The organism is Amycolatopsis sp. MEPSY49 (assembly GCF_051337345.1).
Lineage (GTDB): Bacteria > Actinomycetota > Actinomycetes > Mycobacteriales > Pseudonocardiaceae > Amycolatopsis.
This window is the reverse complement of the sequence record NZ_JBDLYJ010000022.1, coordinates 57672-115342: the sequence shown is the minus strand read 5'-3', so window position 1 is coordinate 115342 and position 57671 is coordinate 57672. Positions and strand designations below refer to the sequence as shown.

Sequence of the window (57671 nt, the reverse complement as noted above, 5' to 3'; positions counted from 1 at the left end):
CTCGCTGCGCTGCCTGGACGCCGAGGGCGCCGGGACCACGCCCGGCACCGCCGCGATCATCTGGGCGTGCCACGGCGGGGCCAACCAGAAGTGGCGGATCGGCTCCGACGGCTCGATCACCGCGACGCAGTCGGGGCTCTGCCTGGAACTCGCGGGCGCGACCGGGAACGGCACCGCCGTCCGGCTCGGGACCTGCACCCACGCCACCACCCAGCAATGGACCCGGAACTGACCACTGGAAGGAGCTCCCATGATGAGGTTCAGACGTCTGTTCGCGTCCGCCGGGATCGGGGTGCTGCTGGCGACGGCCGGGATCGGCACCGCGCAAGCCGCCGTGCCGGCGCCGTCGGTGGCCGCTGCCGGAACGGCGGGCTGTGGCCAGGCCCCCGGGCTGGCCAGCGGCAGCCACACGATCTCCAGCGGCGGCCAGAACCGCAGTTACATCCTGCGGGTGCCGGCGAACTACGACAACACCCACCCGTACCGGCTGTTCGTCGGGCTGCACTGGCGCGGCGGCACGGCCAACGACGTCGACTCCGGCGGCACCGACGGCTACAACTGGTCCTACTACGGGCTCCGGCGGCTCGCGGACAGCGCGGGCAACAACACGATCTTCGTGGCGCCCCAGGGCAACGGCAACGGCTGGGCCAACCCCGGCGGCCAGGACGTCACCTTCATCGACGACCTGCTGAGGCAGCTCGAGGCGGCGTTGTGCGTCGACACGTCGCAGGTCTTCGCGGGCGGGTTCAGCTACGGCGGCGCGATGAGCTACGCGCTCGCGTGCGCCCGGCCGACGGTCTTCCGCGCGGTCGCCGTCTACTCGGGGGCCAACCTCAGCGGGTGCAGCGGCGGCACCCAGCCCGTCGCCTACATCGGGATGCACGGCATCGGGGACAACGTCCTGCCCATCGCGTCCGGGCGTTCGCTGCGCGACCAGTTCGTCCGGAACAACGGGTGCACCCCGCAGAACCCGCCGGAGCCCTCGAGCGGCAGCCGGACCCACATCGTCACCGCCTACTCGGGCTGCCGGGCCGGCTACCCCGTGGTCTGGGCCGCGTTCGACGGCGGCCACGACCCCGGCCCGCGCGACGGGTGCGCCTGCAGCGGCTGGCAGACCTGGACCTCGGGCGAGGTGTGGAAGTTCCTCACGCAGTTCGACTCGTCGACCCCGCCGTCCGGGGCGCCGGTGCAGGTCGGGGTGAACTACACCCTGGCGGCCGAGCACAGCGGCAAGCTCCTGGACATCAGCGGTGTCTCCACCGCCGCCGGCGCCGCGCTGCAGCAGTGGACGGCCACCGGCGGGCAGAACCAGCAGTTCGACTTCCTCGACTCCGGTGACGGCTACTACCGCGCCCGGGCCCGGCACAGCGGCCTGGTGCTCCAGGTGGCCGGGTCCGCCACCGGCGCGGTCATCAGCCAGCAACCCGACTCCGGTGCCGCGGCGCAGCAGTGGCGGGTCGCCGACCTGGGTGGCGGCGTGGTCAGCCTGACCAACCGGCTGAGCGGCCTGGCGATGGACGTCTGGGAAGCCTCGGCCGCCGACGGCGCACGGGTGTCCCAATGGACGTACACCGGTGCCGCCAATCAGCGGTTCCGGATCCAGCGCGCCTGAGGGGGGCCATATCCTCGAGTGAGCCCATGGAGACAACGACGTCTTGGGAGAGCGAACGTGTCCATCGCCGAGTCACCCGAACTCCGTCCGACCCTGGCCGATGTCGCGCGGGCGGCCGGGGTGTCGACCGCGACCGCGTCCCGCGTGCTCAACGGGTTTCCGCGGGTGCGGCCGAAAACGCGCAAGCAGGTCGAGTCGGCGATGTCGGCTCTGGGCTACGCGCGTCAGCGGGCCGCGCGGGCGGCGGCCGGGCCGACCGGTTCGGTCGCGCTGGTGGTGTGCGAGGAGGTGCCGCGGTTGTTCGGCGATCCGTACTTCGCCCGCGTCGCGGCCGGGGCGGGGAAGGCGTTGAGCGGGGTCGGGTTGCAGCTGGTGCTGCTGACGGTGCCGGCGACGGAGAACTACCAGGCTCCGGTGGTGCGGTACCTCGACGGCGGGCACGTGGACGGCGCGCTGGTGATCGGGATGCACGGCCGTCGTCCGCTCGATCTGGGCTGGCTCGGTATTCCGGTGGTGTTCGGCGGCCGGCCGGTCTGCGCGGGGGAGCCGGGCCGGTTTTCCTACGTGGACGTGGACAACCGGGGCGGTGCCCGGCGGGCCACCCAGCGGCTGCTCGACGCGGGGCGGCGGACGGTGGCGACGATCGCCGGGCCGCAGGACATGACCGCCGGGGTGGATCGGCTGCTCGGTTACCGGCAGGCGGTGGCGGGCGCCGGTCACGGTGACCGGGGGCTGGTGGTGTTCGGGGATTTCGGGCAGGCCTCCGGTGAGCACGCCACCGCGCGTCTGCTGGACCGCCGGCCGAACGTCGATGCCATCTTCGCCGCGTCGGACATGATGGCGGTGGGCGCGCTGCGGGCGTTGCGCCGGGCGGGGCGGCGGGTGCCCGGTGACGTGGCGGTGATCGGGTTCGACGACCTGCCGGTCGGGCGGCGCACGGATCCGCCGTTGACGACGGTGCGGCAGCCGATCGAGGAGATGGGTACCCGGATGACGGCCGAGCTGCTGGCGCTGCTCGGCGGCTCGGCCGTGCCCCGCTGCGCGGTGCTCGACACCGAGCTGGTCGTGCGTGCTTCCGCGTGACTGTGTTAGCGCTAACAATCGCGCTGCGGGGAGTTCCGCGGTGCCCGAAGGAGGATTCGTGACCACTCGAGTCAACCCGGCGCGGGCCGTTCTGGTCCTGGCCGTGCTGGTGGCGGCCGCGCTGGCGGGCGCGATACCGGCGGCCGCGGCGACGACCTCGCTCACGAGCGCGGCGTCGGGGCGGTGCCTGAACGTCGCGGGCGGCGCCGACGCACCGGGCACGGCGCTGGAGATCCGGGACTGCACCGGCCAGGCGAGCCAGGCGTTCGAGTTCACCGGCGCCGGTGAGCTGCGGGCGCTGGCCGGGACGCGGTGCGTGGACGCGTACGGCAACCGGACGGCGCCCGGGACGGCGGTGATCATCTGGTCCTGCACCGGCGGGGCGAACCAGCAGTGGCGGCAGAACTCCGACGGGACGATCACCGGCGTCCAGTCCGGGCTGTGCCTCGACGTCAACGGCGCCGGGACGGCCAACGGCACCGCGGTCATCCTGTGGACGTGCCACGGCCAGAGCAACCAGCGGTGGACCACCGGAACCACCCCGCCCGCCGGCGCGGGCCCGTGCGACATCTACGCGTCGGGGGGCACACCGTGCATCGCCGCGCACAGCACGGTGCGTGCGCTGTACGGGTCCTACGGCGGGAAGCTGTACCAGGTCCGGCGCGCGTCCGACAACGGGACCCGCGACGTCGGGGCCCTGGCGGCGGGCGGTGCCGCCGACGCCGCGGCCCAGGATTCCTTCTGCAGTGGCACCTCCTGCGTCATCACGGTGGTCTACGACCAGTCCGGGCGGGGGAACGACCTGTGGTACCAGGGGTCGAGCGTGGTGCCGGGCTCCAGCCAGAGCAGCCCCGCGAAGGCGACCACGGAGTCGCTCACGGTCGGCGGCAGCAAGGCCTATTCGCTGTACATCAACCCGGGCAACAGCTACTGGCGTGACGGTCACCTGACCGGCGTGCCCACCGGCAGCGCGCCCGAGGGCATGTACATGGTCACCAGCGGGACCCACGTCAACAGCGGCTGCTGCTTCGACTACGGCAACAGCGAAACGACCCGCAAGGCCGATGCGGCCGGGGCGATGGACGCGCTCAACTTCGGCAAGCAGTGCTGGTTCGGCGGCTGCTCCGGAACCGGCCCGTGGGTGCAGGCCGACCTCGAGTGGGGGTTGTACCCCGGCGGCAGCCAGACGTGGAACCCGAACCAGCGGGCGTTCGGCAGCAAGTTCGTCACGGCGGTGCTGAAGAACAACGGAACGTCCCGGTTCGCGATCAAGGGCAGCGACGCGCAGTCCGGCGGCCTCACGACGTTGTGGGACGGCGGGCTCCCGAGCGGGTACAGCCCGATGAAGAAGCAGGGGGCGATCGTGCTGGGCAGTGGCGGTGACTGCTGCAAGCCGGGCGGCGGCGCCAACTTGAGTGCGGGGACGTTCTACGAAGGGGCGATGGTCGCCGGTTATCCGTCCGATGCGACGGAGAACGCGGTGCAGGCGAACATCGTCGCCGCCGGTTATCGCTGAGGCCACCTTCCGGGGAGAACCGGACGCCCGAGCCGTGGTGGACGGCTCGGGCGTCCGGCTCACCGGATCAGCGGAGGTGACTGCCGGCCGGGCGGGGTGCGAACAGCGCTCCGGGAAAGTCCGGTCGGCACGGCCGGGACCTGCACCGCCTCGCCACACAACCGATGGCGCTGCGGCGGTGAACGAGCCGCCGCACTACTCAAGACCCGCTGGTCAGCGCTGCGACGAGTCACCCTCTGCCCGAAACGCATCGGCGCCATCGTCCAAGCGGCCCTGGTACTCACTCACCACGAACACCAGGGCCGCTACTGAGAAAACCTCAATGTGGCGTTGGGTGCGTTGAGCGCACCGAACGCCACATCGGGTGCGTCCGGCACCTGCCCGAACTTGAGCGGGGGACGTTCTGCGAAGGGTCAGGGAACGGAACAGGCAGTGCCGTTGAGTGCGAAGGCCGTCGGCGCCGCCGGGTCGCCGGTGTGGGTGGCCTGGAAGCCGAACGTGGTCGAGGTGTTCGGTGCGAGGACCGGGTTGTAGGCGGCGTTGCGTGCCGTCACCTGGCCCGAGGCGGGGGAGTAGGTGGCGCCCCAGCCCGACGTGATCCGCTGACCGGCCGGCAGGGTGAAGGCGATGGACCAGCCGTCGATCGGCGCGCTGCCGGTGTTCGTGATGGTGATGTTCTCCGTCAAGCCGGTGTTCCAGGCGGACACCGTGGCCCTGACCGCGCACGAGCCGGCCGGGTCCGTGACTGTCCCGGTCAGCCCGAAGAACGCGATGGCCTGGGCGGCCATGCCGGTGGCGGGCAGGCTGTGTCCGGCGCCCTCGATGCTGTACGCCTCCACGGTGTCGCCGTACCGGCGGCGCTGCCAGCCGGGCTGCGGGGTGTCGGTGGCGGTCGGTGCCTGGCTCAGCCCGAACACGTCCGTCCACTGCTCGATCTCCTCCTGGAGCAGCGAGTAGGGCACCAGGGTGTCGGCGGTGCCGTGCCACAGCTGGACGCGCGGACGGGGGCCGCTGTAGCCCGGGTAGGCCTGGCGGACGGCGTCGCCCCACTGCTGCGGAGTCCGGTTCATGCTGCCGCCGGTGCACTTGCTGGTTCCCGGTGGGTAGTCCGCGGCGCCGGCGAAGCAGTCGAAGGGCACGCCCATGAAGGCCGCGCCGGCGCGGAACACGTCGGGGTAGAGGGCGAGCAGCTCGTTGGTCATCATGCCCCCGGAGGAGGATCCGGTGGCGAAGACCCGGTCCGGGTCGGCGCCGTAGTGCTGTTCGGCGTAGGTCACCATCGAAACGATCGAGACCGGGTCACTGCCGCCGCCGCGGTGCTTGGCCGCGTCGGACCACGTGTCGAAGCACTTCCCGAAACCGGCCTCCTGCTGGGCGCTGGGGTAGATGACGAGGAACCCGTACCGATCGGCCAGCGACGCGAATTCGCTGCTCGAGTGGAAGCCGGGGCCCGAGCCGCCGCAACCGTGCATGGCGACCACGACGGCCGGCCGGGCGGGGTGCGAGTCCGGTACGTAGACGTGCATGCGCATCCCGCCGGGGTTGGCGCCGAAGCCGGTCACCTCCACCAGGGACGCGGCCGCCGCCGGCGGAGCGGCGAGCCCCGTGACGGCGAGCAGCAGAACGGCGGCGAGCGTCGTTTTCAGTCCGGCCATCGTGGTCGTCCTTTCGGGTGGGTTCAGACGCGGCTCCAGCGCTGGTTCGCCTGGCCGTTGCAGCTCCACAGGATCGCGTGCGTCCCGTTGGCGGTGGCCGCCCCCTCGGCGTCCAGGCACAGTCCGGAATGGACGTTGCGGATCGAGCCGTCCGTGCCGAACGTCCACTTCTGGTTGTCCTGCCCGGAGCACGGCCAGCTGATCACCCGGGTGCCGTTGGTCGTGCCCTGGTGGTCGGCGTCGAGGCACTTGTCGCCGAACACGCGGACTTCGCCGTTCGCCCAGGTGGTCCACAGCTGGTTCGCCGCCGTCTGGCAGTCCCAGACCAGCGTGCCCGCGCCGGCGGCCGTCGAGGCGTTGTCGACGTCGAGGCAACGCCCTGAACCCGCTCCGCGCAGCCGTGACGTCGTGGCCGCCAGCGGGGAACCGCCGGACACCCGGTACGCCGCGACGCCGTGGGCGGGCACGCTCGCGCTGATCGGGCCGCCGGTCGTCGACGTCGCGCCCGTCCACAGGTCGGTCAGCGTGAACGCCGTGCCGGAAAGCCCTGCCTGCGCCGCGGTCGTGCTCACGGTGGCCGTGGCACCGCCGCGGTTGAGCAGCCCGACCGCCACCGAGCCGTCGGCCAGCGGCTTGGCGAAGACCTCGACGTTGCCGTCGTCGCGGACTCGGCGGCCACCCGCGCCGAGCCGGTCCTGGTCGACCGCCAGCAAGCGCGGGTTCCGCAGCACCGCGCTGATGTCGGCGGACATCGTGCGGATGTCGTTGCCCGCCATCAGCGGCGCGGCCATGAGCGCCCACAGGGCGAAGTGGGCCCGTGACTCGGTCAGCGACAACCCGGGCCGCCCGACCACGAGCATGTCCGGGTCGTTCCAGTGCCCCGGCCCCGCCTGCGCGGCCAGCGGGGCGGTGACGTCGAGGACGTTGCCCACGCCCATCGGGTAGCTGTTGGTGTTGCCGTTCTGCCAGATGTCGAGGAGGTCCTCGGTGGTGCGCCAGAGGTCGGCGACCTGGCCCCAGTCGTACTTGTCGCCGGTGATGGCGTGGTAGCTGTTGGGGTTGATGCTGTAGACGATCGGGCGGCCGGTGGCGCGCAGCGCGTCGCGCATCACCGTGAACCGGGCGACCTGCTCGTCGCGGGTGCCGGCGGGGGAGCACCAGTCGTACTTGAGGTAGTCCACGCCCCAGGACGCGAACGTGCCGGCGTCCTGGACCTCGTGCCCCGCGCTGCCGGTGGACCCGGGGTAGGTGCCGGTGCGCTGGGCGCAGGTGCGGTCGGTCGGCACCTGGTAGATGCCGAACTTCAGGCCCCGGCTGTGGATATAGTCGCCCAGGGCTTTCATGCCGCTCGGGAACTTCGACGCGTTGGCGCGCAAGGCGCCCTGGGAGTCGCGTTGCGGGTCGAACCAGCAGTCGTCGACGACGACGTACTGGTAGCCCGCGTCCTTCATCCCGGACGAGACCATCGCGTCGGCCGCTTGGCGGATCGCCGTTTCGGTGACGCCGCAGCCGAAGCTGTTCCAGCTGTTCCAGCCCAGCGGCGGGGTGAGCGCCGGGCTGCCGGGCGCGGCCGCGGCGGCCGCCGGCGCGGTGGTCACGGCCAGTGCGGTGGCCGCGGCGGTGAGCAGGTGACGCAGTCGAACGGGCATCATCGCCCCTTTCCAGGAGTCGTCAAGCCGCGAACTGCCACCAGTTCAGGTTGAACAGGTAGCCGCTGCCGCCGGTGAACCGGAGGTACAGGTCGTGGGTCCCGGAGGCGCCGGTCACCGGGCAGGACACGCTCGTCCAGGTCTGCCAGCCACCGGTGCCGCCGACGGTGCAGGTGCCGGCCAGGGTGCCGCCGGTGCTGTCCAGCCGCAGCTCGATCCGCCCGCCGGCCGCCGCGGACGCGACTCGCGCGGTGAAGGACCGGGCACCGGAACCGAAAGCGGCGCCCTTGACCTTGATCCAGTCGCCGTTCTCGAGGTAGCCGACGTTCATCCCGCCTTCGGCGGACGGCTCGGTCTCGACGCCGGACTCCCAGGCGATCGTCTCCGCCTCTTGCCGCGTGTACGGGTTCAGCGTGCCGACCTGCGGCGCACCGCTGGTGGTCATATTGATCGTCGGGATGGAGCCATCGGCGTTGTAGGCGAACTTCTCCACGGCCACCGAGCGCGTGTAGCCACCGCCGCCCGGCAGGGCGCCGTTGTGGTAGAAGAAGTACGAACCGCCGTTGAAGTCGATCACACCCGGGTGGTTGGTGAAGCTGCTGCCCTGGGTGGGCATGACCGTCCCGCGGTAGGTCCACGGCCCGGTGGGGCCGGGCGCGGTCGAGTAGCCGATGAACTCGGAGCAGCACTTCGCCGCGAACACGTTGTAGTACAAGCCGTTGCGCTTGTAGACCCAGGGGCCTTCCTCGAACAGGGTCGGGCGGCTCGTGTTCCCCGTGCGCGTGCCGAACCCGGCGGTGGTGAGCGGGATCTGGTTCACGCCACCGGAATAGGAGATCATGTCGGCGTTGAGCTTCACGTACCACAGGTGCGGGTTTCCCCAGTACAGGTAGGCCTGCCCGTCGTCGTCGATGAAGACCGTCGGGTCGAACTCGCCGTTGGCGACGAGCGGGTGTCCGAGCGCGTCGCGGAACGGCCCGGTGGGGCTGTCCGCCACGGCCACGCCGATGGCCATCGCGCCGGTCGCGCGGACCGTCATCGGGACGTACCAGTAGAACTTGCCGTTGCGGTAGACGGTCTGGCCCGCCCAGGCGTTGGCGCTCGCCCAGCTGAAACCGGCCAGGTTCAACGGCGATCCGTGGTCGGTCCAGTTCACCATGTCCGCCGACGACCACACCCGCCATTCCTTCATGGTGAAGTTCGTCGAGCCGTCTTCGTCGTGGCCGGTGTAGAGGTAGACGCGGCCGTTGTAGACCAGCGGTGCGGGATCGGCGGTGTAGATCGTCTGGACGATCGGGTTGTCCGCGGCGGCGACGGCCGGGAACAGCCCGAGAGCGCAGAGCAGCGCGACGACGAGGGTGACGACTTTCACGGGTGCTCCTTCGATTTGTGGTCACCGTTGCTCGCGCTCCGAGGCCAGGCGGAGAGCAGTCTGGCACGCTGATGTTCACGCTCACAAGCATTCGTCGCAACGCATGAAAGTTTCACGTCGTCCGAGCGGTTCACGCTGGGAGTTCGCCGTGGTCATCGTTTTCGGGCGCGAGCAGAGCTTGACCACCGGTGTCGGCTGAGCCTAGACAGAGCGTGTTAGCGCTAACTCAATCCGGCGCCGAGGAGGCTTCCCGCCATGCCCGAGTTCAGCCGCCGCGCCATGCTGGGTCTGATCACCGTGAGCGGCGCGGCGACGGCCGGGCTCCTGCGCGCCGGGATCGCGTCGGCGACCGCCGGGCCGGGCAGCTACACGCCCACCTGGTCGTCGGTCGACCAGCACCCGCCCGCCGCGGAGTGGTTCCAGGACGCCAAGTTCGGCATCTACTTCCACTGGGGCGTCTTCAGCGTCCCGGCGTTCGGCAACGAGTGGTACCCGCGGAACATGTACGTCAGCGGGTCCAGCGAGAACAACCACCACAAGGCCGTGTACGGCGACCCGTCGGCGTGGCCCTACCACAACTTCGTCAACGGGGCCCGCGACAAGGCCGGCAACTGGGTGCAGTTCGCGCCGAAGCTCAAGTCCGCGGGCGGGAACTTCGACCCGGCCGAGTGGGCGCAGCTGTTCGCCGACGCCGGCGCGAAGTTCGCCGGGCCGGTCGCCGAGCACCACGACGGCTTCTCCATGTGGAACAGCGCCGTCAACGAATGGAACTCCGTCGCCAAGGGGCCGCGGCTGGACCTGGTGCGGCTGCACGCCGACGCGATCCGCGCCCGGGGCCTGAAGTTCATGGTGTCGCTGCACCACGCCTACCACTTCACCGGCTACTACGACCACGTGCCGGCGCAGTCGGACGCGAGCTTGCGCAAGCTGTACGGCCAGCTGGGCTCGGCGGCGGAAAACCAGCTCTGGTACGACAAGCTGGCCGAGGTGATCGACGGCTACCAGCCGGACCTGCTGTGGCAGGACTTCAACCTGCCCCGCGTCGACGAGTCCCGCCGGCTGAATTTCCTTTCGTACTACTACAACAAGGCCGTCGCGTGGAACAAGGACGTCGTCGCGACCTACAAGGACGGCTTCAACAACCGGGGCGAAGTCTTCGACTTCGAGCGCGGCGGGCCGGGGGACATCCAGAACCCGTACTGGCTGACCGACGACAGCATCTCCAGCTCGAGCTGGTGCTACACGACCGGCATCGGCTACTACTCGATGAAGGCGATGCTGCATTCGCTGATCGACCGCGTCAGCAAGAACGGCACCATGCTGCTCAACATCGCGCCGATGGCCGACGGCACCATCCCGTCGGGACAGCGGACGATCCTGCTGGGCATCGGTGACTACCTCGGCCGCTTCGGGGAGTCGATCTACGCCACCCGCGCCTGGTCGGCCTACGGCGAGGGCCCGACGCAGATGGGCGGCGGCTCCTTCACGACACCTCGCGAGGGCACCAACCGCGACATCCGGTTCACCCGCAGCAAGGACAACACCGTCCTCTACGCCACGGTCATGGGCTGGCCGGGCGGCACGCTGGACATCACGACGCTCGGCTCGGGCCGGATCAACCTCGGCTCGCTGAAGTCCGTGCAGCTGCTCGGCTCCAGCCCCGGGTCCTACACCGACCTGCCCGACCGCACCCAGGACGGTTCCGGGCTGCACGTCCGGCTGCCGTCGACGCCGTTCAGCGCCCCGGCGTGCGTGGTGAAGCTGACGTTCTCCGGCCAGATCCCGGCGTTGGGCTCCGGTCCGCTCCCCACGAGCTGGGTGCGCATCGCCAACGTCACCACCGGTCTCGTGCTCGACAGCGGCGGGAACGTCGCGGCCGGGTCGATGCTCAAGCAGTGGTCCTACGACGGTTCCACCAACCTGCACTGGCAGCTGGTCGACCTGGGCACCGGTTACCACCGGATCGTCAACCGCACCAACGGCATGGTCGCCGACAGCGGCGGCCGGACCGGCAACGGCGTCAACGCCGTGCAGGCCGCGTGGACCGGGAGCGACAACCAGCAGTGGCGGCTGGCCGGTTTGGGCAACGGCCGCTACCAGATCGTCAACCGGGCCACCGGCACCGCGCTCGACGGCGCGGGCAGCACGACGGCCGGCTCGGCGGTGGTCCTGTGGGCCCCGAACGGCAGCACCAACAACCAGTGGACCGTCACGGCCGTCTGATCCCTTCGTCGGAAGAGAGCTGCCATGTCCCGAACCCTGCTGCGGATGGTGGTCGCCACCGTCGTCCTGGCCGCCGGCGTGGTGGCCGCCACCGCGCCGGCCGAAGCCGCCACCTCGATCACGATCAACGGCGGCTCGGCCGGGCGCACGTTCGACGGCGTCGGCGCGGTCAGCGGCGGGGGTGGCAACAGCCGCCTGCTGATCGACTACCCCGAGCCCCAGCGCGGCCAGATCCTCGACTACCTCTTCAAGCCGGGCTACGGAGCCGCGCTCCAGATCCTCAAGGTGGAGATGGGCGGGGACACCAACTCCACCAGTGGCGCGGAACCCAGCCACGCGCACTTCCGCGGCGACCTCGACTGCAACCGCGGCTACGAGTGGTGGATCATGGAGCAGGCCAAGGCGCGCAACCCCGGTATCAAGCTCGTGGGCCTGCCGTGGGGCGCGCCGGGCTGGATCGGCAACGGCACCTTCTTCTCGAACGACCTGACCGACTACTACCTTTCGTGGCTCGGGTGCGCCAAGCAGCACGGGCTGACCATCGACTACCTCACCAGCGTCCAGAACGAGAAGCAGTGGAGCGCCGACTGGACCGTGACCCTCCGCAACGCGCTCAACGCCAACGGGTACAGCGCGGTCAAGGTCATCTCCGGCGACTCGTGGCCGGGGGACTGGGGACCCGCGAGCGCGATCTCGACCAACACGGCCTACCGCAACGCGACCGACGTGCTGAGCGCCCACTACACCTGCGGCTACCTCAGCGCGCAGACGTCGTGCAGTGTCCCCTCCAGCGTCACCGGCACCGGCAAGACGCTGTGGTCGAGCGAGAACGGCTCCCAGGACTACAACGACGGCGCCAAGCCGCTGGCCCGCGGCATCAACCGCGTCTACCTCGACGGCAAGATGACCGCCTACCTCAACTGGGACCTCATCGCCGCCACCACGCCGAACATCCCCTGGCCGACCGTGGGGCTGATCCTCGCCAACCAGCCGTGGTCGGGCTACTACTCGGTCGGCAAGGACGCCTGGGCGCTGGCGCACACCACGCAATTCACCGCGCCCGGCTGGAAGTACCTCGACACTGCCAGCGGGTACCTCGGCGGCAACCGCGCCAACGGCAGCTACGTCTCGCTGCGGTCCCCGAGCACCGGTGACTACAGCACGGTCGTCGAGACGATGGACGCCACTTCGGCCCAGACGCTGAACCTGAACGTCACCGGCGGGCTGTCGACCGGCCAGGTGCACGTGTGGGCGACCAACCTCAACTCGAACAACCCCGGGGACTTCTTCAGGCACACGGCCGACATCACGCCGTCCGGGGGAGCGTTCTCGCTGACCGCCCAGCCCGGTTACCTGTACACGATCACGACCACCACCGGGCAGGGCAAGGGCACGGCGAGCAGCCCGTCGCAGGGTTCGCTGAACCTGCCCTACAGCGACGACTTCGACGGGTACGCGACCGGCAAGGAAGCCAAGTACCTGATGGACATGGAGGGCGCCTTCGAGACGTCCGCCTGCGGTGCCGGCCGCTCCGGCACGTGCGTGCGCCAGGCCGCGCCGCAGAAGACGATCCCCTGGAAGAAGTTCGTCGATCCCTACGCGCTGCTGGGCAACGTGGCCTGGAGCAACTACACGGTCAACGCGGACGTGCTGCTGGAGAAGTCCGGGTCGGTCCAGCTGCTCGGCCGGGTCGGCTCGCAGGACACGGGCAACCAGGGCGCGGTCAACGCCTACTACCTGCGGATCAGTGACACCGGCGCCTGGTCGATCCAGCGCAACAACACCAGCCAGCAGGTCACGACGCTGCGCAGCGGCACGACGACCGCGCTGGGCACGAACCGCTGGCACAAGCTGTCCCTGGGCTTCTCCGGCAGCACCATCACCGCTTCGCTCGACGGCGCCGTGCTCGGCACGGTCGCCGACAGCACCTTCCCGGCCGGCCAGGCCGGGATCGGCACGAGCACGGGGGAGACCGCCCAGTTCGACAACCTCGCCGTGACCGGCTCGGGTGGCGGGTCGACCTCGGTGCTGCGCAACACCGGCTCCGGCCGCTGCCTCGACGTCCCCAACGTGTCCCAGACCAACGGCACCCAGGTCACGCTGTGGGACTGCAACGGCGGCGGCAACCAGCAGTGGACGCTCACCTCCGGGAAGCAGCTGCTGGTGTACGGCGCCAAGTGCCTCGACGCCGAGGGCGCGAGCACGACGGCCGGCACCCGGGCGATCATCTGGGACTGCACGGGCGGCACGAACCAGCAGTGGAACGCGAACGCCGACGGCACGATCACCGGTGTCCAATCAGGACTGTGCCTCGCCCCGAACGGCGGCACCGCGAACAGCACGCCGGTGACCCTGCAGGCCTGTACGGGCAGTGACGCCCAGAAGTGGGCCAGGAGCTGACAGTGTTTCGTCCGGACAAAGGAGTTCGATGAAAGCACGATGGAGAAGGTCACTGCAGACCACGGGAGCCGCGGTGGCGCTCGCCGCGGGCGCGCTGGCCGGCCCGGCCGCACCGGCGCAGGCCGCCACGCAAGGACCGTGCGACCTCTACGCCGCCGGCGGCACGCCGTGCGTGGCCGCGCATTCCACCACCCGGGCCCTGTACGGCGCGTACAACGGTGTTCTGTACCAAGTCCGGCGAGCGTCGGACAACGCGACGCGGGACATCGGCCTGCTGAGCGCGGGCGGCGTCGCGAACGCGGCGGCCCAGGATTCCTTCTGCGCCGGCACGACGTGCCTGATCACCGTCATCTACGACCAGTCCGGCCGCGGCAACCACCTCACGCAGGCCCCACCGGGCGGGTTCCAAGGGCCGGCCCCCGGCGGGTACGACAACCTCGCCAACGCGGCAGCCGCCCCGATCACCGTCGGCGGGCAGAAGGCGTACGGCGTGTTCGTGGCGCCCGGGACCGGGTACCGGAACAACAACGCCACCGGCACCGCGACCGGTGACCAGCCGGAGGGCATGTACGCGATCTTCGACGGCACGCACTACAACGGCGGCTGCTGCTTCGACTACGGCAACGCCGAGCGCAACAGCCGGGACAACGGCAACGGCACGATGGAGGCCATCTACTTCGGCAACATCAAGGTCTGGGGCTACGGCGCCGGGAACGGCCCGTGGATCATGGCCGACCTCGAGAACGGCCTGTTCTCCGGGATCAACCAGCGCTACAACGCCAACGACCCCACCATCAGCCACCGCTACCTGACCGCGATCATCAAGGGCGGCCCCAACCACTGGGCCATCCGCGGCGGCAACGCGCAGTCCGGCGGCCTGTCGACCTTCTACGACGGTGCCCGTCCCAACGTCTCCGGGTACAACCCGATGCGCAAGGAAGGCGCGATCATCCTCGGCACCGGCGGCGACAACAGCATCGGCTCCGCGGGGACGTTCTACGAAGGCGTGATGACGTCCGGTTATCCGTCGGACGCGACCGAGAACGCCGTGCAGGCCAACATCACCGCGGCCGGGTACGGCACCGGCGGCAGCGGCACCACCACCGGGCCGCTGCACGCCGTCGGCGCCGGCAAGTGCCTCGACGTCCCGGGATCCACCACCACGCCCGGCACCCAGCTGCAGATCTACAGCTGCTCCGGCCAGGCGAACCAGACCTGGACCCGCACGTCGTCGAACCAGCTGACGGTGTCCGTCGGCGGGCAGACGCTCTGCCTGGACGCCTCGGGCAACGGGACCAGCGCCGGGACGAAGGTGGTGACCTGGTCGTGCAACGGCGGAGCCAACCAGCAGTGGACCGTCAACTCCAACGGCACGGTCACCGGCGCGCAGTCCGGGCTGTGCCTGGACGTGACGAGCGCGTCCACGGCCAACGGCGCGCCGGTGGAGCTGTGGACCTGCAACGGCGGCAGCAACCAGCAGTGGACGCTCGGTTGAGCACCTTCGACGAAGGAACGAGGTTGTGATGACCACCAGTCCGACCCGGCGGCGGACCGCGCTCGCCGCCGCCGGCCTCACAGTGGCTTCCTTGGTGCTGTTCCCCGGCACCGCGGGCGCAGCGAGCACGCTCGGCGCCGCGGCGGCGCAGAGCGGGAGGTACTTCGGTGCCGCGATCTCCACGAGCCACCTCGGCGAATCGGCCTACGTGAACACGTGGACGGCGGAACACAACGGCGTCACCCCGGAAAACGAGATGAAGTGGGCCACGGTCGAGCCGAACCGGAACCAGTTCAACTTCGGCCCGGGCGAGCAGATCGTCAGCCAGGGCCGGAGCAAGGGGATGAAGATCCGCGGGCACACGCTGGTGTGGCACGGGCAGCTGGCCGGGTGGGTGAGCGGCCTGGACGCGAGCAACCTGCGGTCGGCGATGCAGAACCACATCAGCCAGGTGGCCGGCCACTGGAAGGGCCAGCTCTACGCGTGGGACGTCGTCAACGAGGCGTTCGAGGAGAACGGCAGCCGCCGGCAGTCGGTGTTCCAGCAGAAGCTCGGTGACGGCTACATCGAGGAGGCGTTCCGCGCCGCCCGCACGGCCGACCCGAACGCCAAGCTCTGCTACAACGACTACAACACCGACGGCGTCAACGCGAAGAGCACCGGGATCTACAACATGGTCCGGGACTTCAAGAGCCGGGGCGTGCCGATCGACTGCGTCGGCTTCCAGAGCCACCTCGGCTCGACGTCCAACTTGAGCAGTTACCAGGCGAACCTGCAGCGCTTCGCCGACCTCGGGGTCGACGTGCAGATCACCGAGCTGGACGTCGGCGGTTCGGGTTCGGGCCAGGCCAACGTGTACCGGCAGGTCACCCAGGCGTGCCTGGCGGTCTCCCGCTGCACCGGCATCACGGCGTGGGGTGTCACGGACAAGTACTCGTGGCGCTCGGGCGACACGCCGCTGCTGTTCGACGGCAACTACGGCAAGAAGCAGGCCTACACCGCCGTCCTCGACGCGCTCAACGGCGGCGGAGGTGGTGGAGGTGACGCCGCGCTGCGTGCGGTGGCCGCGAACCGCTGCCTCGACGTGCCGAGCTCGTCGACCACCGCGGGCACCGCGCTGCAGATCTGGGACTGCCACGGCGGGACGAACCAGCAGTGGACCCGCACGAGCTCGGGGACGCTGACGGTCTACTCCGGGAGCACGCAGCGGTGCCTGGACACCGCCGGCGGCGGGCCGGCGGCCGGCACCGCGGCGGTGATCGCGAACTGCACCGGCGGAACCGGCCAGAAGTGGACGTTCCCCGGGAACGGCACGATCACGAACGCCCAGTCGGGCCTGTGCCTGGACGTGACGGGCGCGGCGACCGCCAACGGGACCGCCGTGATCGTCTGGACCTGCAACGGCGGGTCGAACCAGCGGTGGACCGGGCCGGCGAGTTGATGGTGCGCGGGCTGCTTCGCCCCTCGGTTCCGGCGGGGGGCGTGCAGCCCGACGCTCACGCGGATCGTGACCGGCCCGCCGCACGGCAACGTCAAGGTCATGGCCGGGAACTGGTCTTCCGCCGCGCGGGGCGTGACGCGTGAAGCGGGCAGCACGCCGGCGCGGCGGGAGCAGATCAGTCGCGGGCGCGGAGTTCGGTGTTGAGGCGCTGGGCTTCGTGGAGCTGGTCCTCGAGGCTGACGATGCGGCAGGCGGCGTCGATGGCGGTGCCCTGGTCGACCAGTTCCCGCACCCGGGCGGCCAAGCGCAGCTGCTGACGTGAGTAGCGACGGTGCCCGCCGGCGGAGCGCTGCGGTGTGATCAGCCCGGCTTCGTCGAGGCTGCGCAGAAAACCCTGGGTGGTGCCGAGCATGTCCGCGGCGCGGCCCATGGTGTAAGCGGGGTAGTGCTCGTCGTCGAACTTGTCGGCCGCGCCCGACGCGGCCGGTCCTGCTTGGTCAGGAATCATTCCACCTCCACATCACGAAGGACCCCGGGTGCCGTGCACGGCACCCGGGGTCCTCAAAGGGTTGGGTTTCACCATTGTCAACCGGCGCGACCGCCGGCTTCCCGCACCCGCGTCCGGCCGAAAGCCGGGTGTCGCGGGGATCGCTCATTCGTGACCGAGCACCACCTCCGAACTCGATGGGACTACGGCACCCGCGCGGCCCTGCTACCCGGCCGCCGCGGGCGATCCAATGATGCTCCCGATCCCTTCTCTCCGGTGTTTTCCACTTACTGGGTACTGCTGTTACTGCGGGTACTGCCACTTCACTTGCTGCTGCGCACGTCACCGCGGGAACCCTTCCACTGATCGGTCCCAGCACGCTGACGCCGCTGGTCACTGCCCGGAGCCCTGTTCACCGATCGGCTCCGGCCACCTGACCGGTCCTGCCACTGCTCGCGGGTAGTTACGTCCTCTCCCGCGCCTGCTCGACGTTGTCTCTCTCGCTACGAGAAGAAGATTACACACATCCGCCAACCAATGTCTACCCCGGCTGGCATAGATTTTCTGACGCGGACCCGGCTGAGCCCTCAGCGGCTCGCGAGCACCCGCCGTACCTCGTCCGCGCCCAGCACCACGGGGGAACGCAGGGATCCGACCTCGCCGATCTCGATCTCGACGGCGTCTCCCGGCCGCAGCCCCTGATCGAGCCCCGGCACGACCGACGTGCCCGTCGAGAGCACGGCGCCGTCGGGAAAGTCGTTGTCCCGCCACAGGTATTCGACCAGCCCGGCCGGTTCGCGGTTCAGCTGCGCGGTACTGGACTCACCGGCGAACACCTCGTGACCGTCGCGCAGGACGCGCATGCGGAGGCTCAGCGACAGCGGGTCCGGCACCTCCCACGCCGGCCGGACCCGCGCCGACACCGCGCACGATCCGGTGTAGATCTTGGCCTGCGGGAGGTACAACGGGTTCTCGCCTTCGATGCTGCGGGAGCTGACGTCGTCGACCACCACGTACCCGGCGACCTCCCCGCCGCGGGTCAGCACCAGGCCGAGTTCCGGCTCCGGCACGTTGTTGGCGGAATCGGCGCGGACGGCGATCGGCTCGTCGTCGGTGACCACGCGCCACGCGGCCGACTTGAAGAACAGCTCCGGCCGGTCCGCGCGGTAAACGCGCGCGTAGACGTCCTGGTCGGCGCTCTCCTCGCGGCGGGCCTCCTCGGACCGCAGGTAGGTGACCCCGGCGGCCCACACCTCCATCCGCCCGTCGAGCGGCGGCAGCAGGCGCGTCCCGTCGGTGGGGACGGGCTCCCCGGCGGCGTCGGCCAGCTCGCGGATCTCCGCCAGGGGCCGGCGCAGCAGGTCGCTCATCGACGCCACCGCGAGCGGCCGCAGCTGCTCCTCGGCGAGCAGGCCGACGCGGACGGTGCCGGTTCCGTCGGCGAATCGCACCAGGTGACTCAACCCGGACCTCCTCGGTTCGGGGTCGAACCTACGGAGTGCGGAGCGCGGCGGTCAACGAGTGTCGAACAGCTTTCGGGTCAGCCGAGCCGATCGGCGAGCCACTGCGCGATGGCGGTCAGCAGATCGTCTTCGACGGGCCGGCGGAGCAGCTTGCGGTAGCCGAACACGGTGCCGGGGCCGTCGGTGCGCCGCAGGACGTGGGTCAGGTCCGGCACTCGCCGGATCCGGGCGCCGGGCACCAGGTTCGCGATCACGTCGAGGTCGGCCGGGTCGACCTGGACGTCCTTCTCGCCGGTGATCGCCAAGACGGGAACCCGGATGCGGCTCAGGTCGGCCCGCGGGTCGTAGGCCAGCTGCTCCCGCCACCACTTGGCGTTGACCCGGATGCCGCCGAGGCGCGTCGCGTCGGTCGTCGTCGCCGACACCCGGGCCAGCTGCTTCGCAGCCACGCGCCGCAGAACGCCCAGCAGCGGGCGTGGCACCGCCTCGGCGAGCCGGTCACCCTGCCACCGCACGGCCGCCTCGCCGGAGCGGGCGTACCCGGCCAGCAGTACCGCGGCCGCGGGGGATGCGTGGGCGGCCAGCCACATCGCGTGCACCGCGCCTTCGCTGTGGCCCAGCACGCCGACCGTGCGCACCTCGGGATGCGTGCGCAACGCCTGCAACGCGGCCGCGGCGTCGGCGCGGTTGTCGAGGAAACCGACCGTGTGCCAGTCGCCGGGCGTCGCCCCCACGCCACGGCGGTCGTAGCGCAGCGAGGCGATGCCGTGCCGCGCCAGCGTCGCGGCCAGCGGGCGCCCCAGGTCCATCCGCAGCTTGCCGGCGTTGGAGTCGCGGTCGAGCTTGCCCGAGCCGGGCAGGTACAGCACCGCGGGGTGCGGTCCCGGTCCGGCGGGCAGGGTGAGCGTGCCCGCGAGCGCCACGCCGTCCGCGGCCGGCGTGGCCAGCTCGATCTCCGTCGCCGCCGCGGTCTCCGCCTCGATCATGTCCGACCTCCATCGTTATCAGTTTTGATAAAGGTATCAGTACGGGTAATGATGTGTCCATGACGACGCTCGACCTGCTGCTGCACCCGGTCCGCCTCCGGATCCTGCGCACGTTCCTGGACGGCCACCCCGCCACGACCGCGCAGCTGCGCGAGCGGCTGCCGGACATCCCGCCGGCCACGATGTACCGGCACGTCGCGGCGCTGGCGGCCGCCGGAGTGCTCGAGGTCCTCGACGAGAAACGCGTCCGCGGCGCCGTCGAGCGCACCTACCGGGTGTCGTGGCAGCACACCGAAATCGCGCCCGAGGTCCGCGCCACGATGACCACCGAAGAACACCGGCGGGCGTTCACCGCGTTCGTCGGCGGCCTGCTGGCCGACTTCGACCGGTACCTCGCCACCGGCTCACCCGACCCGGCCGCCGACGGCGTCACCTACCAGCAGGCCGCGCTGTGGCTGACCGACCCGGAGATGGCCGACCTCGTGGCCGAGATCCACGCGGCCGTCACGGCGAGGATCGGCCGCGACGCCGGCGGCGGCCGCACCCGCCGGATGATCAGCCTGATCGGCGTGCCCGCCGAGGCCTGAGCCCACTGTCCGAAATGGACCGGACGCGGCGCGCGGTCAGCCCGCGGCGCTGACCAGCCCGGTCCGGTAGGCCAGCACCACGGCCTGCACCCGGTCCCGCAGGTCCAGCTTGGTGAGGATGCGCGAGACGTACGTCTTGACCGTCTCCACGCCCAGCACCAGCTCGGCCGCGATCTCGGCGTTCGACAGGCCGCCGGCGATCAGCTTCAGCACCTCCAGCTCCCGCGGGGCGAGCCGGTCCAAGGGGCCGTCGGCGGGAGTCACCGGCTGGATCCGGTCGGCGTAGCGGCCGATCAGCGTCCGGGTCACTGCGGGGGAAAGCAGTGATTCGCCGCGCGCGACCGTACGTACGCCCGCGGCCAGCTCGTCGAGTGGCGCGTCCTTGAGCAGGAACCCGCTCGCCCCGGCCCGCAGCGCGTCGTAGACGTACTGGCCGACGTTGAACGTCGTGACCACCAGGACTTTCGCCGGCTTCGCCGTGTGGGGACCGGAAACCCGGCGGGTCACCTCGATCCCGTCGAGCAGCGGCAGCTGGATGTCCATCACGACGACGTCGGGTCGCAGCCGGCCGATCTCGGTGAGCGCGTCGCGGCCGTTCCCGGCTTGCCCCACCACCTCCATGTCCGGCTGGGCGCCGAGCACGGCCACGTACCCCGCGCGGATGAGCTGCTGGTCTTCGCAGATCAGCACGCGGATCGGGGCGTCGGTCATCGGTCGCTCCGCACCGGGGTGCCGGCGACGGGGAACTGCGCGCTGACGCGGAACCCGTCCGCCGAGGGCCCGGCGGCGAACCGGCCGCCGAGCGCGTCGACCCGGTCGCGCAGCCCGGCCAGCCCGCGGCCGCCGGAGCCGAGCGCGCCGGGCGCGGTCGCCGGGCCCCGGGTGATCACCTCGATTTCGAGGAGGTCCGCGCCGTAGCCGACGCGCACCGTCGCGGGCCGGCCGGCGGCGTGCTTGGCGGCGTTGGTCAGCGCTTCCTGCACGATCCGGTAGGCGGTGAGCTCGGTCTCCGGGGGCAGCTCGGGGCGTTCGCCCGCTTCGACGAGGTCGACCACGCGGCCCGGCTGCTCGGCGAGCCCGCGCAAGGCGCTCAGCCCCGGCGTGCGGGCGCCGGTCGCTTCGAGCACGCCGAGCAGGAACCGCAGCTCGGTGAGGGCGTCGCGGCCCGAGCCGGTGATGGCGGCGAACACTTCGGGGGCGTTCTCCGGCGGGAGGTACCGGGCGGCGTCGGCCTGGACCACCATGGCCGTCACGTGGTGGGTGACGACGTCGTGCAGTTCGCGGGCGAGCCGCGCCCGTTCGTCCGCCGCCGCGGCGCGGGCGGTGAGCCGTCGTCGTTCGGCCTCCTCCCGCCGTCGTTGCCGCACCAGGGCACCCAGCGACCAGAACAGGACCAGCACCACGTAGTAGACGACGTAGGTCGGCAGATCCGTCGGCGACCCGCGCAAGACGACCACGACCGCGAAGGCGGCGTACCCCGCGGACATCGCCGCCGGCAGCGCGCGGCGGAACCGTTCCTCCCGCGCCCCGGCCGAGTAGAGCGCGAAGTACAACGCGAGGCTGCCGAACGTGGGGGAGTACGCGAGCACTTCGTGCGCCCCGAAACAGATCGCGATGACCGCGAGGGTGGCCGCGGGCCACCGGCTGCGCACCGCCAGCGGGAGCGTCTGCCCGAGCACCAGCAGCGCCGCCGCGAACCCGCCGTCGTGCCTCGGCAGATCACCGAACTGGGCGCCGACCATCGCGAGCTGCGGCACGAACGCGGCGGCGGTGACGACCGCGGCGAGCGCCCCGTCCCGGACGTCCGGGGTGACGTCCGGGGTGAGGGCCGCCCAGCGGTCGCGGAGACGTCCCGGCTTCGGCATGGCCGGGAGCCTAGCGATTCACGGCATCCGGTCAGTGCCGGGTGACGTCGGTGCAGTCGAGGTCCTTGTCCGGCAGCCGGCCGGTGTCCAGGAAGCTCACGGTGGCGTTGTCGGCGCAGGCCGAACCTTCGTGGTAGACGTAGTGCCCGCCGTTGTCGACGCCGACGAAAGCGGCGCGGTCGCCCAGGGCGCGGCGCAGTCCCGTGCCGGAGTCCCACGTGGTGGCGTGGTCGCGGCGGTTCTGCAGGATCAGCGTGTTGCGCGGGCCGGTGCCGGTCACGGTGACCGGCTTTTCGACCGGCCGCGGCCAGAACGCGCACGGCCAGATGTTCGCCGGCATGCCCGCGGTCAGCGGCCAGGCCTCGCGGTCGGCCGCGGTGGCCCGCGCGTAGCCGCCGACGTCGTGGGACCACTCGGCGTCACCGCAGGTGAGGGCCAGGAACATGGTCACCTGGTTGTCCGCGGGAACCCCCGGCGTGGGCGGGGTTTCGGCGAACACCTGCTTGAGCACCTGGCCGTCGGCTTCGGTGAGCCGGCCGTCGGCGAGGTCCGCGGCGGCCTTCCAGACCTGGGTGAGCACCGGCAGGGTGTCGTTGTGCAGCAGCAAAGCGTAGGTGATGCTGCGCAGCATCGCCCCGTTCACCGACTGCGGCGTTCCCGGAACCGGCGCCGGTTGGCGGTCGAGCCGGCCGGCGAGCGCGAGGTAGGTCCGGGTGACTTCTTCGGGGGTGGCGCCGAGCCCGAGGGCGGCGTTCTGCGCGGCGGCGACGGCGGCCGCGTCGGGGAAGCGTTCGGCCATGCCCTTTCCCCAGCTTTCCGCCTCACCGGCCCAGACGTGCGCGGGATCGACGTTGCCTTCGAGGATCACGCGGTCGGCGCGGTCCGGGTAGAGCGCGTTGTAGACGGCGCCGAGGTAGGTGCCGTAGGACTGGCCCCAGTACGAAATCTTGGCTTCGCCGAGGGCCTCGCGGACGCGGTCGAGGTCGCGAGCGGTGTTGGCGGTGGTGAAGTAGCGCAGGTTCTCCCCGCCCTTGGCGGCGCACTTCCCGGCGGTGTCGCGGGCGGCCTGGACGTTCGCGTCGATCGAGCCGTCGGCGGCGGGATAGGGGAAGAGGCCGGCGACGCTGGGGTTGTCGAGGCCGCAGCTCTGCGGGGCGCTCGTCCCGACGCCGCGCGGGTCGAAGCCGATCAGGTCGTAGCCGTCGAGGACTTGTTTGGGCAGTGTCGGCGCCATCGCGCCGGGCGTGTCGAGTCCCGGTAGCGCGGGACCTCCCGGGTTCAGCAGCAGGACGCCGTGGCGCTTCGCCGGGTCGGTGGCGCCCAAGCGGGAGATCACGACCTCGATGGACGTGCCCTCCGGCCGGCCGTAGTCGAGCGGGACTTCGACCTTCGCGCAGGTGAGCCGCGGATCCCGCGTCGTGCCGGGCGCCGCCGCCGGGCACGGCCCCCAAGCGAGGGCCGCCGGCGACGCGGTGTCTTCGTCGTCCGTGCTGTCGCAGGCGGCCACCCCGAGAACGGCCAAAGTGGTGACCGCCAGGGCCGCGCCGAACCGGCGCCCCCGTGTCTTGCTCATGCTGCTCGCCCTCCGATTTTCCGGCGGTGGCAAGCCCTTCCGGCCCGCCGCCCGTGTTGACGGCGCCGAAGTTATCGGGATGAGGACGGCGAAAGCGTCACCCCGGAGCGAGCAGGTGCGGTAGCTCCCGAGAGGGACAACGGGAACTTCTCACCCGGCTCACGAGCGTGCCCGGTGGGCGGCCTCCGCGGGGTCCGGGGGAGTGGTCCGGTAGACGTCGGCATCGAAGAACCGGGCGAACGGCAGGGTCGCCAGCGTCTCCGCGACCTGTCCCTCGTCGGCCGCGATGACCTCGATGAACGTCGCCCGGCGGGCGGGGGAAACGTAGTGGGCGCCGATCCGCCCCTCCGAGCGCAGCACCTCCAGCTGCTTCTGCTCGTCCTCGCGCAACGCGGCGAATTCCGCGAGATCGGTGTCGTCGCGGAGGGTCGCGAACACCATGAAAGTCGGTGTGGGTGCCATGGGTGGTCCTTTCGAGTACGGTGATGTCAGCTGATGACATCACCGTACCACGCCGATGTCATCAGCTGACATCACTGGCGGACCGCACTAAGCTCGAGAGATGGGACGATGGGAGCCGGGGGCCGGTGGCCGGCTGCGCGAGGCCGCGCTGAACCTGTACCTCGAACGCGGCTTCGACCAGACCATGGTGAACGACATCGCCGAACGGGCCGGCGTCACCGCCCGTACCTTCTTCCGCTACTTCGCCGACAAACGCGAGGTCCTCTTCGACGCCGCGGCCGAGCTGCAGGAGAAGTCGCTGGCCGCGTTGGCGGGGGCGCCCGCCACGGCGTCGGCGCTGGATCTCGTCGCGGCCGCGCTCGAGGCGGTGGCCGGCGTCATCGGACACGACCGTGAGCTCGCCCGGAAGCGGCACACGGTGATCATGGCCAACGCCGATCTCCGGGAACGCGAATTGATCAAGCACGCCCAGCTGACGGCCGCACTCGCCGACGGGCTTCGCCGGCGGGGCATCGGCGACGCCGAGGCCGAGCTGGCCGCCGAAACCGGCTCCGCGGTGTACCGGGTCGCCTTCGGCCGGTGGGTTGACGCCGCCGGCGACCTGGAGCTGCGCGATGCCATCGACCAGTCGTTCGCCCGGCTGCGAAGCCTGACCGCGGCCGACTGATCCCCCTGTCCGCCGACGTCCGGATGGACAACAGGGCCGTCCCCCTCGAACCGAGGGAGACGGCCCGTTGCGGGAACCGGAGCTCAGCCGCGGGCGGCAGCCACCGCGGCGGCCGGCTGATCGGCGGGCGGCATCAGCTTCGGGTATACCTTCTGGAACTTCTCGATCATCGTGGCGGTCGGGACGATCCGGTTCGGGTTGCCCTGGCTCGTCGCCTGTTTCTCGCCCCACGCGCCCGCGGCTTTGCGCTGGTCGGGAGTGCCGTGGCTGTGGTAGCAGTCGCCGATCGAGGCGTCCAGGTAGGTGACTTCCTGCTGGGTGCGGGCGTTCCACGCGTAGCCCTTGGCGTGCGCGACGAAGTAGCCGCCGTAGGCGTCGGGGCCCATTTCGGAGGACTCGTTGCGCGGGTAGTTCTCGTGCGCGAAGTCGACCTGGTGGCCGTACTCGTGGCCGACCACGGACTCCACCGAGACGTCGTCGAACCCGAGGACGTTGACCGTGTCGAGCAGGCCGTCACCGAGTGCCACGCGCTTGCCGCCGAGGCTGTCGGCCGGGGCGGAGAACGCGTTGAGGGTGAGCAGCGGGTGGCGGCCGCCCTGCAGCGCCGGGACTTCGTAGAGCACCTTGGTGGCGAGCGCGGCGGCGTCCTTCACCTTCGCCGGCGCGAGGCCGAGGCTGAAGGTCTGCGCCATCTTCGCCTGGCTGCCGAGGTCGGTGCCCTTCCAGGCGACGAGCTGGATGTTCCAGCTTTCGATGTCCCAGAAGGCGCGCAGCCGGTCGATCGTGTCGGTGGCCCGCGGGGTGTACTGGCCGTCGGTGCCGAAGACCTGCGGGGTCTTGTCGGACGCGACGCCCTGGACGTAGAGCTGGCTGAGCCCCGACAGCGCGTTGAACGCCTGGTTCTCGAGCGGGGTGAGCTGGGCCGCGAGCTTGTTGGCGTAGGTCAGCAGCGAACCCTCGGTGCAGCCGGGGATCGGGCCCTGCGCGGCCCGGCTCCGGGGGCCGATCCGCGGGATGGGCGACTCGATGAGCCGGTCGACGCCGCGCAGTGCGTTCGCGGGCAGGCCGTCGTAGAGGTCGGTGACGTACTGGTACAGCTGCGCGACGTCCTGCTCGACGGTGGTCGGCGCGGCGTCCGCGGGAACGGCGGTGGCGAGCACGAGTGCTGCCGCGGTGCCCGCCGCCGCGAGTGTTTTGCCGAGGAATCTGGTCAAGGCGGTCCCCTCTTCGGTTTCGTTTCAAGATCACGAAGCACCGCCACAGTAGGGCGGTGATCGACGGTGGAACCGGTGCGGAATCAAGAACCCCGGGATGGCTCACGTCTTTCGGAGGGTTTTCGCCGTGCGGACCTCGGCCGAAAGTACTAGGTGTGACCGCGTCGGATGATCTGTCACGCTGTTCCGGAAAGACCGGATCGGTGCGCAACTTCGGGGTCGGTGGAACGTCTGATGGACCGTGAGAGTGATCCGTATCGCCGGGCTCGGTTTGACGGCCCTGCTGCTGGCTGCCTGTAGTGGACCGACCGAGACCGCGGGGGTGGCGCAAGCGGCCGGCGCCGCCGGAGCGACCGGGACGGCGGCCGGGCCCGGGGTGCCGGCCGCGACGGTGGCGTTCGAGGGCGGGGACCAGCTGAGCCCGAAGGACCCGATCGTCGTCAAGGCATCGGGTGGCACGCTCCAGGCGGTCACGGTCACGAACCCGCAGACCGGCAATGCCGTCAAGGGCGACCTCTCGCCGGACAAGACGACGTGGACCAGCAACGATCACCTCCGGTACGGGGCCACCTACCTCGCGGTCGCCACCGCGGTGAACCAGGCGGGCGCGGCGACCGAGCAGCGCGGCGAGGTGCACACGCTCAAGCCGGCCGGGGTCGCGACTCCCGCGCTCTTCCAGCCGGCGGCGGGCGATTTCGGCGTCGGCCTGATCATCGGCCTGAAGTTCGACCACGACATCACCGACAAGGCGGTGGTGGAGAAGTCGTTCAAGGTGACGTCCTCGCCCGCCCAGGACGGTGGCTGGTACTGGGTGGGCAAGCGCGAAGTGCACTTCCGGCCCAAGGAGTACTGGAAGGCCGGCTCGACCGTGAAGCTCGAGACGACGACCTTCGGCATGCCGATCGGGGGCGGCGTGTACGGCGGGCAGGACGTCTCGGCCACCTACAAGGTGCACGACTCCTGGGTCGCCAAGGCGGACGGCAAGACGCACCAGATCAAGGCGTTCCACAACGGACAGCTGGTGAAGACCGCGCCGATCAGCATGGGCAAGACCGCCGACACCCCACCGCGCGGCCCGACGCCGACCTTCACCGGCACGCACACGGTGCTGTCGAAGGAAGACCACAAGATCATGGATTCCTGCAGCTACGGCGTGTGCGAAGGCGACCCGGGCTACTACAAGGCGCCGGAGAACTGGAACGTCCGGATCTCCAACGACGGCGAGTACCTGCACGAGAACCTGAAGACGGTCGGCGTGCAGGGCCGGGACAACGTCTCCAACGGCTGCCTCAACATGAACACCGAGAACGCGAAGTGGTTCTTCGACACGTTCAACGTCGGCGACGTCGTGGAGATCACCAACTCGGGCGGCCCGCAGTTGTCGATCAACAACGGCCACGGGGACTGGGCGATCAGCTGGAGCGCGTGGCAGGCGGGCAGCGCCCTGCGCGGCTGAGCCCGGCCGGGGACCGTCAGCCGGCCGGGATGCGCCGGAATTCGACGACCTTCGTGTTGTAGTGGGCGCCGTTCACGACCGTGGTCTCGACGAGCGCCTCGAAGTGCTTCCGCTTCCTCGACTTGCGAAGGAACTTCCGCTCGCCGAGCTTCTCCGCCGCGGCCGCGGTGCCGTGTTCGAAGCAGCCCGCCACGATGACGATTTCCGACGTGTCCGGCGCCAACGGGTTAGGTGTCCGGATGATCAGAGCGTAGTCACTGACCGGGAAACCCGGCTCCTCGTACCGGGGCGCCAGCGCACGACCCGACTTCAGGTCTCGCACGACGGCGGCCGCGTGCTCCGGATCTTCGGCGAAGTCGTAGGAGATCACCCCGCTCAGCTTGGCCAGCATCGTCGCCGTCACGGCGTTCGCCAGCGGGCCACCGATCAGGACGAGGTCCGAGCTCAGGTCACGCGGCGGCAATTGCCGGGACTCGACGATCTTCCCGGTGCTGCCCAGCTTGCGGAGCTGGGCTTCGATTTCGACCAGGGCCCCGATGTCGCCCATGCCGACCACACCGGCTCTCGCCCAGCGCCGGTGCGGGCCGAAGTCGTAGGCCCCCAGGACGATCAACGGGTGCCGGCCGCCCAGCGCCCGCCAGAACCTGCGCGCGCCGGCCAGCCCGAGGCGTCGTCTCGCGCTCGTCGTCGTCCAGACCAGCACGCCCCCGATGGCCGCCGCGATCAGGTTGGTGGAGATGTCGGGCAAGGCTTGGACCAACCAGCCGCCCACGCCACCGACCGCCAGCCCCATGAACAGCCACCCCTCGTCGACGACGATCCTTCTTCCGCAGTCGCGCTCGGCCCGCATCCCGTTACCGCTGTTTTCGGCAACGATCGTCCCGCTGAGCGGGCTGCCTCTTCCGCACGTGCCCGAGCGGCACATCGGGGAGATCGCGGAGGCGGCCCCGTTCGAGCCGGCGGACCTGGGAACGTTCGCCGGGCGCAGTCCGACTGCACACGGGGGACAGTTACCGCGCCGAGGTCGAGGCGGTCGCCGACGTGCAGCCGGCGCTGGATCTGTTCGCGATGGTGCTGCGGATGGCCGGGAAAAACCGTGGTGGGCGGGATCGGAACCTGCGATCATCGCATCGTCTCCTCAACAGGCGTCGCCGGGGCGCCCGAGGTCCGCGTGACCGAACCGGTGGGAGTAAGAGGGGATGCGGGAGGCAGTCCCACGCGTGGCGCGCGATCGGCGCCCTGAGCGGTCCCCACCGGGCCCGGCACCGGATTGAACGTTGTACCGCCCGTGCCGCGGGTGCTATACCGGCAGCTGCCCGGTGTCGCGACGACGCGACGCCACGAGCGAGCGGAGTGTCCGTGGCAAACCGTGCTTTCGTCGTGGCCGCCCTGACCGTTCCGGTTCTCCTGCTGGGGACCGCGACCGCCGTGGCCGCTCCCGACACCGGGCGGCGGCTGACGATCGAAACGGTGTCGAACCCGCGGCCCGCGCTCGTCAGCGGGGGACAGGTCCTGGTCAAGGTCGTCGCGCCGGGGAGAACGCGGGTCAGCGCCAACGGCCACGACGTCACCTCGAGCTTCCACCCCCAGCCGGACGGCAGCCTGCTGGGCCTGGTGACCGGCCTGCGCGACGGCGTCAACGACTTGAGCGCCAGGACGAGCGGCCACGGCCCGGACCAGCGGGCGAACCTGCGCGTCACCAACCACCCGAGCACCGGCCCCGTCTTCTCCGGCGCGCAGCAGCGCCCGTTCTACTGCGAGACCCAGGCGTTCGGCCTGCCGCCGGCGGCGCAGCCGTTCTGCAGCGCGCCGACCCAGGTGAGCTATCAGTACCGGACCACCGCCGGGGCGTTCGCGCCGCTGGCGGACCCGGCGACCCGGCCCGCGGACCTCGCGACGGCCACGGTGAACGGGCGCGCGGTGCCGTACGTGGTCCGCGTCGAGCGCGGCACGATCGACCGCGCCGTCTACGAGATGGCGGCGCTCTACGACGGCACTCCGTCGCCCGTCGCGCCGGACGCCGGCTGGAACGGGAAGCTGGTCTACACCTTCGGCGGCGGCTGCAACGCGGGCTACCACCAGGGCACCTCGACCGGTGGCGTCGTCAACGACCTGTTCCTGGCCCGGGGCTTCGCGGTCGCGTCGTCGAGCCTGAACGTGCTGGACACCAACTGCAGCCCGATCATCTCGGCCGAAGCGGCGATGATGGTCAAGGAGCACTTCGTCGAGACCTACGGCCCGGTGGCCCACACCATCGGCTGGGGTGGCTCGGGCGGGGCGATCCAGCAGTACGACATCGCGGAGAACTACCCCGGCATCGTCGACGGCATCATCCCCGGCGTCTCGTTCCCGGACCCGCTGAGCACGGGCGGCCCGGTGTCGGACTGCCGCTTGCTGGAGCGGTACTTCGCCGGGCCGGGCGCGTCGTTCACCGCGGCGCAGAAGCAGGCCGTCGCGGGCTTCGCCAGTTACGACACCTGCGTCTCCTGGGACAAGACCTTCGCCAGCCGCGCCACCGCGACCGGCAGCTGCAACGCGGCCATCCCGGTGCCGGCGCGGTGGGATCCGGTCACCAACCCGCGCGGGGTGAAGTGCAACTCGAACGAGCAGCTGGTCAACCAGCTCGGGCGGGACCCGCGGACGGGGTTCGTCCGCAGTCCGCTCGACACCACGGGTGTGCAGTACGGCTTGGCCGCGCTGAAGTCCGGGACGATCACCGCGGCCCAGTTCGTCGACCTCAACGCGACCATCGGCGGCCTCGACTACACCGGAACGCCGGTGGCGCAACGGATCGCCGCCGATCCGAAGGCCCTCCAGACGGTGTACGCCGAGGACATCGTGAACTCCGGGTCGCAGGGTCTGCGGGAAACGCCGATCATCGACCAGCGGACCGATCTCGACCTCGCCGGGTTCGGCAACGACATCCACACCACCGAGTGGTCTTACGTGATGCGGCAACGGCTTCTGCGCGCCAACGGCACCGCGGCCAACCAGGTCATCATCGAAAACCACCTCACCGCCGGCGAAGTGGCGGCCGCCAGTGTCTACGAGCTCGACGCGATGGACCGCTGGCTGACCGCGATCGATGCCGACAGCTCACACCGGAGCCGCCAGCAGAAGGTATTGGCGAACCGGCCGGCCGACCTCGGCGACGGTTGCTACCTGTCCGCCGCGTCGCGAATCACCGAGAAGCTGACGTACCCGGCGAGCGGCCAGTGCGGCGCGCAGTACCCGGTGGCGGCCAACACGCGGATGGTCGCGGGGGAGAGTCTGTCCCTCGACGTGCTGAAGTGCCGGCTGAAGCCGGTGAACTTCCGCGACTACCCGGTCACGTTCACGGCGGCGGAACGGAAGCGCCTGAGTGAGACGTTCCCCGGCGGCGTGTGCGATTACAGCCGCCCGGGCGTCGGCCGGCACGCCCCGATCGGCACGTGGCTGAGCTACGGCGACGAACGGACCGGCACCACGCCGCCGACCAAGCTGCGGTGACGGATCCGTAAGTAGTGCTTCAGCCCTCCGTGGCGCGCGTCCACATCCGTTCGAATTCCGCGGCGTCGATCACGGCCGGGGTGAGCGCGCGCTGGCCGGCGATTTCCTCGAACGACGGGAGCGGCACCTCGCTGAGCCCCGTCTTGCCGGTCGACCGCCAGTCGTCCGCGTAGTGCAGGGTGCCGTCGGGGAAGACCTCGACCTTGCGGACCTCCCAGCGGTCGTCGTCGAGTTCGCTGTAGATGTCCACCGGAGCGTCGGCGGCGTCGTGCCGCCAGTGCACGTGCAGGTAGTCCATGTCGGGTCTCCGGTTCAGCGTTGCCGCGGCGGTCGCGGGCGGGCCGCGTCGCCCCAGTCTTCCTGGCCCATGCTGCTGCCGAGGTGGGGCCCCGGCGGGTTCGGGCCGTGGCTGACGTGCGCGTCGCCGATCTCGACCGGCCGGGGGTTCGGGTGGTTCGTCGGCTGGTCGTTGTGGTGCACCACGTAGACGTCCGGCCGGTGGTCGGACTGCGAGATCGTGTACCCCTGGCTCTCCAGCGCGGACGGGCTGACCTCGATGTGGTGCGTGAAACTGGCACCGGAGCCCGGGTTGAGCACCAGGGCCTGGGACAGCCCTTCCTGCGACAGCTGCCCGGGCGCGATGTTGGTGAAGTAGCCGCCCGAGCCGTACCGGGCGTGCGAGCCGACCAGCGGGTTGTCGGGCGTGCCGTGCGTCCACGCCGACGGCCGCACGTGACCGCTGCCCATGATGCCGTTCATGCCGGCTTCGTTGGTGTAGTGGTAAAGGCTCCCGTTGGGGTTGTCCGGCGTGTGCGGCACCGTCGCGTGCGGGGTCGTCGGCAGCGGGTTGTCGTAGTACGGCGGGGGCGGCCGGTTGTTGGTCCGGGGTGGCCGGCTCGGCCCGCTCGTGTTTCCGTTGCCGCCACGGCCGTTGCCGCGGTTGTTCCCGCCCCCACTCCGGTTGCCGCCGCCACCGCGGCTGCCGCCGCTGCCGGACGCGGCGGCCGCGTCGGAACACGGCGTCAGGCCGGACGGGTCGATCCACGCCAGCGGGTTGGCGACGTACGCCTGCGGGTTGGCCCCGCCCGCCAGCCCCAGCGGGTCGACGCTGAGGAAGCGCGCGGTGCCCGGGTCGTAGTAGCGGTGGTAGTTGTAGTGCAGGCCCGTTTCGGCGTCGAAGTACTGCCCGGGGAACCGCAGCGGGGTGATCGCCGGGGCGTTGTCCAGCGCCCGGCCCCAGATCGTCTGCGGCTGCTGGCGGGCGACCGCGCCGTCGAGCCCGACCAGCTCCGTCGGGGTGCCGACGACGTCGGTCACGATCGCGAAGAAGCGCTGGTCGAGCACCCGCTGGAAGCCCTCCGGCCCGAGCAGCCGCTCGCACTGCAGCAGCGGCAGTTCGGTGCCGGGTTCGACTTCCCAGCTCAGCAGCCGCCGTTGCCCCGACGCGGTCAGCCGGTGCTCCTCGGCCAGTGCCGGGCCGTCCCAGGTGAAGTCGATCTGCTCGGCCACCCCGCCGCCGGGCGCGAGCCGCTGCTTCGCGACCCGCCTGCCCAGCGGGTCGTAGCGGTAGCGCCAGCGCTGCCCGTCGGGCGTCGTGACGCCGGTGAGCCGGTCCTCGGCGTTCCAGGTGAAGCGCCAGACCTGCAGCCGCCCGTCGAGCCCGGGCGCGGTGCGTTCGACGAGCCTGCCCTGCCGGTCGTGGGTGTAGCGAGCGGCGCCGGCACCGGTGAGCCGGCCGCCGGTGTAGGCCCGGGGCCCGGCGAGCGCGTCCGGGACGGCGCCCGCCTGGACGCCGGTCACGTTGCCCGTGCTGTCGTAGCTGTAGCGCTCGGCGGGCGCGGCGCCGGTGACCGCGCTGACCCGGCCCAGCGCGTCGAGCTCGAACGTCCGCGTCCCGGCGGCGTCGTGCGTCGCGACCAACAGGCCGTCTTCGCGGTAGTCGTAGGCCCGCCGGTGCACCAGCGCGCCGCCGGGGCCCGCCACGGTCTGCGCGGCGAGCCGGCCCGCGGAGTCCCAGTGCCGGCGCAGGTCCGCGACGCCCCATTCGCGCTGGACCTCACGGCCGGCCGGGTCGCGTCGCAGGCTCATCGTGTGGCCGCCGACCCGCACCGCGACCGGCGCGTCGGCCCCGTCGTAGGCCCACTCGCTGACCAGCCCCGATGGCAGCGTGCGCCGCGTCCGGCGGCCGAGGACGTCGTACTCCGACCGCACGGTGCGGCCGTTGCAGGATTCGGACAGCACCCGGCCGAGCGCGTCGTAGGTGAACGTGACGTCGGCGTCGGCGTTGACCGCGCGCAGGAGCCGGCCCGCCGCGTCGTAGGTCCAGCGGGTCACCTCGGCGCCGGCGCGCTGCTCGACCACGCGGCCCAGCGCGTCGCGGGTGAACTCCAGCGTCTCGCCCGCGCCGTTCGTGCGGCTGGTCAGGTTCCCCGCCGCGTCGTAGCCGTAGCGCAGCACGCGCCCGTCGAAGTCGGTCTCCTCGACCAGGTTCCCCGCCGCGTCGTGGCGGTACTCCCACCGGCGTCCCTGCTCGTTCCGGACCGCGACGAGCCGCAGCTCGGTGTCGTGCGTGAACTCCATCCGGCTGCCGTCCGGCGCGATCCGCGCGGCCGGCAGGTCGAACCCGCCGACCTCGTGCAGGGTCCGCGCGCCGGTGGCGTCCCGGTGCTCGCGGAGGTTGCCCTCGCCGTCGTAGGCCCAGTGCTCGGTGCCGCCGCCGGGAAGGGTCCGGCGCAGCGGGCGGCCTTCGACGGTCCACGCGTAGCGGGTGGTCTCGCCGGCCGGGCCGGTCTCCGCGACCAGGCGGCCGAAGGCGTCGTACTCGAACGTGCGCACCGCGCCGGTGGGCCCGGTGATCGACTCGGTCAGGCCACGCGGGTCGGAGACGATGGTGGTCCGCCCGCCGGCCGGGTCGACGATCGTGGCGAGGTTCCCCGCGCTGTCGTAGCCGTAGGTCGTGCGGGCGCCCGCCGGGTCGACCGCCGCGACGAGCTCACCGCGTTCGCCGTACTCGCGCGTCGTGCGCGCGCCGTCGACGTCCACGGTGACGACCGGCCGGTGCCGCTCGTCGTACTGCGCCGAGTCCGCGGTGCCGTCGGGGTAGCCGACCGCGACCAGGTCGCCGGCTTCGTCGTAGGTGTAGGTGGTGGTGCCGCCGAGTTCGTCGGTGCGGGCCAGCAGCCGGTGGTGCCGGTCCCACTCGTAGCGGACTTCGTGGCCGAGCGGGTCGATCTCGCGGCTGACCTGGCCCCACTCGGTGAAGTGGTAGGTGATGACCGCGCCGAGCGAGTTCGTCGCCCGCGTGACGCGCGCGGCGGTGTCGTAGGCGAAGGTGTAGTCGAGGTCCCCGCGGTCGCCTTCGGTGCGGACGCAGCGGCCGGCGCCGTCGTAGTGGTAGCGGTAGGAGACGCCGTTGCGGTCCTCCCAGCTCGTGATCCGCCCGTCGGCGTCGTAGCCGAAGCGCAGTGGCCGCCCGGAGGAGTTGACCACCTCGACGAGGCGGCGGGCGTCGTCGTACCGGTAGCGGACCAGCGGGAGGTCGGCCGGGGTGCCGTCCGGCAGCCGGGCGCCGCCGGCCAGGCCGATCCCGGTGACCAGGCCGCCGGCGGACTCGACGGCGAGCAGGTACCCGCCGGAGTGGCCGATGGTCCGCAGGACGCCGTCGGAGTCGCGGTGGAAGTCGATGCGGGGGCCGGAGCCGCGCAGCACGGCGGTCACCGGCAGCTCCGGACCGCCCGTCGGGGCGAAGAGCAGGGTCTGCGACAGCTCGGGCATGGTGACGGTGAAGCCGCCGTCCGCGGTGCGGGCCAGCGGCCAGCGCGGCCCGAACTCGGGCAGCACCGAGCCGGTGGCCCCGGGCAGCGGGTAGGTCATCAGCGCGCCGTCTTCGGCGGCGAAGCTGACTCCCTCGTCGTCGACCTCCAGCCGCTGGTCCAGGGTGGACGCCCAGGTGGGGCCGAACGACCGGCCGCAGCGGTAGTCCGACAGGTGCGTGCGGGAGACGATCAGCGGGAGGGCCGCGCGCAGCTCGACGTCGGTTTGGGGGAGGAACATCCGCCCGCTCGCGACGTCGATCGGGTCACCGCAGTCGGGCAGGTCGCGGGTGGGGGTGGAGTTGTGCGGCGGGTTGCCGTTGCCGCCCCGGATGCCGCCGTTCGCGCCCGACGTCGTGGTGGTGTCGGCCCCCTTGCCCGGCGGCGGCGTGCTTCCCGGGGTGCCGTCCGGCGTGCTGTCCGGTGTCTTCGGCGGGGTGTGGTCGCCGGAGGGAGTGGTGGAATCGCCGCTCTTCGGGGGCGGCGAGTGGTCGCCGGACGGCGTCGTCGAGTCACCGCCGTGGGGCTTCGGGGCCTTCGGCGTGCCGTCGATGGGCCCGACCTTCGGCGGCGCGGACACCTTGCCGCCGGTCTTGAGGTTCTTCAGCGCCTTCGCCGCGTCGCCGAACAGGTCGCCGGCGCGCTTGAGCAGCGGGATCAGCGCTTTGAGGGCCGTGACCAGCCGCTTGACCAGGTCGGCGATCTTCGACGCGGTCTTCGCGACGGCGCCGATCACCTGCGGCACCACCCAGGTGAGCCCGATGCCGAGGGTGAACACGACCTGCAGCGCCCAGCTGATCAGGTGCCCGATCAGTTCCGCGATGATGTCGCGCACCAGGGCGCGCACCGCGGCCACGACCTCGCCCGCGGTCTTCACGCCGCTGGAGGCCCCTTCGCTGCCTTTCTGCGCGGACTCCAGCAGCGCCACCGCGTCCTGCGTCCGCTGCCGGTACGTGTCGGCCGCCGGCCCGGTCCAGGACCGCAGGTCCGTCTTCACCATGTCGCCCAGATCAGTGCCGACGGCCTGCAGCTCGCCCGCGACGTTCTTCCAGGTCTCGGCCTGGGCGGCGATCTCGTCCGCGTTGCCGGTCAGGCCGTCGAGTGCCTGCTTCAGCGGCCCGACGTGCTCCATCAGCCACGCCACCCCGGCGGCCAGGATCGCGCCGAACGGGTCCATCGCCATGGACAGGGCGTCCAGCGCGGTCCCCACCGCGCCCATGGCGACCGACGCCCAGTCCCCGCTTTCGATGGCCGACTTCAGGTCGTTCGCGCTCTCCAGCAGGGAGATGCCCGTGTAGGGCTTGGTGGAGTCCTGGGCTTGCGCAACGAGGGGGTTGGTCACTCGATCATGCTAACCGGCGGCCCTCCGGGCGATTCCCGTGCCGGCCGGAACCCGGTTCGCGGCAAGGGATCTTCGGTCCAAATCGGACAGAGTTACCGAGACCGGCCGGTGCCCTGATCGAGAGGGGCCCGGCGCTCAGGACCGCCCCCTGCGAAGCTGGACCGATGGATCTGTACCTCAAGGGGAAGCGCGCGCTGGTCACCGGCGCCTCGAAGGGCATCGGCGCGGCCATCGCCGAGACCCTGGCCACCGAAGGGTGCGACCTGCACCTGGCCGCCCGCAACGGCGAAGCGCTGGAGAACCACGCCCGGAAGCTGCGGGAGAACCACGGCGTGGCGGTGACCACGCACGCCGTCGACCTCCGGGTCACCGCCGATCTCGAGAAGCTCGCCGAGGCGGCCGGCGACGCCGACATCCTCGTCAACAACGCCGGCGACATCCCCGCCGGCACCCTGGACGACGTCGGGCCCGAGCTCTGGCGGCACGCGTGGGACCTGAAGGTCTTCGGCTACATCGACCTCGTCCGGCTCGTGTACCCGCGGCTGCGCACCCGCGGGCACGGCGTGATCGTCAACGTCATCGGCAGCGGCGGCGAACGGCCGACCGCCGGGTACATCGCCGGCGGCGCGGGCAACGCGGCCTTGATGGCGTTCACCACGGCCCTCGGCGGCGAAGGCCCGCGCCACGGCGTGCGCGTGGTCGGCGTGAACCCCGGCCCGGTCGCCACCGAGCGGGTCGCCACCATGCGGGCCGCCAACGCCGATGTCGACGCCAGTTTCGCTTCGCTGCCCTCGGGACGCATCGCCGAGACCCGCGAGGTCGCGGACCTGGTGGCTTTCCTGGCCTCCGAACGCGCCGGCTACATCAGCGGCACCATCGTCACCATCGACGGCGGCATGACGGCCGCGCGCTGAAGACCGGTCACGCGCATTGGCTCCGGCCGGGGCAGCTGCGCAGGTAGCGCACCACCGGCGCTTCCGGGATGACCTGGTTCGCGCCCGGCAGGCCTTTCGGCCATTCGATCGACACGGCGACCGCGGAGGAGTTGTTGCGGTAGTTCGTCTCGGCCAGCGTCCGGTCGCCGTTCACGGTGTTGACCAGGTCGTACTTTCCCGCGGGCACGTGGGTGATGTCCAGCCACTGGAAGTCGACTTCGTACTTGTAGTCGTCGCCGGAGCCGACCGAGATGCCCTCGACCACGTCGAGCGCCGCCGGTTCGTGGTGTCGGCAGTTGTTGGCGCGCAGCCGTTCCGCGAGCTCGGCGTCGGCGCCGGTCGCCCCCGGCACGTGGGGCAACCCGCCGGCGTCGGCCACGGGGAAGCGGTCGCCGAGGCAGAAGCCGTTCTTCCGGTCGGTGACGATCGTCCTGCCCTGCGGGGAAACCAGCGCGAAGTTCTCGAAGTTCATCAGGTGCCAGTGCTGGTGGGCGAGCGCGGGCTCGTAGTAGGTGTACGCGCGGGTGGCGCGTTGCGCGGAACCGTAGTCACCCGGGATCGAGCCGTCGCCGCCGTTGCGCAGTGCCTGGCGCACGGTCATCTTCTCCTGCTTCGCGTTGTCGCGACGCCCGTACAGCAACAACGGCCCGTCGCCGACGTTCTCCTCCGAACTGGTGAAGCGCAACCGGACGGCTTTCGCGACGGCGGCCGGGACGCAGCGGCCGTTGGGTGCCGCGGGGTCGATCACCGGGCACACGTCCCAGGCCCCGCAGTGCGCGAGGTCCGTGGAGTAGCCACCGGTGCAGCCCGGCGGGACCTGGCGGAGGTCGGGGAGCAGGAGGTCGGGCGCCGCGTCGGCGCGCGGCGCCGACGCGGGGGCCGCGGCCAGGATCGCCGCCAGCACCAGGGCCGCGTACTTCTTGGACAAGGGGTCACCCTCCTCGGGGTTCCGGCTCGCGTGCGTCACACGATGGGCTGAGCCGGGTCGCTTGTGGACGTCAGATCAGTAGCGTGCGGGCGAACTGCCGCCGTCGAAAAGGAAAAGCATGCCGACCACCGCCGGTTTCCGGGCCGCCGCCGAGAGTTCTCCCGAGGTCGTGCTCGCGGCCGTCGGGGGCGCGACCCTGGTCTGCGGGACCCGCCCCGAGCTCATCAAGCTGGCGCCGCTGATGCGCTTGTTCGGCGGCGAGTGCTCGATCGTCTACACCGGACAGCACTACGACGGGCCGCTCTACTCGCGCATCCGCGCGGATCTCCCGCCCTCGGACCGGTTTCTCGAGCTCGGCGTCGGCGGCGGCCGCCGCGGGGACCAGCTGGGCCGGACGATCAGCGCGGTCGACGAAGTCCTCGCCACCCACCCGGGCCGGGTCGTGCTCGTGCAGGGCGACACGACGTCCGCGCTCGCCGGCGCGCTGGCGGCCAACGCGCACGGCCTCCCGCTGGTGCACGTCGAAGCCGGGCTGCGCAGCCACGACCGGGCGATGCCGGAAGAGCACAACCGGGTCCTGATCGACCACCTGGCCGACCTCTGCTGCGCGCCGACCGAGCTCAACCGCGGCAACCTGCTCGCCGAAAACGTGCCCGCCGAACGGATCGCCGTCACCGGCAACACCGTCGTGGAGGCCCTGGAAACCGCGCTCCCGCCGGCTGACGAACGCGCGGACGTCCTCGCCGCGCACGGGCTGACGCGCGACAAGTACGTCCTGGCCACCATCCACCGGCCGGAGAACGTCGACGACCGGGCCCGGCTGGCGGTCGTCCTCGGCGAACTCGGCCGCCTGCCGGCCCCGGTCGTGTTCCCGCTGCACCCCCGCACGGCCAAGAGCATCGACCGGTTCGGGCTGCGCGGGCTCCTGGCGCCGCTGGTCGTGCTGGAACCCCAGGCCTACCCGGCGTTCCTCGCGCTCGCCGCGGAAGCCGCCGTGCTCGTGTCCGATTCCGGGGGTATCCAAGAGGAAGCGAGTGTCCTCAAGCGACCGGTGGTCGTCGTGCGGCGCAGCACCGAGCGCCCCGAGATCGCGGGGACGTTCGGCGTGCGCGTCCCCGCGGGACCGCGGATCGGCGAGGAAACCGCACGGTGGCTGGACGACGTCGCCGGCCACCGCGAGCGGCTCCGGTGCCTCCCGTCGCCCTACGGTGACGGGTCCGCCTCGGCACGGATCGTGGCCGCGCTCGGCTCCGCGCTCGTTCACCGGGCCGGCTCCGCGATCGCGGGCTGATCCCGGCCGGCCGGGATGCGGTCGGTGACGTCGTTCGCGAGTGCGACGCTCGAGTTCCAGCTCGTCACTTCCGGGTAGACGTGCGCGGTCGTGGCCAGGAGCAGGTTCGTGTCCTCGACCTCGACGCCGGGCCGCTGGGCGAGATAACCCAGCGGGTACACGGGTTCGACGAACGGCGCCTTGAACACCCGCACCTCATCGATGTCGTCCGGGCCCAACTCCGGGTACAGCCCCCGGAGCTGGGCCGTCCACCGCGCGGCGATCGCGGCGTCGTCGTCGAGGTAGAGCTGCGAGTCGCGGTCGGTGTAGCGCATGACGTAACCGAGGTGGTGGCCGCCGTTGGCCTCGGTTCCGGCGAGCTCGGACATCGCGACGACGCCGTCGAACTCGGTGCCCGAGTGCAGCACCGGCGTCCAGTAGTGCTCGGTGAGCGCCCGGCGCAGGAAGAACACACCGGTCACGACGCCCTGGTAGGGCAGGTCGGTCCGGGGGAGCCGGGCGGCGAGGGCGTCGTCGGAGATGCGCCGCAGCAAGGGAAGCGGCACGGTCGACACGACGTGATCCGCGCCGAGCACCTCGCCGCCGGTCAGGGTGAGGATCGCGCTCTCGCCCGCGCTGTGCAGCCGCCGGACCGGGGCCGACGTGCGCACGGTTCCGCCGGCCCGCTCGATCGACTCCCGCAGCGCGTCGATGACGGCGCGGTAGCCGCCCACCGGATAGCCGCGGGTGGCGACGTTGCGCTCCCGGCCGAGCCGCTGCCACAGGTACAGCGCGGGGACGTCGCCGAAGGACGGGCCGAACTTCGAGCCGAACATCGGCGCGAAGAGCCGCTCCCAGACGACGTCGCCGTAGAGCCCGCGCAGCCAGTCCTCGGTGCGCAGGTGGTCGAGGTCGCGACCCCGGCCCAAGCGCCGCAGCAGCACCGAAACCACCCCGAACCGGATCCGGTCGTGCGGCCGCAACGCGGAAAACCGCAGCAGGTCGAGCGGGGAGTTGAACGGGTACCGGCGGCCGTCGACGACCATGCCCATCGTGGTTTCCCGCCACCGGACGGCGTCGCGCAGGCCCAGCTCGCCCAGCAGGCCGAGCAGCGCGTCGTCGGTGGGCATGACGCAGTGGTAGAACCGCTCCACCCAGTGGTCGCCGTGGCGGAAGAACGTCCCGAGGCCGCCGAGCTGGTCGCCGGCTTCGAGCAGGGTCACTTGCGCGCCGCGGCGCGCGAGGCGGTGGGCGGCGGCGAGGCCGCAGATGCCGCCGCCGATCACGGCGACGTGCGGGGCGGTGGTCGAGTCGGACACCGGTGGCATCACAGCTTCCGGAAGGGCGCCGGGCTCAGCCGGTCGCGGGCGAGGAGTTTCAGGTACTGCGCCATGGTGCGGCGCAGCTTCAGTTTGCTCGGCCCGCGTTTGCGGTCGTACTGCAGGGCCAGCGGGACCTCGGTGATCACCGGACGGCAGTGGCGGAGCTTGAGCAGCAGCTCCACCATGCACGCGAACCCCTGCTCTTCGATGAGCCGCTCACCCCAGTGCGCGGACGCGCGCTTCAGCAAGGAGACCCGGTAGGCGCGGTAGCCGCTGGTGAAGTCCCGGACGCCGTCGACGTCGAGCGCCCGGTGGAACAGCTTCGCCGCGCCGCGCGAAAGCAGCCGGCGCCCGAGCGGGGCGGTCCGGTCGTCGCCGCCGGGGACGAACCGCGAGCAGATGGCGACGTCCGCGCCGCCGGCGATTTCCGCCTGCAGCGCGCGGATCAGCACCGGGTCGTGCGTGTCGTCGGCGTCCATCACGACGACCGAGTCGTCGGGCCCGGCTTCCGCCAGCGCCGCCCGGAGACCGGACAGCACCGCCCGGCCGAGCCCGAGGTTCACCGCGTGGCGCACCACGCGCACGTCGAGGCCGGCGCACCCCGACTCGGCCACCGCCGCCGTGGCGTCGGCGGAACCGTCGTCGACGACCCAGACGGTGATCCGTTCGGTGCGGGCCACGTCGGCGAGCCGCCGCAGCAGGGGCGGCAACGACGCTTCTTCGTTGAACGCGGGCAGCACGACGTGCGCCCGCCCGTCGGTCGTCTGCTCGGCGGGTTCCGGTTCCGCCAGGGTGGCCAGAGGTGATTCTTCGCGCACCACGTTCCCTTTGTTCGATCGGGTTGTCACTCGACCGGCATCGCTCTCCGAGCGGTCGACGGGACGTATTCGGCTATGTTGTTGGGTTTCTTTAGCGGCCTGAAAAGTCCCCCGAAAGGATGGGCGTCATCGGAACTACACGCTGTTCCCTCCGGTCACCGGTTCGGGTTTTCCGCGTTGCCCGAACGGGTGGGAAATCGTGTGGGAAGACGAGGAAATGGCCGTCCCCGACAACCGTTTCGACCGAGGCAGACACCAGTGACTGAACTGAGAGACGCGATCTTCACCGAAGCGCTGCCGCTACAGCGCCGCGTCCGGCCGCGCACCCGGCCGAAAAAACACCGGGCGCGGTCCCGCCCGTTCCTGACCCGGGTCAACGCGGTGGCGTCGCTGCTGATCGCCGTCGACGTCGCAGCCTGGGCCACCGCGGTCCTGCGGACCGGACCCGGCCCGGTGGGCGCGGCGGTGACCGGCGTCGCGCTGCTGCTGGCCCGGACGGCCGGGCGGGTCCACCGCCGCCGGCTGTGGCTTTCGTGGCTGCAGGACCTCCCGCGCTCGGTCACCGCCACCGCGCTGGCGTTCGCGCTCGTCACCGCGGCCGGGCTGGTGGCCGGGATGGACGGTGCGAGCACCGCGGAGCTGCAGGAGGTCGTGCTGGTCTTCGCGGTGCTCGGGGAAGCGGTCCGCCCGTTCGTCTTCGCCTTCGGCCGGTGGGGCCGCCGCCGGCTGCGCCGGTGCGACCGCGCCGTCGTCGTCGGCTCCGGCCGGATCGGCGCCGAGCTGGTCCGCACCATGCTCGAACACCCCGAGTTCGGGCTGCTGCCGGTCGGGCTCGCCGCCTCCGGACCGGCCCCGGCCGGCCTGCCCGTCGAGCCGATCGACGACGACCTCGCCGAGGCCATCACCCGGCTGCGCGCGGGCACTGTTGTTCTCGCGCCCGCCGCCGAGGGCGAGGACGACGGCGCGATCGTCGACGCCGCCATCAGCGCCCACCGGCTCGGGTGCGTGACGCTGGTGCTGCCGCACCTGTTCGAGCTGTGCCCGGACGGCCCGGGCGTCGACCGGCTCCGCAGTTATCCGCTGGTGTGGCTGGGCGGCGCGCCGACCCGGCGGCCCGGCTGGTGGGTCAAGCGGGTCGTCGAGACGGCGCTGGCCGCGGTCGCGCTCGTGGTCCTCGCGCCGGTGATCGCCTGCTGCGCGCTGGCCGTCGCGGTGGAGAGCGGCTTCCCGGTCTTCTTCCGCCAGGTGCGGGTCGGCATGGACGGGCGCACCTTCCTGCTCTACAAGCTGCGCAGCGTCCGCCAGTCCGATGTGGACGATTCGCAGGTCCGCTGGTCCGTCGTCGGCGACAGCCGGGTGGGCCCGGTCGGGCGGCTCCTGCGCCGGACGTCCCTGGACGAGCTCCCGCAGCTGTGGAACGTCGTGCGCGGCGACATGGCGCTCGTCGGCCCGCGCCCGGAACGGCCGGTGTTCGTGCACGAGTTCTCCGCCGTGCACGACCTCTACTGGGCGCGGCACCGGGTGCCGACCGGGCTGACCGGCCTGGCCCAGGTGCACGGCCTGCGCGGGGACACCTCCATCGCGGACCGGGCGCGCTACGACAACTACTACATCGCGAACTGGTCGCTCTGGCTGGACGTGAAGATCGTCATCCTGACCGTGGGAGAGCTCCTGTGCCGAAGGCAACGCTGATGCGCCGATTCCGGGCCGCCGCGGCCCTGCTGGTCCTGGTGGCGAGCTGCCTCTCCGGCTGTCTCTCCGGGTGCTCGGCGAGCTCGGCGCAGGAGACGTCGGTGCCGCCGCCGAAGCCGCTGGCGCCGTGCGCGTGGTGGTACGGAATCGGGCAGCCGCCGACGGCGAAGGAGATCGAGCTGGCCGCCAAGCGCTACCAGGTCGTCGTGCTCAACGCCGACCAGGGCGCGGCCATGCGCCGGCTGCACGAGCTCAACCCGCGGGTGAAGGTCCTGGTGTACAAGGACTTGTCCAGCACCCGAAACTACCCGGGCGCGGTCGACGGCGGTCGCGACGCCGCCTTCCTGCCCAGCGGCATCGGGTACGTGGCCGCGCAGGACGCCCACCCGGGCTGGTTCGCGGTGGACGACCGCGGCCGCCGCATCGAGTGGCAGGGCTACCCGAAGCACTGGCAGATGACGGTCTGGGACCCCGCCTACCAGCAGGCCTGGACGGACGCGGTCGTCGCGGAGACCACTCGCGAGGGTTGGGACGGCGTCCTGGCGGACAACGACTTCAACTCGCTGAGCCACTACTCGCCCGCGGTGCTCGCCGGCACCGCGAACGTGGCGGAGACCGACCGCAAGCTCCGCGACGGCCTCGACGCGTTCCTGTCCAAAGTGGGCGAGGCCTTCACCAAGGCGGGAAAGCTGCTGGTGCCCAACGTGTCCGAGACGCACCTGGTGCCGGGGCGGTGGACCGCGCACTCGCGCTTCGGCGGCGCGATGGAGGAGAACTTCGGGTTCCGCGAGGACGGCGGCACGGGCGGCCTGCTGACCTTCCGCGGCAACGAGTTCCAGGAGCTGCGCGCCCAGGCCGCGCTGGGGGAGTCGTTGCTGCTGCTGGTGACCCGCACGAGGAACGCGCAGCAGGAGCGGGCGGGGTACGCGAGCGCGGCGCTGCTGGCCGGCCCCCGCACGTGCTGGACCCGCGCGACCACCGACGACTACCGCGACCCGGAGTGGTCGGCGTTGCAGGACAGCGGGTTGGGCGAAGCGGTGGACGCGGCGGGCCGCCTCCCGAACGGCGTCTGGACGCGGACGTTCACCAACGGCTGGGTCGCGGTCAACACGACCGCGGCGACGCAGACGGTGACCCCGCCGGAGGGGCTGGCCGAGCCGGGTGCACCGTCGGCGTCGGTCGCCGAGCCGCCCGAGCCGATTTCACTGGAGGCGGCCGATGGGCTGGTGCTGGTCAAGCCGGCGAAGCCGGCTCGGGCGGTGGGGTGTGCCGGAGTGGGGTCGGGGCCGTTGATGCGGGCTTGCCGGTGAGCGGCGGTGGTCAGGACCGGTCGCCGGCCGGTGGCCTGGCCCGGACCAGCCGTTCGTAGAGGGCCAGGTGCCGCCGGGCGCAGGTTTCCGGGTGGTAGCGCGCGTGGGCGCGCTCGGCGAGCCGCCGCCCGATCCGGCCGGGGTCCGGTTCGGCGAACAGCGCCCGGAGCCCGCCGGCCAGCGCGTCGACGTCACCGGGCGGCACCAGGAAGGACCGGTCGCCGACCATGTCGGGGACGCCGCCGGTGGCGGTGGCCAGCACGGGCTTCCCGGCGGCCATCGCCTCGGCCACCACGAGCGGCTGCTGCTCCATCGAAGACGGCAGCACGAGCGCGTCCGCGGCGGCCAGCTGCGCGGGGACGTCCGGGCGGAACCCGAGGAACGTCACGCGCCCGGCGAGCGGCGGCGCCTGCGCGGCTCGTTCCGCCTCGGCACGCTGCGGGCCGTCACCGACGACGGTCAGCCGGGCGTCCGGCGGCAGCACCCCGGGGCGGGCGAGCGCGGCCAGCAGGTCGAGGATTCCCTTGCGTTCCACCAGAAGCCCGGCGAAGACGAGGTGCCGCACCGGTCCGCGCGGCGGGTCGGGCAGGGCCGGTTCGACGCAGTTGCCGACCTGCACGACCCGCGTCGCCGGCACCTTGAGGCGGCGGCGCAGGAACTCACCCATCGCTTCGGCGGGCACGATCGTGCGGTCGAGCACCCGCGCGACGACGGCGTCGGCCGCGAGCACGGTCCGCGTGTAGGGAGACGGCCCGGCGGCGCGGTGGTCGCCGCGGAACCACGGTTCGGCGACGTCGTCGGGCACCCCGTGGTAGGTCTGCACGAGCGCCGGCCGCGCACCGCCGCGCAGCCCGGCGATCACCAGCCCGGCGCGCCGGTCCTGGGCGTGCACGACGTCGGGCCGCCACGCCCGGAGCACGGCCCGTGCCCGTCGAGCCGCGCCGAGGTCTTCCTTGCCGGCCACCCGCAGGCAGTGGTGGAGGCCGTCGAGCAGATCGGCGTCGCGGGCGGGTGGAGGTCCGAAGACGCGCACGTCGGCACCACCGCGGGCGAGGGTGGCGGCCAGCCGGACGGTGACGTCGACGGGGCCGCCGCGGTCCTGGGTGAGCAGGTAGGCGATGCGGGTCATGTGGCGCGCTCCGATGCGGTGAGTTTCTCGACGAGAACAGCGATCTGGTCGGTCATCCGCCCGCGGTCGAAGGACAGCTCCACGCGCCGCCGCCCCCGTTCCCCCTCACGGGCCGCCGACACCGGGGCAGCCAGCCGGGCGGCGACCGCGTCCGCCAAGCCGCCGACGTCACCCGGGGGCAGCACCGCCCCCGCGTCGGCGACGCTCTGGCGGACGCCCCCCACATCGAACGCCACCACCGGGCGCGCGCACGCCATCGCTTCCAGCGGGACCAGCGCCATGCCCTCCGCGCGGGACGGGAGGACCACCACGTCCGCGGCGGTGTACCAGGCCGCGGGGTCGTCCGTGTGCCCCTCCCACCGCACCGACGCTCCCGGGTACCGCGCCCGCCACGACGCGCCCATCGGCCCGTCGCCGGCCAGGACGAGGTGCGCGTCCGGAACTCGCCGCAGCACCGCGGGCCACGCCGCCAGCAATTGGTCCTGGCCCTTCAGCTCGGCGAGCCGGCCCACGCAGACCGCCAGCGGGACGTGCTCCGGCACGCCGAGCCGCCGTCGCGCCGCGAACCGGTCGCCGGGGAAGAACCGGGTCGTGTCGACGCCGTTGCAGACCACTTCCGCCGCGGCCGTCACCCCGGCGGCCCGGCCGGCGGCGAGTTCGTCGTCGCTCACGCACACGACGAGGTCCGTCCACCGCGAGGCGAAGCGCTCCCACGCCGTCGTCGCGGGCCGCAACGAGCCGTTCGCGGTCTCGAACGACCACAAGTGCGGCTGGAAGACCGTCGGCCGGGCGCCCCGCAACGCCAGCCGCCCGGCCAAGCCGGCCTTCGAACTGTGCAGGTGCACGACGTCCGGCGCCAGCTCGGCCAGGAGCCGGCGAAGCCGAAGCGCTTCGGCGGCAACGGCCGGACCGGGGGAGCGGGTCGCCACCCAGCCGCGGACGTCGATGCCGAGCTCCCGGGCGCGCTCGGGGAGCCGGCCCGACGACGGGCAGACCACGGTCACCGCCCACCCCCGATCCCGTTGCGCCGCGGCCAGTTCCAGCACGACCGCGGCCACCCCGGCCGTCACCGGCTGGGAAACGTGCACGACCTTCACCGGAGGCCACCCCGGCGTAGTTCCGCGATGGCGTTGCGCTGCAACAGAAGCGTCGCACCCGCATAGCCGGCGACGAAGACGGCAGCCGGAAAACCGGCCGAGAGCCAGGAATCCCCGTGGGGCACCACGAGCGCGGGCACCGTTCCGGCGGCGCAGGCGAGCAGAACCCGCAACCCCGTCCCGGCCAGCCGCAGCGGCACGCCGACTCCGGCCAGCACGCGCCAGGCAAGGGGGACCACCAGCCACGCCGCGGCGAGCTGGACGGCGGCGACGGCTTCGATCCCGGCGTGCGTGAACAGCACGAGCCCGGCCGCCAGCAGCGCGAGGTGCGTCGTCTCGAGCGCGAGGTACCGGCGGACGTGCCCGGTCGCCTTGACCGCCTGGTACCAGATCTGCAGGAGGCAGATCCCCACGCCGTAGCCGGACAGCAGCACGAGCGGGCCCGCCGCGCCGGCCCACCGGTCACCCAGCAGCACGACGCGGTCGGCGAGGACGGCGAGCCCGGCGTACAGCCCGCCGGTGACCACGAGCACCGCCCGGGTGAACCGGACGACGGCCGGGGTCAGCGGCCGGCCTTCGCGTCGCAACCGCGTGAACACCGGGAACGCGACGGCGCCGAGCACCACCGCCACCATGATGTACGGCACCCAGGCGAGCCGATAGGCCAGCGAATAGACGCCCACCGCGGCCGGCCCGAGGGAATGGCCCACCGCCAGGTAGTCGAGGTTGACCAGCAGCGCGCCCACGACCGCGGCCGGGCCCACCACCGCCACCCAGCGCAGGGTTTCCCGGGCCGCGCCGGCGTCCCAGCACGGCCGGACCCCGCCGCGCGCCAGCACACCCAGCAGCGGCTGCGCCACCGCCGTCGCCAGCAGGCCGAGCACCAGCGAGAGCGGACCGGCGCCGCAGACGGCGAGCACCACCGTCAGCCCGGCGCCCAGGACCGCGCCGCCGCCGTCGGGGAGCAGCCGGCGGCGGAAGTCCAGTTCCCGGTGCATCAGGCCCAGCTGGACGCCGCCCGCGGCCGAGAACGGCAGGCCGAGCGCGGCCAGCCGGACCAGGCCGGCGGCGCCCGGGGTGCCGAGCAGGACGGTGAGCGGGCCGGCGGCGGCCACCAGCACGACGGCCAGCACGAGCCCGGCGCCGACACTCAGTGTCAGCACGGTGCCCGCCATCCGCCGCGGGTCCCCCGCGGTGCGGCCGATGACGTCGTAGACGCCGATCGACTGCACCACCTGCCCGAGGTTGACCAGCGCCACGGCCAGGGCCACGGCGCCGAGCTGGCCCTCGGTCAGCAGGGCGGCCAGCACCAGCGTGACGAGCATCTGGCTGCTCTTGCTGACGAGGTTGACCGCGCCGAGCCACAGCGATCCCCGGACCGCGCGGGTCCCGAGCGTCATCCGGCCACCACCGGCCGGGTGGCCCGGACCCGCGTCGAGCGGACGACCAGCAGGCACCACGCGACGACGACCGCCACCCCGTCCACGGTGACCGCGGCCCGCGGCCCGAGAGCCGAGACCACCGCGGAGTCCACTGTGTACAGATGGGCGAAGGGGACGGCCAGCGCCAGCACGGCGGCGGTGACCAGTCTTTCGCGCCACCAGCAGAGCGCCACCAGCGCGGGCACGGCCAGCAGTACGTCGCCGGGCTGGTGCACCACACAGACCACGACGGTCAGGCACGTCAGCAGGTCGGCGACCGGCGTTTCACCGTCCCGGTCGAGCCGCCGGACCAGCCAGACGGTCGTCGCCAGCACCACGGCCAGCACCACCAGCTCGATGCCGGAGGGCGCCCAGCCGGTGAGGCGGAACAGCACCGCGGCGACGTCGATCCGTTGCGCCGTCACGGAATCCACCGCGCCGTAGTCGGTGGCCCGCGCGTGGGTGAGGTTCGCGGCGACGACGTCGAGGAACGGGCCGACCCCGCCGCCGCGCACCACCAGCAGCGCGACGACCGGCAGGCTGGCGGCGGCCGCGATGGCGGTGCCCGTCAACGCCACCCGCCGCGAACCGCGGGCGTACAGCAAGATGGCCAACGGAAACCCGTACTGCGGCTTCAACCACGCGAGCGCCAACGCGACCGCGGCCCACCCCGGCCGGTCGCGACGGGCCAGCAGCGCGCCCGCCGCGCCGAGCGCGATCAGCGGGTTGACCTGGCCGACGTAGAGCTGGGCCTTGCCGACCTGGCTGGTCACCAGCAGCGCCGCGACCACGGCCGTGGTGACCGCGAAGGGCGCGAACCGCCGGACCGCGTGGGCCGCCAGCGCGGCGAGTGCGACGAGCAGCAGCAGCGAGCACACCGAGAACGCGATCGCGCCGGTCCGGTAGCCCAGGAGCGCGAACGGCGCGTGCAGCAGCAGGTGGTAGGGCTGGTAGAGGTTGAAGTCCTGACGCACCGGCCATTGCGCGAACATGGCGGCGGGGTCGTAGGGGTTGCCGCCGGCGAGGAACTCGCGGATCGGGAAGTACAGGGCGTCGCGGAAGTCCTGGAGGCGTTCTTCGGGCCGGTTGGCCCACGTCGGCAGCGGGACCTGCCACGACGGCGCGAGCGCGTGCCAGGCGCTCACCCCGCCGACGAGCACCGCCACGACGAACACCGTGCGCTGCCGCGGGGTCATGCCAGGACCACCGCCACGAGCACGGCGTCCGCGGGCAGCACGCTCACGGCGGCGGTGAGTTCGTCCTGGCGACGGCCGGCCGTCACGGCCACCACGGACACGCCGTCGCGGTCCCCCTCCGGCAGACCGGCCGCCAGTTTCGCCGCGGTCTCGGCGAGCTCCGGGCGCACCGGAACCACCCGCACGGGCCGGCCGCCCGCGTCGCCGAGCACGGCCAGCCGGTCGGCCACTTCGGGGTCGTCGGCGCGCAGGACCGCGACCGGGCGGTGGATCCCCGCCGCGGCCAGGGCCCGGCGCACCGGGCGCGGCCCGCCGCCCGGGGCCAGCCGGCGGCCCACCGCCGCCGCGAGCCCGGCCGCGACCGCGCCGACCAGCGCCAGCCCGAGCACCAATGGCGTGTCCGGGGCGATCGGGACGATTTCGGGCCGCGGATCCAGCGTCCGCAGCTTCCCGGCCGGGGCCAGCAGGTCCGCGTCGATCATCGCCTTGCCCAGCGCGGTGGCCGCGGCGCCGGCCTGCTCCGCCGAGGACGCCCGCACCGACAGGCGCGCGAGCCCGGACGCCGGGACCAGCTCGACGGACACGTGCTCGCCGAGTTCTCCGGGCGAGTAGCCGGACACCGGGGCCGCGGCCTGCAGCACCGACGGGCTGCGGGCCAGCTCGACCAAGGCGGGCAACGTCAGGGAGACGACTTCGCCGTACTGAGCGGCGTCGGCCGCCGGGGTGGCCAGCAGGCTCACGCGGCCTTGGTACTCGTCGCCGCGCGCCAGCCCGATGACGAGCACGAGCGCACCGGTCAGCAGCGCCACGGCCACGCTCAGCGCGGCGGTGCGGGTCGCGAGGTCTTTCACCGGACTCCTCGGAGCAGCTCGTCGTAGGACTTCATCAACGGGTGCGGGTCGAACTCCCGCTGGATCGTGCGCAAGCCGAGAGCGGCGGCCGATTCGCGCGCGGCCTCGTCGAACAACAGCGTGGTCAGGGCAGCGGCCGTCGCCGCCGGATCGCCCGGCGGCACCACGAGCCCGCCGCCGTCCGCCAGGACGTCGCCGACGCCGCCCACGTCGGTCGCGACCACCGGCCGACCGGCGGCGAGGGACTCCAGCACCGCCAGCGGCAGGCCCTCCCAGTCGCTGGTGAGGACCGTGACGTCGGCGGCCGCGAGCAGGTCGGCGACGTCGGTGCGGGTGCCGAGGAACTCGACCCGGCGCCCCAGCGCTTCGGCCCGGCGTTCCAGCCCGGCGCGCAGGCTGCCGTCGCCGGCCAGCCACAGCACCGCGTCGCCGTCGACCGCCGCCCAGGCGTCGAGGAGGACGTCGTGGCGCTTCTGCGGCTCCAGCCGGGCGAGGCAGAGCGCCACCGGCGTCCGTGCGGGGACGCCGAGCGACGCGCGCACCTCGGCGCGGCCGAACACCGGCGGCCGGGCGAAGACGGCGTTGCGGATCACCACGGGATCGGGGAGACCGGCGCCGGTCAGCCGGCCGGCGGTCGCCGGGGAGACCGCGACGACCTGGCGGGACGTGCGCCGCAGGATGCGGACGGCGGCCGGGACGTCGTCGTCGGCGACGCCGTGGAAGACGGTCACCACCGGCCGCCGGGTGGCGAGCCGGGCGACCAGGCTCGCGCCGACGTTGTGCGCGAGCACTACGTCGGGCCGGAACCGCGTCACCGCGCGGCGGACCGCCCAGGCCGCCTTCAGCACGCCCGTCTTGCTGCGGCGCGCGAGCGGGACGGCGAACGTCGGCGTCCCCGCGGCGGCCAGCTCGTCGGCGCGGAAGCCACCGCCGCTTGCGACCGCGGACTCCCAGCCGTACTCCTCGCCGCGGGCCACCATCCCGGCCACGAGCGTCTCCGCCCCGCCGGCGCCCAGCTCACTGATGACGTGCAGCACCCGCATCGGCGCTTCCCTCTCCTTCTCGGCGAACCCGGGTTTCGGCCGCGACGGCGAGCGCGGCCAGCGACCACAGCGGCAGGTAGTACTGCTCGGACAGGAACGTCGAGGTGACCAGCACCGCGAGCAGCGACGCCTGGATCGCGACCGCCTCCGTCCGCCGCGGGCCCGGGCCGGCCCGCCGGACGGCCCGTTCGCTCGCCACCGCGGCGACCCCGACCACCCCGGCGAACAGCGCGAACCCGGGCAGGCCGAGTTCGGCGGCGACTTCGAGGTACATGTTGTGCGCCACCGGGGTCTGCTCGTCGATCTCCGCGTTGTGCGACTCGGCGGCGTACTGCTCGCGGAAGCCGCCCGGACCGACGCCGAGCACCGGGTGCGCGGTCACCATCCGGGCCGCCGCCTGCCAGCGCAGCTCCCGGGTGTCCACATTGGACGCGGCGATGAAACTCTTCTCCTGCACCGCTCGCGCCAGGTGCGGCCCGGCGACCAGGAGCGTCCCCAGGCCGAGCGCGACGACCGCGGCGGCCGTCGCGGCGACCAGCCGCCACGGCAGCACCCGGCGGGCCAGCAGCCAGCCGGCCGCGGCGGCCAGCCCGAGCGCGCCGCCGCGCGAGAACGTCGCCGCCGCGCCTGCCACCAGGACCACGCCCGCGATCGCCGTCGCGAAGGTCCGGGCGCGGACCGCCACGAGCAGGGGAACGGCCGCGACGAGGAAGTACGCCAGGTCGTTGGGGTCCGGCTGGGGACCGCTCGCCCGGGCCTGGCCGTCGGCGATCAGGCTGACCAGGGCGCCCGCGCCGGCGACGGTGGCCCCCGCGGCCGCGGCCAGCAGCAGCCACCGGATCGGCACCTCCCGGCCCGCGACGTCCGCGAGCACGGCGGTGACCACCAGGAACGGCAGCCAGCGCACGGTGTACTCCGCGGTGAACGGCCCCGCGGAGTGCCACGCCGCCGTCGCGGCCAGCACCACGGCGAGCAGCGCCAGCGCGGCGTGCAACGGCGTCGCCCGGGGGAACTTCCGCTGCCCGACGCGCACCGCGAGCCAGGCCACCGTGAGCAGCGCCGGGGCGAGCTTGCCGAGCTGGCCCTGCACGGCCGTCAGGTAGCCCTCGACCGGCGCCAGCGCGACGGTGGCGCAGGCGAGCACCGGCAGCGGCGCCGGCGCCCGGAACGTGGGCCGGGTGAGGGCGAACGCGGTCATCTCCCGCCGTCCAGCCGGGTGACCGGGCGGGTGCGCCGCACCTCGGACCGCCGGACGTACTCGCCGGTGCCGACGACGTCGAAGTGCTCGCGCAGGGCGGCGAGCACCCAGCCCAGCCACGCCACCTTCCGCGTGCCCGGGGCCGCCATGCCGGGGAAGAACTCCAGCCCGGGCGCCTCGGCGCCGCCGAGGACGTCGGTGGGGTGCAGCAGGAGAGAGGGCGCGACCCCACGGGCGAGGCAGAGCCGCAGCGCCGTCCGGAAGTACGCGCGGGCCAGCCGCGGTGACGCTTCGTGCAGCTGCAGCAGGTACGAGCCGTGGATCGGCGTGCGCAGCAGCGGCATCGTCGTCACCGGGAGCTCCACGAGCGCGCCGCCCCCGCACGTCCGCCAGCGGTAGGCGTGCACCGGTGCCAGCACGCGGGAGAAGCCGCCGAACAGTTCGCCGAGGCCCTCGCCGCCGGCTCCCGCGCGGACGGTCCGGTTGTGGTAGGCCCGGGCCAGCGGGCCGATCCAGGTCGGCAACGTGCTGGCGTCGTAGGCGTAACCGCGTTCGGCGAGCAGTTCGACCAGGTCGCGCGTGACGCTGTAGCCGGGCCCGCGGAAGCCGGTGGGCCGGGGCACGCCGGCGGCGACGATCGCTTCCTCGGTCCGGCTCAGCTCGTCCTCGAGCCGGTCGCGGGAGTACCGGTGCAGCCAGGGTTCGTGGCCGAAGGAGTGGTTCGCGACCTCGTGCCCCGCCGCGGCGATCGCGGCGACCGCCTTGGCGCCGTCTTCGCGGACCGCGTCGGCGCCGACCACGAAGAACGTGAGCCGCTGCCCGCCGAGGACGTCGAGCAGCCGGGGGACCGCGGTGCCTAGGTAGCTCGGGTGGTCCCGCCAGGCGGGGTCGCCGTGGGTCTTGAGGTAGGCCCAGAGGTTGTCGAGGTCGACCGACACGCTGGCAAGGGGCCGCGGGCTCACGCGGCCTCCCGGACGACGGCGGTGGCGGTCCGGGACCGCGCGCCGAGCAGCAGCACGCCGGTCACGACGACGGCGAGGCCCGCGGCGATCCACGGCCCGTGCCCGTCGGCGACGCGGTCGCCGAGGACGGTGAGGCCGGAGACCGAAGCGAGCACGATCGTGGTGGCGTCCGCCGTCGCCACGACGGCGGGTGCCCGGCCGCGCTGGAGGGCCACCGCCATCGACGCCTGCCCGAGCACGGCGGCGACCAGCATCAGCCACGTCAGCGGCTTTCCCGGCAGCGCGGCGAGGTCGAGGTGGGCCAGCGCGCGGCTCGCGACCGCCACTACGGCGAACGCCACCCCGGACAGCACCGCGGCGGGCAGGAACGTGTCCGCCCGGCCGGCGAAGACCATGGCGAGCCCGATCCCGAGCACCACGACGGCGAGCGCGGCCACGCCCGCCGCCGGGAGGTCCGCGGCGACGGAGGCCGACGACGACCCGGCGAGGACCACGAGCCCGGCCGCCAGCAGCATCAGCGTCAGCGCTTCCCCCGCACGGATCTCCCAGCCCAGCACGAGCACCCCGAACACCGTGGCCAGGCCGATGGCCGACGACGAAGCGGTCTGGACGAGGTAGAGCGGCAACGACGCGCGGGCGGCGAACGCGAGCGCGAAGCCGCCGGCCTGACCGGCGAAGCCCAGGAGGTAGACCGGGTCGGCGGTCAGCCGGGCCAGCAGGCCGAGCCCGGCACCACGCCGGTCACCGGCTCGGCGGGCGGCGACGCTCTGCGCGACGATGCCCACCGCGTAGAGCACCGCGGACGCGGCGAGCACTGCGTAATCCATCGCGGGCGAATCCTTCGGTCGGGAGTACGGCGAAGCCTAGGAAAAGCGGCGGCGCTTCTCTTTCGGAGGATCGAATTGACGAGCGAGTGACGGAATGGAGTGCGATCGGCTCCCGTCGTTGCCCGGAAGTGTGATGTGGTCAGGGATTCCGGCCGTGGTGGCACGGTGCGTGACGAATTACCGAGAAAACGTCAAGGTAGAGCGAGTGCTTCTTTCTCGATTCGTGGATATGCCCTCCGAAACGTGCACCGTTTCGGGTCGTGAACCGGCGGTCAGCGGATCGCGCGTGTCACACGATCGGTGTTCCGGCTGGACACGAGCGCGCCCGGCCGGCCGCGACGGCGTGTCCGGCCCCGGCTGCTCCGACCGGGTGTGCGGCCGTGTCAGACTGCCTGGCGATGCTCACCCCAGCCGATCTCGCCGACCTGCTCGAATGCGAACACCGCAGCGTCTTGAACCAGGCGTCGGCCGCGGGCCTGCCGGGTGCGCCGCGGCCCGTTCCGGACCCCGCCGCCGGCCGGCGCGGGCGGGCCGCCGCCCAAGCGATGCTCGCCCGCCTGCGCGGCGAAGGTCACGACGTCTTCGAGATCGACACCGCGGACCTCGTCGCGGCCGCCGAGACCACCGCGGCGGCCCTGTGGTCGGGTGCGGCCGTGATCCACCAGGCCGTCCTCCACGACGAGGACTTCTCCGGCGTGGCCGACTTCTTGATCCAAGACGGCGAAGGCCGCTACGAGGTCTACGACGCGGAGCCGGCCCGGCAGGCGAAGCCCGCGGCGGTCGTCCGGCTGGTCGCGTTCGCGGACGCGCTGCGCCGCGCCGGGTGGCCGACCGGTCCGCACGTGCACCTGCGCCTGGGTGACGGCGGCACGCGGACGTTGCGCGGCGAGGACTTCCGGCCCCTGGTGGACCGGCTGGGAGCCCGGCTGCGCGGCCGTGCGCCGGTGCTGCCGACGCCGTTGTGGGCCGACGAACGCCCGGCCTGTGCCGGCTGCGGGTACGCCCGCCACTGCGCGTCGGCGCGCGAAGCCGACCGTGACCTGCTGCTGGTCGCCGGGATGCGCGGCGACCAGCGCCGCAAGCTGGCCGCCGCCGGGCTGGGCTCCATCGACGCGCTCGCCGCGGCGACACCGGGCGCCCGGCCGCGCGACCTGTCCGCCACCGCGTTCGCCACCCTGCGCGCGCAGGCCGCGCTGCAGGTGCGGCAGGACGCCACCGGCGAGGTCAGCTACGAGGTCGTCGACCCGGACGTCTTGGCCGCGCTGCCGACGCCCGCGCCCGGTGACGTCTTCGCCGATCTCGCGGGCGATCCGCACGCGCTGGCGGGCGAAGGGCTGGAGTTCCTCTTCGGCGCCCTCACCCCGGGCGGCGAGCAGCGGTTCACGCCGTTCTGGGCGCACAACCGCGCCCAGGAGAAGCGCGCCTTCGAGGAGTTCGTGGACTTCGCCGCCGCGCGGGTCGCCGAGTACCCCGGCTCGCACGTCTACCACTACGGGCCGTACGAGGTGACCGCGATCAAGCGGCTCGCCGCCGTGCACGGGACCCGCGAGGAGACCGTCGACCAGCTGCTGCGCGGCGGCGCGCTGGTGGACCTGCACACCGTGGTTCGCAAGGCGTTGCGGGTCTCGCAACGGTCGTACTCGATCCGGCACCTCGAGCCGCTCTACCGGCCCGGCACGCGAGAAGGTGACGTGAAGACCGCAATGTCGGACGTCGAGGCGTACGAGGAGTACCTGGTGCTCGCGCGGTCGGCCGAGCCGGGCCGCGCGGACGAGGTCCTGCGCGGCATCGCCGGCGACAGCGAGGAGGACTGCGTCTCCGCGCTGCGGTTGTTCGAGTTCCTCCACCAGGTCCGCGCCGACTCGGGCATCGAGCTCGCGGCCCCGCCGGAGGAGTCGCCGGAGGACGCGCTGCTGCGTCAGGCCGAAGAGGACGTCGCCGCCGAGCGCCGGGCCGAACGCGCCGCGCGGCTGGCCGCCTTGGTCGACCCGCTGCTCGACGGGCTGCCGGACGACCCCGCCGAGTTCACCGGCGACGAACGGGCCCGCGCGCTGCTGGCGGCAGCCGTCGGCTACCACCGCCGGGAGACCAACCCCGCGTGGTGGGAGTACTTCCGCCAGCTGGCGGCCCCGCTCGGCGACCTCGAGGTCGACACGTCGTGCACGGTGCCGGTGTCGCTGGAGGTGGGGGAGTGGGTCCCGCCGGCCGGGCGCGTCCGCACCGCGAAGCGGACCCTGGTCCTGGCGTGCGACCCGGACCGGCCGCACCCGTTCGCGCCGGGCGACGAGGTGCGGCTGCGCTACGACGGCGGCACCCGCGACGCCAAGGTCGCGGCGGCGTCGGCGGTGGAGCTGACGCTGGAGGAGAGCTGCCCGCCCGACGCCACCACCGCCGACCGGCCGACCGCGGTGCTGCCCGGCAGCCCGGTGCGGCCCTCGCCGAAGGACGAGGCGGTCGCCGACCTCGCGCAGCTGGTCGTCGACGCGCTCCCGGTGCTGCCGCGGCACCCGGGCGTCGACCTGCTCCGGCGGACCCCGCCACGGCTGCGTGGCGGAGCGGCGTTGCCGGAGCCGGGGACGGACCTGATCGCGGCGGTGATCGACGCGGTCGAAACCCTCGACGGCTCGACGCTGGCGGTGCAGGGACCGCCGGGCGCGGGCAAGACGTTCCTGGCCGGGAAGCTGATCGCGCGTCTGGTCCGGGCCGGGCGCACGGTCGCCGTCACCTCCACCAGCCACAAGGCCGTGGAGAACGTGCTGAGCGCGGCGCTGAAGAGCGCGCCGGGCCTGGCGTGCGCCAAGCGCGCGAAGCGGACGCCGGACCCGTCCGTGCCGTGGGAGCAGCCGAAGAGCAACCCGGCGCTGGTGAAGTGGCGCGCCGAGCACGACACCGGGTACCTGGTCGGCGGCACGGCGTGGACGTTCGCCAACGCCGCGGTCCGCGAGGAGCCGTTCGACCTGCTGATCATCGACGAGGCGGGCCAGTTCGCCCTGGCCGACGCGCTGGCGGTGTCGACGTGCGCGAAGAACCTGCTGCTGCTGGGCGACCCGCAGCAGCTCCCGCAGGTGGTGCAGGGGACGCACCCGGCGGGCGCGGAGGCGTCGGCGCTGGGGCACCTGATCGGCGAGGCCGACATCATCCCGCCGGAGCTGGGCTACTTCCTCGACGAGACGCGGCGCATGCACCCGGCGGTGTGCGAGCCGGTGTCGAAGCTGTCCTACGCCGGCCGCTTGCGAGCGCATCCGTCAGCGGCCGAGCGCGCCCTCGCGGACCTCCCGGCCGGGCTGTACCTGGCCGAGGTCGACCACCACGGCAACACGACCCGTTCGGTGGAGGAGGCCGCGGCGGTCGTCGACATCGTGACGGCGCTGATCGGTCGCCCGTGGACGGACCACGGCCCGGCGCGTCCGCTGGCCGACACGGACATCGTGGTGGTGGCCCCGTACAACTTGCAGGCGCGCACGGTGACGCGGGCGCTGGCGGACGCCGGGTTCCCGGGCGTGCGGGTGGGGACGGTCGACCGCTTCCAGGGCCAGGAGGCCCCGGTGGTGATCACGACGATGACGTCGTCATCGGCGGTCGACCTGCCCCGTGGGTTGGATTTCCTGTTGTCCCGCAACCGGTTGAACGTCGCGCTCTCGCGGGCGCAGGTCCTGGCGGTGCTGGTGTGCTCGGCCAAGCTGGTGGAGGCGGACATCCGCACGGTGGACCAGATGAGGCTGGTGGCGGGCATGATCGGCTTGCTGGGGGAGGCCCGGCCCTGGCCGGCGGTCACGGCCACGGCCACGGGAACGCCTTGACCAGCGCCCAGGCCCCGGTGCCG

General features: G+C 72.5%; 43 protein-coding genes and 1 pseudogene (1 of these 44 only partly in view). 18 read left to right on the top strand and 26 right to left on the bottom strand.

What is annotated here, in order from left to right:
- The 5 genes and pseudogenes from ABFJ78_RS47950 to ABFJ78_RS47930 form a co-directional block, all read left to right on the top strand.
- On the top strand, positions 1–232 hold the 3' end of the coding sequence (locus ABFJ78_RS47950; RefSeq protein ID WP_436394219.1) for an extracellular catalytic domain type 1 short-chain-length polyhydroxyalkanoate depolymerase. The gene continues 1088 nt to the left of window position 1, outside the view; the window shows 232 of its 1320 coding nt (coding positions 1089–1320); the start codon falls outside the window, past its left edge; its stop codon occupies positions 230–232.
- An 18-nt stretch (positions 233–250) separates the two neighbouring features.
- The gene (locus ABFJ78_RS47945) at positions 251–1612 is read left to right on the top strand and encodes an RICIN domain-containing protein (RefSeq protein ID WP_436394218.1); all 1362 of its coding nucleotides are present in this window, start codon (positions 251–253) and stop codon (positions 1610–1612) included.
- Between the two features lie 57 nt (positions 1613–1669).
- Positions 1670–2695 carry a LacI family DNA-binding transcriptional regulator gene (locus tag ABFJ78_RS47940; RefSeq protein ID WP_436394217.1) on the top strand — a complete coding sequence of 342 codons (1026 nt, stop codon included), beginning with the start codon at positions 1670–1672 and terminating at the stop codon, positions 2693–2695.
- Positions 2696–2753: 58 nt separating this feature from the next.
- Positions 2754–4211, top strand: coding sequence for an arabinofuranosidase catalytic domain-containing protein (locus ABFJ78_RS47935; RefSeq protein ID WP_436394216.1), 1458 nt, complete (start codon positions 2754–2756; stop codon positions 4209–4211).
- A gap of 168 nt (positions 4212–4379) precedes the next feature.
- Positions 4380–4523, top strand: a pseudogene (locus ABFJ78_RS47930) (IS5/IS1182 family transposase); the annotation flags it as partial.
- A 101-nt stretch (positions 4524–4624) separates the two neighbouring features.
- Here ABFJ78_RS47930 and ABFJ78_RS47925 read toward each other — a convergent pair.
- The 3 genes from ABFJ78_RS47925 to ABFJ78_RS47915 are packed head-to-tail and all read right to left on the bottom strand — an operon-like array spanning position 4625 to position 8887.
- On the bottom strand, positions 4625–5866 hold the full coding sequence (locus ABFJ78_RS47925; RefSeq protein WP_436394215.1) for an extracellular catalytic domain type 1 short-chain-length polyhydroxyalkanoate depolymerase: 1242 nt from the start codon (positions 5864–5866) through the stop codon (positions 4625–4627).
- 23 nt (positions 5867–5889) lie between these two features.
- The gene (locus tag ABFJ78_RS47920; protein WP_436394213.1) at positions 5890–7515 is read right to left on the bottom strand and encodes a glycoside hydrolase family 27 protein; all 1626 of its coding nucleotides are present in this window, start codon (positions 7513–7515) and stop codon (positions 5890–5892) included.
- Between the two features lie 22 nt (positions 7516–7537).
- Positions 7538–8887: a glycoside hydrolase family 43 protein gene (locus ABFJ78_RS47915; protein WP_436394211.1), complete on the bottom strand. Its 1350-nt coding sequence runs from the start codon at positions 8885–8887 to the stop codon at positions 7538–7540.
- Positions 8888–9142: 255 nt separating this feature from the next.
- On the opposite strand from ABFJ78_RS47915, the gene ABFJ78_RS47910 reads away from it, so the two are divergent.
- Genes ABFJ78_RS47910 through ABFJ78_RS47895 form a run of 4 tightly spaced genes read left to right on the top strand, consistent with a single transcriptional unit; the run spans position 9143 to position 16446 of the window.
- Positions 9143–11110 carry an alpha-L-fucosidase gene (locus tag ABFJ78_RS47910; protein ID WP_436394209.1) on the top strand — a complete coding sequence of 656 codons (1968 nt, stop codon included), beginning with the start codon at positions 9143–9145 and terminating at the stop codon, positions 11108–11110.
- A 24-nt stretch (positions 11111–11134) separates the two neighbouring features.
- Positions 11135–13510: a ricin-type beta-trefoil lectin domain protein gene (locus ABFJ78_RS47905; protein ID WP_436394207.1), complete on the top strand. Its 2376-nt coding sequence runs from the start codon at positions 11135–11137 to the stop codon at positions 13508–13510.
- A 28-nt stretch (positions 13511–13538) separates the two neighbouring features.
- Positions 13539–15005, top strand: coding sequence for an arabinofuranosidase catalytic domain-containing protein (locus ABFJ78_RS47900; protein ID WP_436394205.1), 1467 nt, complete (start codon positions 13539–13541; stop codon positions 15003–15005).
- Between the two features lie 28 nt (positions 15006–15033).
- On the top strand, positions 15034–16446 hold the full coding sequence (locus ABFJ78_RS47895; RefSeq protein ID WP_436394203.1) for an endo-1,4-beta-xylanase: 1413 nt from the start codon (positions 15034–15036) through the stop codon (positions 16444–16446).
- A 175-nt stretch (positions 16447–16621) separates the two neighbouring features.
- Here the strand turns inward: ABFJ78_RS47895 and ABFJ78_RS47890 are convergent, their stop codons facing one another.
- From ABFJ78_RS47890 to ABFJ78_RS47880, 3 genes are all read right to left on the bottom strand, one after another.
- Positions 16622–16954: a MerR family transcriptional regulator gene (locus ABFJ78_RS47890; protein ID WP_436394201.1), complete on the bottom strand. Its 333-nt coding sequence runs from the start codon at positions 16952–16954 to the stop codon at positions 16622–16624.
- A 566-nt stretch (positions 16955–17520) separates the two neighbouring features.
- On the bottom strand, positions 17521–18384 hold the full coding sequence (locus ABFJ78_RS47885; RefSeq protein WP_436394199.1) for a fumarylacetoacetate hydrolase family protein: 864 nt from the start codon (positions 18382–18384) through the stop codon (positions 17521–17523).
- An 89-nt stretch (positions 18385–18473) separates the two neighbouring features.
- Positions 18474–19382 carry an alpha/beta hydrolase gene (locus ABFJ78_RS47880; RefSeq protein ID WP_436394198.1) on the bottom strand — a complete coding sequence of 303 codons (909 nt, stop codon included), beginning with the start codon at positions 19380–19382 and terminating at the stop codon, positions 18474–18476.
- Positions 19383–19441: 59 nt separating this feature from the next.
- On the opposite strand from ABFJ78_RS47880, the gene ABFJ78_RS47875 reads away from it, so the two are divergent.
- Complete coding sequence (locus ABFJ78_RS47875; protein WP_436394197.1) at positions 19442–19969, top strand: helix-turn-helix domain-containing protein; 528 nt, start codon at positions 19442–19444, stop codon at positions 19967–19969.
- Between the two features lie 36 nt (positions 19970–20005).
- On the opposite strand, the gene ABFJ78_RS47870 is transcribed toward ABFJ78_RS47875, so the two are convergent.
- From ABFJ78_RS47870 to ABFJ78_RS47855, 4 genes are all read right to left on the bottom strand, one after another.
- Entirely contained in the window at positions 20006–20680 is a 675-nt protein-coding gene (locus ABFJ78_RS47870; RefSeq protein WP_436394195.1) for a response regulator, read from the bottom strand.
- Positions 20677–21834 carry a sensor histidine kinase gene (locus ABFJ78_RS47865; protein WP_436394193.1) on the bottom strand — a complete coding sequence of 386 codons (1158 nt, stop codon included), beginning with the start codon at positions 21832–21834 and terminating at the stop codon, positions 20677–20679. Before ABFJ78_RS47865 ends, ABFJ78_RS47870 begins: the two co-directional genes overlap by 4 nt.
- Positions 21835–21865: 31 nt before the next feature.
- Positions 21866–23407: an alpha/beta fold hydrolase gene (locus ABFJ78_RS47860; RefSeq protein WP_436394192.1), complete on the bottom strand. Its 1542-nt coding sequence runs from the start codon at positions 23405–23407 to the stop codon at positions 21866–21868.
- A 159-nt stretch (positions 23408–23566) separates the two neighbouring features.
- Positions 23567–23869 carry a muconolactone Delta-isomerase family protein gene (locus ABFJ78_RS47855; protein ID WP_436394190.1) on the bottom strand — a complete coding sequence of 101 codons (303 nt, stop codon included), beginning with the start codon at positions 23867–23869 and terminating at the stop codon, positions 23567–23569.
- Positions 23870–23969: 100 nt separating this feature from the next.
- On the opposite strand from ABFJ78_RS47855, the gene ABFJ78_RS47850 reads away from it, so the two are divergent.
- Complete coding sequence (locus ABFJ78_RS47850) at positions 23970–24536, top strand: TetR family transcriptional regulator (protein ID WP_436394188.1); 567 nt, start codon at positions 23970–23972, stop codon at positions 24534–24536.
- 83 nt (positions 24537–24619) lie between these two features.
- Here the strand turns inward: ABFJ78_RS47850 and ABFJ78_RS47845 are convergent, their stop codons facing one another.
- Entirely contained in the window at positions 24620–25750 is a 1131-nt protein-coding gene (locus ABFJ78_RS47845) for a hypothetical protein (protein WP_436394186.1), read from the bottom strand.
- A gap of 247 nt (positions 25751–25997) precedes the next feature.
- On the opposite strand from ABFJ78_RS47845, the gene ABFJ78_RS47840 reads away from it, so the two are divergent.
- The gene (locus tag ABFJ78_RS47840; RefSeq protein ID WP_436394185.1) at positions 25998–27206 is read left to right on the top strand and encodes an Ig-like domain-containing protein; all 1209 of its coding nucleotides are present in this window, start codon (positions 25998–26000) and stop codon (positions 27204–27206) included.
- Positions 27207–27222: 16 nt separating this feature from the next.
- Here the strand turns inward: ABFJ78_RS47840 and ABFJ78_RS47835 are convergent, their stop codons facing one another.
- Entirely contained in the window at positions 27223–28056 is an 834-nt protein-coding gene (locus ABFJ78_RS47835; protein ID WP_436394184.1) for a hypothetical protein, read from the bottom strand.
- Positions 28057–28565: 509 nt separating this feature from the next.
- Here ABFJ78_RS47835 and ABFJ78_RS47830 point away from each other — a divergent pair.
- Positions 28566–30695: a DUF6351 family protein gene (locus tag ABFJ78_RS47830; RefSeq protein WP_436394182.1), complete on the top strand. Its 2130-nt coding sequence runs from the start codon at positions 28566–28568 to the stop codon at positions 30693–30695.
- Positions 30696–30714: 19 nt separating this feature from the next.
- Here the strand turns inward: ABFJ78_RS47830 and ABFJ78_RS47825 are convergent, their stop codons facing one another.
- Together ABFJ78_RS47825 and ABFJ78_RS47820 are read right to left on the bottom strand one after the other, a co-directional pair.
- Positions 30715–30993, bottom strand: coding sequence for a DUF6881 domain-containing protein (locus ABFJ78_RS47825; RefSeq protein ID WP_436394181.1), 279 nt, complete (start codon positions 30991–30993; stop codon positions 30715–30717).
- Between the two features lie 14 nt (positions 30994–31007).
- Positions 31008–35849, bottom strand: a complete 4842-nt coding sequence (locus ABFJ78_RS47820) for an RHS repeat-associated core domain-containing protein (RefSeq protein WP_436394179.1) — start codon at positions 35847–35849, stop codon at positions 31008–31010.
- A gap of 164 nt (positions 35850–36013) precedes the next feature.
- Here ABFJ78_RS47820 and ABFJ78_RS47815 point away from each other — a divergent pair, with 164 nt between their 5' ends.
- The gene (locus tag ABFJ78_RS47815; protein ID WP_436394178.1) at positions 36014–36763 is read left to right on the top strand and encodes a short-chain dehydrogenase/reductase; all 750 of its coding nucleotides are present in this window, start codon (positions 36014–36016) and stop codon (positions 36761–36763) included.
- Positions 36764–36770: 7 nt separating this feature from the next.
- Here ABFJ78_RS47815 and ABFJ78_RS47810 read toward each other — a convergent pair whose 3' ends face one another.
- Positions 36771–37712, bottom strand: coding sequence for a lysyl oxidase family protein (locus ABFJ78_RS47810; protein WP_436394177.1), 942 nt, complete (start codon positions 37710–37712; stop codon positions 36771–36773).
- Between the two features lie 118 nt (positions 37713–37830).
- Here ABFJ78_RS47810 and wecB point away from each other — a divergent pair, with 118 nt between their 5' ends.
- The gene (gene wecB, locus ABFJ78_RS47805) at positions 37831–39003 is read left to right on the top strand and encodes a non-hydrolyzing UDP-N-acetylglucosamine 2-epimerase (RefSeq protein ID WP_436394175.1); all 1173 of its coding nucleotides are present in this window, start codon (positions 37831–37833) and stop codon (positions 39001–39003) included.
- Here wecB and ABFJ78_RS47800 read toward each other — a convergent pair.
- On the bottom strand, positions 38973–40301 hold the full coding sequence (locus ABFJ78_RS47800; RefSeq protein ID WP_436394174.1) for an NAD(P)/FAD-dependent oxidoreductase: 1329 nt from the start codon (positions 40299–40301) through the stop codon (positions 38973–38975). The two genes, wecB and ABFJ78_RS47800, sit on opposite strands and share 31 nt — an antisense overlap.
- Positions 40302–40309: 8 nt before the next feature.
- Positions 40310–41122 (bottom strand): glycosyltransferase, encoded by an 813-nt coding sequence (locus ABFJ78_RS47795; protein ID WP_436394173.1) that lies wholly within the window; start codon positions 41120–41122, stop codon positions 40310–40312.
- A 258-nt stretch (positions 41123–41380) separates the two neighbouring features.
- Between ABFJ78_RS47795 and ABFJ78_RS47790 the strand changes: the two genes are divergently transcribed.
- Positions 41381–42814 (top strand): exopolysaccharide biosynthesis polyprenyl glycosylphosphotransferase, encoded by a 1434-nt coding sequence (locus ABFJ78_RS47790; RefSeq protein WP_436394172.1) that lies wholly within the window; start codon positions 41381–41383, stop codon positions 42812–42814.
- Entirely contained in the window at positions 42814–44124 is a 1311-nt protein-coding gene (locus ABFJ78_RS47785; protein WP_436394170.1) for a putative glycoside hydrolase family 15 protein, read from the top strand. The genes ABFJ78_RS47790 and ABFJ78_RS47785 overlap by 1 nt, the downstream gene beginning before the upstream one ends.
- 10 nt (positions 44125–44134) lie before the next feature.
- On the opposite strand, the gene ABFJ78_RS47780 is transcribed toward ABFJ78_RS47785, so the two are convergent.
- Genes ABFJ78_RS47780 through ABFJ78_RS47740 form a run of 9 tightly spaced genes read right to left on the bottom strand, consistent with a single transcriptional unit; the run spans position 44135 to position 53848 of the window.
- Positions 44135–45253 carry a glycosyltransferase family 4 protein gene (locus ABFJ78_RS47780; protein ID WP_436394168.1) on the bottom strand — a complete coding sequence of 373 codons (1119 nt, stop codon included), beginning with the start codon at positions 45251–45253 and terminating at the stop codon, positions 44135–44137.
- Complete coding sequence (locus ABFJ78_RS47775; protein WP_436394167.1) at positions 45250–46350, bottom strand: glycosyltransferase; 1101 nt, start codon at positions 46348–46350, stop codon at positions 45250–45252. The genes ABFJ78_RS47780 and ABFJ78_RS47775 overlap by 4 nt, the downstream gene beginning before the upstream one ends.
- Complete coding sequence (locus ABFJ78_RS47770; protein WP_436394165.1) at positions 46347–47750, bottom strand: oligosaccharide flippase family protein; 1404 nt, start codon at positions 47748–47750, stop codon at positions 46347–46349. The genes ABFJ78_RS47775 and ABFJ78_RS47770 overlap by 4 nt, the downstream gene beginning before the upstream one ends.
- Positions 47747–48967 carry a glycosyltransferase family 87 protein gene (locus tag ABFJ78_RS47765; RefSeq protein WP_436394164.1) on the bottom strand — a complete coding sequence of 407 codons (1221 nt, stop codon included), beginning with the start codon at positions 48965–48967 and terminating at the stop codon, positions 47747–47749. The genes ABFJ78_RS47770 and ABFJ78_RS47765 overlap by 4 nt, the downstream gene beginning before the upstream one ends.
- Positions 48964–49818, bottom strand: a complete 855-nt coding sequence (locus ABFJ78_RS47760) for a hypothetical protein (protein ID WP_436394162.1) — start codon at positions 49816–49818, stop codon at positions 48964–48966. The genes ABFJ78_RS47765 and ABFJ78_RS47760 overlap by 4 nt, the downstream gene beginning before the upstream one ends.
- Positions 49815–50861: a glycosyltransferase gene (locus tag ABFJ78_RS47755; RefSeq protein ID WP_436394161.1), complete on the bottom strand. Its 1047-nt coding sequence runs from the start codon at positions 50859–50861 to the stop codon at positions 49815–49817. Before ABFJ78_RS47755 ends, ABFJ78_RS47760 begins: the two co-directional genes overlap by 4 nt.
- The gene (locus tag ABFJ78_RS47750) at positions 50836–52059 is read right to left on the bottom strand and encodes an O-antigen ligase family protein (protein ID WP_436394159.1); all 1224 of its coding nucleotides are present in this window, start codon (positions 52057–52059) and stop codon (positions 50836–50838) included. The genes ABFJ78_RS47755 and ABFJ78_RS47750 overlap by 26 nt, the downstream gene beginning before the upstream one ends.
- Entirely contained in the window at positions 52056–53021 is a 966-nt protein-coding gene (locus tag ABFJ78_RS47745; RefSeq protein ID WP_436394157.1) for a polysaccharide deacetylase family protein, read from the bottom strand. The genes ABFJ78_RS47750 and ABFJ78_RS47745 overlap by 4 nt, the downstream gene beginning before the upstream one ends.
- A complete protein-coding gene (locus tag ABFJ78_RS47740; RefSeq protein WP_436394155.1) occupies positions 53018–53848 on the bottom strand; it encodes a hypothetical protein in 831 nt (276 codons plus the stop codon). The genes ABFJ78_RS47745 and ABFJ78_RS47740 overlap by 4 nt, the downstream gene beginning before the upstream one ends.
- Before the next feature lie 398 nt (positions 53849–54246).
- Between ABFJ78_RS47740 and ABFJ78_RS47735 the strand changes: the two genes are divergently transcribed.
- On the top strand, positions 54247–57648 hold the full coding sequence (locus tag ABFJ78_RS47735; RefSeq protein ID WP_436394154.1) for a TM0106 family RecB-like putative nuclease: 3402 nt from the start codon (positions 54247–54249) through the stop codon (positions 57646–57648).
- Positions 57649–57671 lie beyond the last annotated feature (23 nt).

Coding starts and splice junctions, on each gene's coding strand:
- ABFJ78_RS47945 (WP_436394218.1), top strand. CDS start 251: ATGATGAGGTTCAGACGTCTGTTCGCGTCCGCCGGGATCGGGGTGCTG.
- ABFJ78_RS47925 (WP_436394215.1), bottom strand. CDS start 5,866: ATGGCCGGACTGAAAACGACGCTCGCCGCCGTTCTGCTGCTCGCCGTC.
- ABFJ78_RS47920 (WP_436394213.1), bottom strand. CDS start 7,515: ATGCCCGTTCGACTGCGTCACCTGCTCACCGCCGCGGCCACCGCACTG.
- ABFJ78_RS47910 (WP_436394209.1), top strand. CDS start 9,143: ATGCCCGAGTTCAGCCGCCGCGCCATGCTGGGTCTGATCACCGTGAGC.
- ABFJ78_RS47905 (WP_436394207.1), top strand. CDS start 11,135: ATGTCCCGAACCCTGCTGCGGATGGTGGTCGCCACCGTCGTCCTGGCC.
- ABFJ78_RS47900 (WP_436394205.1), top strand. CDS start 13,539: ATGAAAGCACGATGGAGAAGGTCACTGCAGACCACGGGAGCCGCGGTG.
- ABFJ78_RS47895 (WP_436394203.1), top strand. CDS start 15,034: ATGACCACCAGTCCGACCCGGCGGCGGACCGCGCTCGCCGCCGCCGGC.
- ABFJ78_RS47890 (WP_436394201.1), bottom strand. CDS start 16,954: ATGATTCCTGACCAAGCAGGACCGGCCGCGTCGGGCGCGGCCGACAAG.
- ABFJ78_RS47880 (WP_436394198.1), bottom strand. CDS start 19,382: ATGATCGAGGCGGAGACCGCGGCGGCGACGGAGATCGAGCTGGCCACG.
- ABFJ78_RS47875 (WP_436394197.1), top strand. CDS start 19,442: ATGACGACGCTCGACCTGCTGCTGCACCCGGTCCGCCTCCGGATCCTG.
- ABFJ78_RS47870 (WP_436394195.1), bottom strand. CDS start 20,680: ATGACCGACGCCCCGATCCGCGTGCTGATCTGCGAAGACCAGCAGCTC.
- ABFJ78_RS47865 (WP_436394193.1), bottom strand. CDS start 21,834: ATGCCGAAGCCGGGACGTCTCCGCGACCGCTGGGCGGCCCTCACCCCG.
- ABFJ78_RS47860 (WP_436394192.1), bottom strand. CDS start 23,407: ATGAGCAAGACACGGGGGCGCCGGTTCGGCGCGGCCCTGGCGGTCACC.
- ABFJ78_RS47855 (WP_436394190.1), bottom strand. CDS start 23,869: ATGGCACCCACACCGACTTTCATGGTGTTCGCGACCCTCCGCGACGAC.
- ABFJ78_RS47850 (WP_436394188.1), top strand. CDS start 23,970: ATGGGACGATGGGAGCCGGGGGCCGGTGGCCGGCTGCGCGAGGCCGCG.
- ABFJ78_RS47835 (WP_436394184.1), bottom strand. CDS start 28,056: ATGCGGGCCGAGCGCGACTGCGGAAGAAGGATCGTCGTCGACGAGGGG.
- ABFJ78_RS47825 (WP_436394181.1), bottom strand. CDS start 30,993: ATGGACTACCTGCACGTGCACTGGCGGCACGACGCCGCCGACGCTCCG.
- ABFJ78_RS47815 (WP_436394178.1), top strand. CDS start 36,014: ATGGATCTGTACCTCAAGGGGAAGCGCGCGCTGGTCACCGGCGCCTCG.
- wecB (WP_436394175.1), top strand. CDS start 37,831: ATGCCGACCACCGCCGGTTTCCGGGCCGCCGCCGAGAGTTCTCCCGAG.
- ABFJ78_RS47785 (WP_436394170.1), top strand. CDS start 42,814: ATGCGCCGATTCCGGGCCGCCGCGGCCCTGCTGGTCCTGGTGGCGAGC.
- ABFJ78_RS47780 (WP_436394168.1), bottom strand. CDS start 45,253: ATGACCCGCATCGCCTACCTGCTCACCCAGGACCGCGGCGGCCCCGTC.
- ABFJ78_RS47770 (WP_436394165.1), bottom strand. CDS start 47,750: ATGACGCTCGGGACCCGCGCGGTCCGGGGATCGCTGTGGCTCGGCGCG.
- ABFJ78_RS47765 (WP_436394164.1), bottom strand. CDS start 48,967: ATGACCCCGCGGCAGCGCACGGTGTTCGTCGTGGCGGTGCTCGTCGGC.
- ABFJ78_RS47755 (WP_436394161.1), bottom strand. CDS start 50,861: ATGCGGGTGCTGCACGTCATCAGTGAGCTGGGCGCCGGCGGGGCGGAG.
- ABFJ78_RS47750 (WP_436394159.1), bottom strand. CDS start 52,059: ATGACCGCGTTCGCCCTCACCCGGCCCACGTTCCGGGCGCCGGCGCCG.
- ABFJ78_RS47740 (WP_436394155.1), bottom strand. CDS start 53,848: ATGGATTACGCAGTGCTCGCCGCGTCCGCGGTGCTCTACGCGGTGGGC.
- ABFJ78_RS47735 (WP_436394154.1), top strand. CDS start 54,247: ATGCTCACCCCAGCCGATCTCGCCGACCTGCTCGAATGCGAACACCGC.